The organism is Aetokthonos hydrillicola CCALA 1050 (assembly GCF_017591665.1).
GTDB classification, from domain to species: Bacteria; Cyanobacteriota; Cyanobacteriia; order Cyanobacteriales; family Nostocaceae; genus Aetokthonos; species Aetokthonos hydrillicola.
The window spans coordinates 57,672-115,342 of record NZ_JAAKGC010000021.1 but is presented as its reverse complement, the minus strand read 5'-3'; the positions used below and the strand labels follow the sequence as shown (position 1 = coordinate 115,342).

Sequence of the window (57,671 nt, the reverse complement as noted above, 5' to 3'; positions counted from 1 at the left end):
TAGTATGCTGGTTATTATCCCCAAAAAGTAATTCTTCTACCAGATCACTACAAAACTGTACTAAATCTAAAGAAACAGGTTTAAACTCTAGTTTATTAGCTTCAATATTACTTAACGTTAATATATTATTAAACAACTGATTCATCTGATTGGCAGCATTTTGAATGCGATGGATATGAGTCAGTTGTTTTGAATCACTCCATTTGTGGCGGTAGTATTCCAGCATTTCGGCTGAAGAGAGGATAATTGTTAAAGGAGTGCGGAACTCGTGGGATGTTATGCTAACAATACGAGATGTAAGTTTCTTAAGGGACTTTTCTTTTAATCGTCCTTGGTGAAGATCTTGCTCTAACAACTGTTGGTAGTGCTGGCGTTCAGCTTCAACCTTCTGACGTTGGACTTCAGCTTCCTGATAGGCAGTGTTGAGTAATTGATTCTGTTCTTCGAGTAGTAAAGTTAGTTCCTTGAGTTGTTCGTGAGCTACATACAGTTCTTCGGTAGTCTTGCTTAATTCCTCAAACACTTGAGCAAAAATTTCTAACTGTTGGGGTTGCATCTTTTGCGTTTCGGTTTTGTTTTGCAAAACAGCAACACGCGACCACATATCCTCAATTTCCTGAGTAAAAGTGTCTAATTTCATAAGTTTTAAAGATGATCAAGGAAGTCCTAATGAGCAGATTGCTGTATAATTAGTAACACGTAATTAATCCACGCTTAAATGCTTGGGCTTTAAATGATAAGGCTGCTGCACCTTCTTTGTTTTCCATAACTAACGTTAGGTTCTTGAAACGTTAATACATTAATTACAACGAAGAACACTAATTATTTGGTCAGATACCCTATAACTCGTTTATATAGTAAATATCAGTCTATTTGCTGATAAATCTACTATCTTAAGGCAGATAATTTTTTTGTTTATTTAGTATATGAGAACACAATGAGCAAGTGTTCCTCTCGATAGAACAATAAATACACCTTTGGATAGATAAAATTTGACTTAATCAACAAGTAACTTTGGTTGATTGAGTGTTAAAAAATACTGAACCTTGTCCAGAAGCATTAGGGTGTACCTCCTAAATCAGGAACATATCATCTCAACCAGGGCCATATACCAATATTTTTTTTAACTAGAACCTTCGGTTTACGAGTAAAAAACAGGGACTGTTTAATATTGGTACAAAACTTTCTTCGCAACGCTACTTTAGCTAGATGTTGAAATATTTTTGGAAGCTATAATTTACATCTGTCGAATCCGAGAGATGAAATTGTGGATGCAATATTAGAACGATCGCACCAACTACAACAAGCCTTAACTGACTTTGTTCTTGATGCAGAAGGAGAACTAGCACAAGCATTAGAAACCTATGCAGCAATTAAATCACGCCGTGGAAGCGGTGATAGCACCCAACAGAACTTAATCATTGACTCATTCATAACAGAAGGTAGAGTCGGGGATGCTTCCCCACTAGATTTGTTTATTCAAAGCCATCCAGATTTACAAGAAAGCGATCGCGCCCTCATCAACAGTTGGCATCGCTCTTTTATTGGCTTATTTGCCATCATTAAAAATCTACCTGATGGCTTTGAACTCATGAACTGGCTCACCGCCAAACACTACATAGTCAAACCGACTAACCCCCAAACACTACAAGACATGTCACGGTTGAAAGAAGGAGAAATTATATTAACTCGCATTTCTCCGCTTACCGAAACCGAGTGGATCTTCTCTGGCCCATATACACAGATGGGGAAATTAGGCAAGCCCAAATTAGCAGTAGCAATTGGAAATTTCAAAGAAAATTACAAAAATCATCTTTACAGTGATGCTCCAGATCTGCTAGAAGAAGCTTGGCAGTCAGTAGCACAATATAATCAGCAGTTTGTCGACTTTTTTGGCGGTGATGAAATGACACTACCTGGGTACCAACTTAACAAAAAGATGGCTGAACTACAGGAAATTTTGACACAAAAAAACTTAGAAGCAGCAGGAATTGATCCTTCAAAATCATTAGAAGAGGTAGCACAAGAAGCTGGTATTGAAGAAGAAGAAATCAAAGCAGCAGTAGAGGAACTTGGTGCCGACTCAGCAGTAGTATCTCAAATATTCAACAAAAAAAACGGCAAGTCCAAAATGGTAATGCCAAAGATTGACTTACCAGCCGAGCTAAAAAAAGCCGAACAAGTAACGACTTTTTCTCATCCCCGTTGGGGACAAATGTTTATACCTACCTACACTAAAGTCAAAGCAATTTTAGAAGCAGAAGACTGGCAAAGCGTAGAAGGTTCAGAGAAACTTATTCGCCACTACCTTGAAGACAAAAATATCAACGCCTTCATTTGGCACCGATTAGCGCAACAGTACCCAACTCAATTAGAAAACGTACTGCGAAATCTATTACAACGTCCAGACTTTAGCCTCGAAAGTGACTTAGATGCACTTTTGCAAGAATATAACAAACTGCTAGAGCCAGAATTACCAGAAATAGCCAGCGTACCAATACACCTACATAACTTATTTCAAGAAGCTGTTGTAGAGGTCAATAAATCCAAACCGAAGAGTAAAGGACAAAAAAAGAAAGCATTAGGGTTTCACTAACAATAATCACCAACCCCTTAACTCGAAAGGGGTTGAGTAGGTCTTTAAAAGATAGACATGAAGCCTATCTTTTTATGATGTGTTGCTCTAATCACTCTAGACTAACAATAAAAGTTAAATTTATATTAAAGCTGTACCAGAGGTCAAAAGCGCGATGGCTAAACCTGTAATCCTGGCAATTGACGATGATCCAGAAGTTTTGCAAGCCGTAACTCGCGATTTGCGGCAAGAATATGGCGATCGCTTTCGTATACTGCGTGCTGATTCTGGTCATAGCGCACTAGAAGCTCTAGCACAATTAAAACTGCGTAACCAATCCGTGGCACTGTTTTTAGCAGATCAAAGAATGCCTCACATGTCTGGTGTAGAGTTTTTAGAACAAGCGCTACAAATGTTTCCAGATGCGAAACGTGCCTTACTCACCGCCTATGCAGACACTGACGCAGCTATCCGCGCCATCAACAACACAAAAATCGATTACTACTTAATGAAACCTTGGGATCCACCTCAAGAACGCTTGTATCCAGTGCTTAACGATTTACTCGATGATTGGTTAGTCGCTTTTCAACCACCCTTTGAAGGTATTCGTCTTATTGGTAACCGTTGGTCACCCCATTCCCATCAAGCAAAAGACTTCCTCGCACGCAATCAAGTGCCTTATCAGTGGATGGATATTGAGTTATCAAAAGAAGCACAACAGCTAACAGCATTCGCCAACTGTGACCAACTACACTTACCCCTTGTCCTGTTTGCTGATGGCTCAAATTTCATGCAACCCAGCAATACACAAATTGCGGAGAAAATTGGACTGAGAACCAGAGCAGAAAAGGAATTTTACGATTTAATTATAGTGGGTGGAGGTCCTGCTGGTTTAGCAGCGGCGGTATATGGCGCATCAGAAGGACTGCGCACAGTCATGATAGAACGAGAAGCCCCAGGAGGACAAGCAGGAACAAGTTCCCGTATTGAAAATTACCTTGGCTTTCCACAAGGTTTGAGTGGGGGTCAGTTAGCTCAGAGAGCTGTGGCACAAGCAAAACGGTTTGGCGTAGAGATTCTCACACCACAAGAATGTGAGGGTATTCGCGTAGAAAATCAGTATCGTTTTGTACAACTAGCTGACGGCAGCGAAATCAGTTGTCACGCGATGATTTTAGCCCTTGGTGTATCGTGGCGACGGCTAGATATACCAGGACTTGATCGTTTAACTGGTGCCGGAGTTTACTACGGTGCAGCGCAGACAGAAGCAATGAGTTGCCAAGGGGAAGAAGTTTATATCGTTGGTGGGGCGAACTCCGCAGGACAAGCAGCAATGTACTTTTCTAAGTACGCTCACAAAGTTAGAATGTTAGTACGTGGCGAATCGTTGACCAAGAGTATGTCGCAGTACTTGATTGATCAAATTGCTGATACAGAAAATATTACTGTGGAGACTCACACCAGCGTGGTTGAGGTAAAAGGAGAAACCAGATTAGAAGCAATTACTCTTGAGAATAATCTGACAGGTGAAAAGCAAACAGTTCCTGCAACTTCGCTGTTTATCTTTATTGGTGCGGTACCACGTACTGATTGGTTAGATGGCGTGGTCAAGCGAGATGAACGTGGCTTTATTTTGACAGGACCATATTTGCCTCGTGAGGACGGGCGTATCAAAGGATGGACGCTTCCTCGGGAACCTTATTTGCTAGAAACAAATATACCAGGTGTCTTTGCAGTAGGAGACGTTCGTCATGGCTCAGTAAAGCGGGTTGCTTCAGGTGTGGGTGAGGGTTCAATCAGCGTTCAATTTGTCCATCAGTATCTCAGCAACGTTGTCTAAAAGGTGATTTCGAGTCCATCTGAGGTTGAAAATCTAAAGTCTACATAAAAAAGGAGTTGTCATGCTGCACGATCCAAACGAGGTGACGCTGTTTCCCAAACTGCCGGATGACGCTTTAGAGGAAATGAAGCAGTATGGCACTGAACTTCAACTGAATGTAGGTGATATGCTCTTTCAAGAAGGTGATTCAAACTATCACTTTCACGTCGTTATAGAAGGCGAAATTGAGATAACAAAGATTGTTGGGAATGAGAAGAAAGTGTTGGCTGTTCATCGCCGTGGCGAATTTATGGGTGAACTTTCAATGCTGACGGGTTCACAATCAATCGCTAGCGCCCAAGCGATCGCACCTAGTCGCGTTTTGCAAATAGAGACAAACACTTTCAAACAAATTCTTACCCAGTGTTCGCCTATTACTGACGTAATTTTAACAGCTATGGCTGGGCGAACCAAAGACGTAGAGGCACAACTGCGCCAACGAGAGAAAATGGCGGCGCTAGGTAAAATGTCCGCAGGTCTTGCTCACGAATTGAATAACCCAGGTGCAGCAGTAAAACGTTCTGCATCATTGCTACGCGAAAATTTTGACAACTTGCAAACTCTGACTTTACAGCTAAATCTTCTGTCAAAAGAGCAACTACAATTTATTATCGACATAAAACATCAAGCACTAGAATACGCCACAAATCCACCCAAACTTAACGCTCTTATCCAAAGTGATAAAGAAGATGAAGTTACAGACTGGTTAGAAGACCATCAAGTAAATAATGCTTGGAAACTCGCCTCTACATTGGTAAACGCCGGGCTAGATAGTTCAAAACTCGATACTCTAGCCGACAATATACCTGTAGGATGTCTTAGCAACGTCCTACATTGGCTAGATGGAATAATTGCATCTTATGGACTTATCAATGAAATTGAGCAGAGTGCTACTCGCATTTCTGATTTGGTGAAAGCAATCAAAGGCTATTCCTATATGGATCAAGCCCCATTACAAGAAATAGATATACACGAGGGAATAGAAAATACGCTTTTGATTCTCCATCACCGTCTTAAGAACGGAGTCATAGTCCATAAGGAGTACGATCGCACTGTACCACGCATAAATGCTTATGCAAGTGAACTCAATCAGGTGTGGACAAATTTGATTGACAACGCCATTGATGCAATGGATAGTCAAGGCGATCTGACAATTAGAACTTATCAAGAAAACAACTGTATTATAGTAGACATTATTGATACTGGTACAGGTATTCCGCAAGAAATTCAATCACGAATTTTTGAACCATTTTTTACTACAAAAGACGTAGGTCAAGGCACTGGTTTAGGTTTAGAAATTGCTTACCGTATTATTGTAAATAAACACAAAGGAGACATTCATTTTAACTCTAAGCCTGGCAGCACATGCTTTCAAGTACGTCTCCCTATTCAACCCAATATCGACTCATGTAAACTAGTTTTAGAATGAGTACTATTTTCCAAACACAGCGCCTGATTATACGTGAGTGGATACCTAAAGCTGACGCTGCACAAGTCTTAGAGATGTATAGCGATGGAGATGTAATAAGGTTTATACAAGGAATGCGAGAAGAGTCTCTAGAAGCGCAACAAGCCAGACTACAAAAAATACTTGACCGTTATGCCGAACTCAATAAAGGTACAGGTGCTTGGGCAATGGTTGAAAAGGAAACTCTAGAGATTGTCGGAACTCTCCTGCTAAAACAACTTCCCGACAACGAAGGGAATCCAACCCAAGATGTTGAAGTAGGTTGGCACTTACGTAAAGCATCTTGGGGGAAAGGTTACGCAACTGAAGGAGGAATTGCTGCTATTAATTATGGATTCAAAGTCCTCAAACTACCGATAATATATGCTGTAGTAGACACTGAAAATCACGCTTCAATTCGCGTTACTCAAAGACTTGGTATGAAACCAATGGGGCGTACTCGTAAATATTATAACTGCGAATTAGAGCTTTTTCAGTTGGTTAATTCTTAGTGGTTATTTGTTATTAAAAGAACCAACAATACATGCTTGATATTAATACTTTACGCCAAGTACCTCTGTTCGCTCAACTACCTGAAGAACGGTTAAAATTGCTACTTAAACAAGGTAAAGAAGTATGGCGAGAAGCAGGGGAAATCCATCGTCGGGAAGGAGATCCGGCTGATAGCGTTTTTGTACTTCTTGAAGGTCAAATTCGTATCACACAAAAAGTTGGCAATCAAGAAATTTTGTTAGCCACATACGAACCAAAAACGTTGTTTGGTGAATTGCCTGTTTTAATGGGTCAAGAGTACTTTTGGGCTAGTAGTCGCGCCCTAACTCGTAGCCATATTTTTGAATTACCAAACGAAGCTTTTTGGGAAATGCTTTCAAGTTGTACTTGTGTGATGACCGCGATTCTCCGCACAATGGCAGAAAGAGTACAACGAGTAGAATCAATATCACAGCATCGAGAAAAGTTAGTAGCATTAGGCACATTAGCGGCAGGTCTTGCCCACGAGTTGAATAATCCCGCTTCTGCAAGTCGCAGAGCAGTGGAACAATTAAGAGAAACAGTGCATGTCCTGCAACCACTAACAATAAAGCTAAATCAGCAACAGATAACCAGGGAGCAAAAAGCCTTTCTTGTCGATTTGCAAAAAGATGCGATCGCTCATGCTAGAAATTCCCCAAAACTGAGTCCACTAGATGAAAGCGATCTTGAAGATGAAGTCACACAATGGCTAGAAACCCACGACATTGACAATGCTTGGAAGCTCGCGCCCACACTGGTAACAGCCGGATTAAATATCCACTGGCTAGAGAATGTTAAACAGAATGTCGGTGACGTGTTACTAAACCATGTCTTGACTTGGATAGAGGTAACCCTCAAAGAAATGGGCTTATTAGACGAAATTGACCATAGTACTGCGCGAATTTCAACACTAGTTGAGGCAGTTAAAGATTACTCCTACATGGATCGAGCACCACTTCAGGAAATAGATGTTCATGAGGGCATAGAAAGTACTTTAACAATCCTGAGTCACAAACTAAAGCAAGGTGGTGTAGTCGTGACGCGGGAGTATGACTGTAATGTACCGCGTATTACTGCCTATGGTAGGGAACTCAATCAAGTGTGGACAAATTTGATTGATAATGCGATTGATGCTATGAACGGGCAAGGTGAAATATGGATTCGTACTTCTTGTGAAAAAGATTTTTTAGTAGTGGAAATTGCTGATAATGGTCCTGGCATTCCACGAGAAATTCAATCCCACATTTTTGAGCCATTTTTCACCACCAAAGGTGTGGGGCAAGGTACCGGTTTAGGCTTGCACATTGCTTATCGTGTTATTGTTGAACAGCATCAGGGCGATATTCAGGTTATTTCTAACCCGGGAAGCACCAAGTTTCTTGTACGTCTCCCAGTAGATTTGGCTCAATTTTGAATTTTGAATTTTTAATTTTGAATTGGAGCAAAGCTACTGACGAGCGCGGCAGGACTCGAACCTGCGGCAAACTGCTTAGAAGGCAGTTACTCTATCCACCTGAGTTACGCGCCCATGTTTTAGGCAGAGCCTATATTAACATATTATCACGTCTGATAGCAAAATGCAATCAAAAATTGTTCTTTCCATATTGGCAAGGCTAGGATCTTATACGAAAGTTAATATTATGTAAACCAGTACAGCTAAGAGCTATCATAGCTCCTATGTATAATTCAGCGCCCGTGAGGAGTCATTTTCCAGTGCCATGTTTATTCTTAAAAGGCAGGATGTAGAGATATCAACAATTGTGCACCCAAAGCGGGATCAGCCGGTGACGATCCTCCATTACCAGGGGCAGACCTTTCGATTGCTTAGCGTTTTTCAAGCTAATCAAGAAGAAGAAGCAAGAGCGTTGTGGAGAGAGTTAACCGACGGACGAGGTAAAGCTTGTGTTCTTCTCGAAGAATCAGATCGCTACACCGTTTGGGGGAAAATACGTTTAGATCAGCTAAGTAATGACACTGGTAGCCATCAAAAGACAGAAATTTTTATACTTGCTAGTATTTTACTGTTGCAATCAGTGTACATAGACATTGAAGATTTTTTAGGAAGTCGGCAGGCGGGATTGTTTGAGCATGATATGGCCGAGGTCTTACAGAAAGGGGATTTTCCTCAAGTCTCTTCACAGGATGGAGTAAAATATTTGCTGAATATAAACCCGCAACAGACAAACCAACTGCCGAATTGGCAAGAACAACATGTTATTACCCTGTTGCAAGAACTGCATCGCCTAGCAAAAGCTTATTTTGGGAATACTAACTTTGCGCATCAAGTGGTTGAGAGGTTACAAGATATGCCAGAAGAAGAGCGATCGGTTTTTCTCGGTTGGCTAAAACAATCTTCTGTGGGTAAACTATGGCATTAGTAGACAGCAGTTGTGCTGATAATTGGATTGTATTCACTGCTCTTGAGCGTTGAATTAAGCAGATCTTAAGTAAAAGGGCTGCAACACATACAATTTATCAGCCAAAATCCTGTTAAAGTGCATATATACAATAAAGTTCTATGAGTAGCGCTTACAATAGATTATCTCGACTAAAATTGATGTTTACCACTCAGAACATTGTTCTGGCTGGTATTGGTTGGGGTGTACTGGCACTGTTGTACTTTTTGTTGTTTAGTGCCAAAATTCCTACTCCAGATGGCATAGAAAGGCGTGCCAATTGGTACTTGATTGGCACAAATGTCTTAGAAGCAGTAGCTTATCTGGGTGCAAGTTTTTTATGCTTAAGGAATTGGAGAAGTCCGCGAATCGTTAGTGGTCGGAACGTTTGGCTGGCAATTGGAACAGGTATGCTTTCTTATTTTTTCGGAGGGATATTTTTTGGGTATACAGAAATTGTCTTAAAAGAAGAACCTATAATTTCTTGGGCTGATGTATTTTTTGTAACTAACTACTTGTTGTTAGGCGTAGGTATGATATTGGCAGTAGCTTCTAGGAAAATAAATTTAGAACCATGGCAGTGGATAATTGTGCTGGTGATTGGTGCTTCCGGTAGCGCGTTAGCTTGGCTTGTTTCTAGTCAACCCAAAGTAGCAGCTTCAGGGCAAGTGCCAGCATGGGCAGAAAATATCGCTCCAATTTTAAATTCATTTTATATCGTCAGCGATGTCCTACTGTTAATTATTGCTACTACTCTATTACTAGCTTTTTGGGGCGGACGAATTTCTTTGTCCTGGCGAATGATTGCAGCAGCAGCATTTTCGCTATATATCGCAGATATGTGGTTTAAATATGCCACAAACTGGATTCCCAATTATCAAAGTGGAGAGATACTAGAAGTATTCTGGGTCTGGAGTGGGGTCTTATTTGGTATGGGGGCTGTGCTGGAATATGACGGATCATCAAATCGTTCACGACGGGAGCGTGGACGAAAAAGAGCTTAGAAAAGATTTTTGGTGTCTACTGTGAGAAAATTAACAGAATCTGATAAGCAGGAAATTCTCAAGTTATATCGTGAGACTGCGGAAACAACTTCAACTTTGGCGGAGCGTTACGACGTAAGTAACTCGACAATTAGCCGCCTACTTAAAAGTACCTTGCCAGAAGACGAGTACGAATACCTCGTTTCCTTAAAGCGTGCTGCTAGAACTCCGGAAGGTAGAGCACAGGTAAGCTACGACAAGCCGCCTGTCTTCGCCTCTCAGTTAAAGTCAGAAACAAAATCAGAAACAAAGAAAGTAGAGGTAGTTAAACCTTCGGTTGCGGCTCCAGTTAAAATACAGCAGCCAAAACTGAAAGAGGTACGGGAGCAACCTAGCCCAGACAATGATCAAGATTCAGGCTCTTCTGTTATTCGACGGGTGCGGCGTCGCTCTTCAGCCACAGGGGAAACAAGTCCAACCGCTGGAGAGCAATTGGAGCTTTTTGAGCAACAAGCTCCAGAAATAAAAAGCATTCCTAGTCCTAGGTTAGAGGATACATATCAAGAAGCCAATGTGATAGCCCAAATGCTGGGTGAGGAGTTGCTAGACGAGTCAGAAGAATTAGAAGATCTAGACGATTTAGACGAAGATGACGAATACCTTGATGAGGAAGATGAAGATGATTTTGATGTAGCGCGTCCGTCTATAGTTACAAGACCAAGATCAGGTGACGCATCAGTTCGGGTTTTACCGCTATCAGCAGCCAGTTTACCCAGAACTTGCTATTTAGTCATAGATCGCGCGTCAGAATTGATTACCCGACCACTTAGGGATTTTGGTGATTTAGGACAAATTCCTAACCTGGAAACTCAGCAAAAAACCCTGCCGATTTTTGATAACCATCGTGTGGCAAAGCGCTTTTCTACGAAGCGCGATCGCGTGATTAAAGTCCCTGATAGCAAAATGCTACACAAAGCTCGTTATCATCTACAGGCAAAGGGAATCACCCGCCTATTGATTGACGGACAAGTGTATTCCTTGTCTAGCGCTCAACCGTAAACAACGGCTACTAAACGCATTGCCAACTCGATAATGTCCTGTCTTCGGGCTATTATCTCAATCCATTGTTGCGGAATATTTTCTAATCCATAGAAAATTCCCGCTAAACCACCAGTAACAGCGGCGGTGGTGTCTGTATCACCGCCCAAGTTTACAGCCTTCAATACTGCTTCACCATAAGATGAACTATTTAGCAAGCACCAAAGAGATGCTTCCAGCGTATCCACCACATAACCGCTAGAACGTATATCATCTATTGGCAGCTGAGCAATATTTCCAGTAAAAACTCTCGCAAAATGTGATATTTCTGACACATAATCACACTGAGAGTAAATATTATTTACCCGTTGTAAACCTTCCAAGTAAGCTACTTGCATGTTATCTGCCCCTTCTAGAAGAGAAACTGCAATGCTAATATAAATACCACAAGCAATTTGCGACCTTAAATGGGCGTGGGTAACGCAAGAAACTTGATGCGTTCGTGAAATTAGTTCTTTAAAATCTAAGGTTTTGTGACAAAAAGCCATTGGTAAAATTCTCATCAAAGAACCATTACCATTGCTATTTTCACTCTTTCCTCCAGCCTCTAGTGGTGGAGATCCCTTGCGCCAGCTCATAATTGCTACAGATGTAGTCCTGCCAACATCAAATACATTACCGCGAGCAGTCCAGTAAGCTTCGTTGTACCAACGCCAGAACGAACGCGCTATATCATCTAAAGAAAACCCATTACAAAGACATTCTGCTAGACAAAACGTTAGAGAACTGTCATCAGACCATGTACCTGCTGGTACATTCCAAGTTCCATAACCAAGCATGGATGTTACAGGGGATTGTATTCTTTCAGCGCGGGTGGAGAATTCCACTGGTACACCTAATGCATCACCCACACACACGCCTATTAACCCAGACTGAATTTTGCTTGCATTGGCTACCATTATCAAAACTCTATAACAATTAGCAAAACTTTACTATAATCTATCTCTCGTATTACAGACAAAACGTAGCTTTTGCCATGTTAAAATTTAGAAATTCCTCATAATTCCGATTGAATAGGCGGGGATCAAATAGCCGAAAGGGGTCTCGTAATGTCCTCCTCGGCAATTATTTATGCGTCTTAAAAAAAACTGTACCACTCCAATGGTTAAATCTACTCCTTCCCCGATAACAAACCGCAAACCTTCTAAGGTAGAAACGCTCAAAGAAAACAGCAATTTCTTGCGTGAGCCCGTGGCAACCGAGATCCAGGAGGATACCACTCATTTTAGCGAAAACGCTGTTCAAATTCTCAAATTTCACGGCTCTTACCAGCAGGATAACCGCGACAATCGGGTTAAAGGGCAGGAGAAAGATTATCAATTCATGTTGCGGACAAGGAATCCTGGTGGATTTGTTCCGCCAGAACTTTATCTAGCTTTAGATACGCTGGCTGATGAATATGGGAATCACACCTTGCGAGCAACTACCCGTCAAGGGTTTCAGCTACACGGGATTTTGAAGAAAAATCTCAAGGCAGCAATTGCCACTATTATCAAAAATATGGGTTCGACTTTAGGGGCTTGTGGCGATCTTAACCGAAACGTTATGGCACCGCCAGCTCCATTTAAAAATAAGTCAGAATATCAGTATGCTTGGGAATACGCTAATAATGTTGCTGAATTGCTAACCCCTCAAACCGGAGCTTATTACGAGATTTGGTTAGATGGAGAAATGGCAATTACTGCTGAGGAAAACCCGGAAGTAAAAGCAGCACGTCAACAAAACGGTACGGGGACAATCTTCCACGACAAGGAAGAACCTATCTATGGCACTTATTATATGCCCCGGAAGTTTAAAGTTAGCGTAACAGTTCCAGGGGATAATTCTATAGATCTGTATAGCCAAGATCTCTCGTTAGTTGTAATGACTAATGATAAGGGAGAGTTGGAAGGATTTAACGTCTTTGCTGGTGGCGGGTTAGGAAGAACTCATAATAAAGAAGAAACTTTTGCTCGGTTGGCAGATCCAATTTGCTATGTGGAAAAGGATGACGTTTACAACATAGTAAAGGCGATTGTAGCCACTCAAAGAGATTATGGCGATCGCACTGACCGTCGTCACGCCCGATTAAAATATTTAATCCACGACTGGGGTGTTGATAAGTTTCGCTCAATGGTGGAAAAATACTTTGGCAAACCACTCGAACCTTATAAACCACTACCAGAGTTTAAATATCAAGACTTCCTCGGCTGGAACGAACAAGGTGACGGTAAACTTTTCTTGGGTCTTTCCATCGATAATGGTCGAGTTAAGGATGAAGGAAACTTCAAACTGAAAACAGCTTTACGGGAAATTGTTGAAAAGTATAACTTACCAATCCATCTCACACCCCACCAAAACGTTCTCCTGTGTGAGATAGAACCAAGTGATAAACAAGACATTCAAAAGATTCTAGACGGTTATGGTGTCGTCTCTGATTTAGAAAAAATCGACCCCATAGTGCGATACTCCATGGCTTGTCCAGCTCTACCTACTTGTGGCTTGGCAGTTACTGAGTCAGAAAGGGTAATACCAGAAATTTTGGAGCGGATTCGCACACTTTTGGACAAAGTGGGGTTACAAGAAGAACATTTTGTGGTAAGAATGACCGGATGTCCTAATGGGTGTGCTCGTCCTTACATGGCAGAACTCGGTTTTGTGGGTAGTGCTCCAGAAGCTTACCAACTTTGGCTTGGAGGTTCGCCAAATCAAACACGTTTGGCGTTACCTTACATGGAAAGGCTGAACGTTAATGATTTGGAAACCCAGCTAGAACCAATTTTTGTGTACTTTAAGGAGTCACGCAAACCAGAAGAAAGCTTTGGGGATTTTTGCGATCGCATTGGTTTCAACGCTATCCGAGAATTTGCTGCTAAATACGAAACTCAAACAGTTGCTTCATCAAAAATCACAGACGATAGTGATGGTTTAGTAGAGACAATGGCGGATTCTACCACTACACCACTCACAGAAGAAAGTGAGCGTCAGGAAGTAGCAATAGCTAATACCACTACTGCTAATAGTAGATCACGACATCGTATTAGCTTAAATGATGATGTTTACACCCAGGTTAAACAGCTTGCTCAAAGTCAAGGTAAATCGATGACTCAAATAATAAATGCGGTTCTTGGCGAATACCTGAAAAATCTGGAGTAGAAAGGGGGAACATCTTGTTCCGGGAGTGTAGTAGCGGGCAAGATACCCGCACTACAAGACCGTTACCTGCATGCATTTTTTGCTAGTTCACCAAGACACTTTAACACGCGCAAAACAGTATACAACTCATTTCCTGGATTGAAGATGTAGAATAAGCGAGACAATGCATACGTTGGTGTTTCTTGCCGGATCAATTTAACAAAAATAAAACTACCCCCATTGGTAATTACTGTGCGTTCGCTTATTTTGAGATCCGAAGGGGAATTAAAGCCTTAATGTAAAAGGATAAAAGAGATTTCTACGTGAATCGTTATTTTCATGTAAAATTTGTGACTATCATAAAAGGCTTTCAGAGGCGGTTATTTCAGCCGTAGGCATACGATAAATCATAAAATGACCAAAAGCTCTATGGGACTAAAAATGCCTAAATCCATTGCACAGCCTGAATTACAAGCCCCGTAAGGCTTAATTAAATCTTGCGGTTAAAAATGAGCGAACGTACAGTAATTAAACCGTACGTTGGTTTATCAAAGTTAGAAATTGCCAGCATATTAAGATAGTAATTGTGGTTTGCCGACTTCAACGGAAAAAGCTGCTTGTTTCGATTCTATAACCACTACTACTAGCTGTTCAAATAAAACTAAGACATCAATCTGCCCTTTAACTTTTGTGTTTTCATCTTCAGCAGAAATTTCGACGGACTTTTCAGATTTGATGTGAAATGGAGATAGATAAAAACCAGCTAAATCTAGTAGGGGAGATAATACTACCATCTTGTTCTGATTTACTTAATATTTTAGTGCGTAGGCGCAACCTCCCGCAGGACATCTACACTCCTCAAAAGCCAGATTCCTATGCTGGGAAATTCGACTACATAAGTGGCTGGACACTTACTTTAAGTTGGAAACACCGAATTTGGTCTCATTACCTTGGTGAGAATTCATTTTCTGGTACTTTTTCAAAGTGAAGTCCGTTCCCTTGAGAACTGTTACAGCGATCGCTACCTTTGTCATTGTTTTGAACCACTTTAACCAAAACTGATTCTGCTTCTTTACGTTCACCATTTTGGAATTCGAGTCCAGTTCCTGAAGTTTCGTCAGGTGAAAGCTTAATAGACTTAAGGTTTTCAAGTACACTTTGTCGAGAAGGATTTTTAGACTGTGAGATAGCTTTAATAAAAGCTTGAGTAGCATCATAACTAGCAGCAGTTCGCCAGTTAACTTTCGCCTTCCACCTATCACAAGCTCGCTCTGCAAAATTATTTGAGTTTGGTTCTTCGACAAAACTAGGAACTGCTACAACTAAGCCTTGTATACTCTCTTTCCCGTCTATTAAAGTATCCGCAGCATACAGAGTATCTCCCCCCAGCAACCTTAGCTTTTTGGACAACTTTAACTTTGCTTGAATTTTTTGTTGTTCACTAGCAATGTTTATTACAGTAGGAATGAGTCCTGACCTTGGGAAAAAGACAGCTGCATCGGCTTCATCTTTTATAATGCTGCGTGACACTTCACCAGATACATCTAGATTCGGATCTGCTAAATCTTTAGTCCGTACAATTTTTCTACCACGCCCTGTAAAAGATGTTGCAAATGCTGTTTTTATACTGCCGCTATAAAGATCATCTACTTGAGCATAAATAACGACTTTCTTGATACCTTGACTGATAGCGTATTCAGCTAACTTCTTCCCATTTATTTCATCTGAAGGAACTGTTCTAAAAAAAACTTTAAATTTTTTCTGACTTAATTCAGTGCTAGTGCTAGAAGGCGATATTATTGCCAAACTTGCATCTTGATATTCAGGAAGTGCAGCCTTAGTAGTTGTACTACTAGTGTGCCCAATTGCTCCTAAAACATTTTGGTCTTTATATAATTCCTTCACAACTCTCTGGGCTTGGTTTGGGTCATTACTATCATCGGCAATTACAATATTAAGCAATGGATTAGTTAATTTATTTCTTTTATTACTTAATTCAACTTTACTATTAAATTCAGTTTGTGCTTGTGCAACTCCTCTCAATATCTCTTTAGACATTTCTTTCAATGCGTTTATAGGTAGAACAACAGCTAAAGTTAGATATTTTCTCTTTTCATGCGCTAGGGCATTATTGTAAAAAATCTCTGCTTCTGGATCATTTGTTCTATTGTTTTTAGCCAGTTCAAATTTTTCACGTGCTTCTGAATAATTACCTTCATGGAAATATTTAATCCCCTGTTGTTGGTAGTAGTTCGCATTGCCTATAAAGAAAGTATGCTCTCCTTGACTAAAGAGTTGTGGCTCTAAGACGTAAGGAACAAACCATGACTTGATTTTGTTTGCTAGGTTCAATCCTGTTACCACAAGTCCAATTGCTAGGATTCCAGCTAGTCCCTTGAACATTTTCCGGGAACGTTTAATAGATTGTATTTCTAATTCTTGGCTAGCATTGAGAAATTTATAATCATCAATTGTCGAAGTGTGACTACTACTCCATTCCATTCCTATTCTTAATTGTTCACCCTTTAAGAGGAAAGATTCATTTTTACATCCAGAAGCGAGCCATTTTAATAATTCTTCTTCATAAGGTCGCTGATATGATAAGATTTCATTGACCCATTTTTCATCAAAAATATTTTGATAAATGCGATTATATACTCTTAATTTTCGAGAATCTTCTACTACCAGTCCTGATAACATTAATTCACTTTGCTCCAAACTATTATCCACTGCGACTTCTTTATTTTGACAAATTTTTAAATACAGTTTTAATAGTTTAATTGTAGGTTCTTGGCTGTTGAGAATACGTTCACGAATTGTTCTCAAATGCTGTGGGTTATCCTGATTTTCCCAATTCCTAATCACACATAAATTGACTAATTTGTCAACAAAATCATGTATTTCTTTTTTTTCACTAGGAATCGTATCTTGACTATCCACAATTAGCTTACATATTTTTTGAGTGAGAAAAGGTTGACCATTAGTCCAAAATAATACCTCTTGAAGAATATTTTCAGCAAGTTGAAAATCACTGAGCTTACCTCTTAAACCTTCAGCAAGAGGTTGAACCTCTTTTAATGAAAAACCACTCAATTGGATTGCTTCCCCAATATTAAAAGGTGTTGTCTGAGTATCTTGAATTAATTGGGACGGTGTAGCTACTCCTAGTAATGCAAAGGTAATTCTTTTATATGTCGGGTCATTAGCACGCTCATTATAGCAGAAACGGATAAAAGCAAAAAAATCATCTGCTTTAAAAGCTAGACTGAGAACTTTATCTATTTCGTCAACAAAAATAACAATATTATTGTTGATTTTTTCTATTAAGAACTCTTTAATAAAAGTATTTAATCGCTTTATAGGAGCTAGTAAATATGTGTTTTGTAACCAAGTAGATAATTCATCTCTATCTAGATCAAACCTATCTGCAAGAATATCGATAAAAGTATTATACCAAGTATCTTGATTAACTCCTTGAACTCCAATTTCTTCTAAGCTGACTACAGCACAGATAATGCCTTCATTTTCTAACTTTTTTCTGACTCTTACCTGTAAGCTAGATTTACCCATTTGCCGCGAGTTGAATACATAACAAAACTTGCCAGCTTTCAGTTCTTCATAAAGATTATTATCAGCCTGTCGCTCTATGTAACTAGGAGCATCAGGTTCTAAAGTTCCGCCAACTTGATAGAATCTTTTTCTAGTGTTCATTGTTCTTTGGCTCCATTGACAACTTGTTATGATCCAACAGTCAAGACTGAAGAAAATCGCCGAAATATTGACGATATAATTGGCAGCGTGGTTCAGCTAAATTTCCTTGGAATTTTATGATTCCTAAACGTTGCAAAAGCCGGGCAATATTTGGATTTACATTAACCGGTTCGTTTGAATTAATTACCCTAATAAAGGCTATTTTCAATTCATAATTCTGACTCAGTGTATTTAAAAGTTCACGTAGATGGTTAGAAAATGGTCCTTCTAAGGTAGGTGCAACTTCCAACAATGTCTCAAGAGTTATTTGATAAAGTGCAATGTGATTGCAAGCCAATACCAATAGAAAGGGATGACCTCCAATCATATCCATTAGCTGCTCAATCTCATGTGTTGTTAAATTTCTTCCACGGCGCTGAACCAGAACTTGTACTTGCTCTAAAGTGAATTCTGGCAAATCAACCACTAATGGCAAATTACCAAGAGGTGAAGTATTGATATCTAGCGAGGCATAATATTCAGTGGAGTGGGCAATTATCAAACGGAGTTTTCTCCAAATCTTACTACTTGAATCGCCTTGCTTCGCCTTTTCGTTCCAACCTCTTAGCATACTACAAAAGTCTGAGCCAAGTTCACGCTGTTCAAAAACTAGATCAACATTATTGAGCGCTAGTACCAAAGGACGAGCAGTGCTTGCTAACAAATATTTTTCAAAGTACCTCGTGCTTTTGGAAATGGCAGTTGAACTTTTATTGTGAATCGAACTTCGTTCATTATCCCAATACTCATTTAACTTATTGGGTAGATTTAAGTTATCACCAACAGCAATACAGAATGACTTTAAGAATCTCTCCAGATCGCTAGTAACTGTTTGATTAACTAACCCGTCAAAGCTTAAAGTCACTGTTTGATAGTTATGTCCGATCGCATAAGTGACAATTCTGTTCATTAGCGATGTTTTTCCCATCTTGTCAGGCGCTTTGATCCTGATTAAAGAACCAGGCTGCATCACCTCTTCGTAACACTGCTGTTCGATCCCAGCGCGCTCTATATAAACACTAGGAGGGTTTTGGTCTTCTTTTCTTAGGATCACTGGAGTTGTTAATTGTGCAATACCTTGCAGTTGAATTTGCACACAGCCAGCCTCAAAAGCATACTCAATTGAGCGATTTGCCCCTATTCCTGTGTAAAAACCAATAGCAAAGGCGATCGCTTCTTGATCAGTGATCGCTTGTCTCATGCCAATAACAAAAGGGATATGTTGGACAATAGCCTGTGCTTGAATTTCTGAACAACAGAAATTGAGAACTACACACTCTACCTGATCAGCTACTAATTTAAACAATGCAGCTAAAGCTTCAGAATCTACAGGCAAAGTTTCACCCGATTCATCTTCAAGGCAAAGCTTCCCAGTAGTCGTACCATGCCCGCAAAAATGAACAATATGAGGGTCAAAACTCACTATTGCTTGGATGAGATCTCCCGGACGTGTAGACAGTGCGGGTTTTAGCTCAAAATTTTCCTGGTATCTGGATTGTTGCAATTTTTGTTCGATGTCTCGGAACTCCCGTTGTAAACGCAGCCTAGCGGTATCGGTAGGATCAGCGCTTAGAAACAGAATTTTTATCATCTAGCCTGCTCCATCAGCTAAATTATTTACAGCCAGAAGTATTGTTACGCTGTTAATAATATAATTACTGCTATTTGCTCGACTTTATACGATCTACATTCCACACCCTGTAGCATCGAACCGTAAAATCACTGTTAATAAGCAGGTTTTTCAGTTTAAAATAAAACTTTAAATTTAAAACTAATACGAATTATTAAGGTGAATAAGTATTTGAAATGACGTTATGAACTGTTAAAAACGCGGTATCAATACGCAATTAACAGCTTCTAAGATTAAATTTTTTTAAGTAGGCGTAAAATTTCATGGCTCAATTGCAAAGAATAGCGATCGCACCCTCCCAGTTCCAAAAGGAGCAAATTATCCTCACACAAGAGCAACAACATTATCTGGTGCGTGTGTTGCGGTTGCGCAACGGCGATCGCTTTATTGCAATGGATGGTTTAGGTAAATGGTGGATAGCGCAGTTACAAGGAACTCAAGCACAGGTTTTAGAACCTCTAGAGGTAAAAACTGAGTTACCTGTATCAATTAACTTGATAGTAGCCCTACCAAAAGGGAATGCGTTTGATGAAGTGGTGAGGTGTTGTACAGAGTTGGGAGTAGGAGTTATTGCTCCGGTTATAAGCGATCGCACTTTGCTCAACCCTAGTCCTCAAAAACTGGAACGCTGGAGACGGATTGCGCAAGAAGCTGCAGAGCAATCAGAGCGGTTATTTGTTCCAACAATATTAGAACCAGTTGGTTTTTCGTCATCATTAGTGGATTTTCAAAGATCAACAAACCAGCAATATATTTGTGAAGCGAGAGGAAACTACCCTCATTTGCGGGATTGCTTGCGCGATAAAGGAGAAATGACGATTACAATTGCTATTGGGCCAGAGGGAGGATGGACACAAGAAGAAGTAGAGTGTGCGATCGCTGCTAATTTCCAACCTGTTAGCCTTGGGCGTCGTATTCTCCGAACAGTTACCGCCCCCATTGTGGCTTTATCTATTGTGGCAGCTGAATTAGAATCAAAATAACTCACCCCACTTCCTTGTTATAGATTTTCCGTAAATGTTCTAGCTGTTTTTTCTAAGCACAAATCTTCTGCCATTAAATCAATACCGTCAATAATTTTATTTGGTTCGACAATTTCCAAAGCCATAAAACATTTGTCTCGATAATCTGGATTATTTTGGAAAAAAGATATAGCCTTTTTTAAAGGTTCAATCACAGGATAGGCTTTTTCTGCTTTTTCAATAGCCTCTTTAGGAATTGGAGACTTGAGTCTTTGAACAGCTAAATCGATTAAATCTCTCGACTTTACCGAAGAATCATTCCATCTATCGGAATTTGCTAAAAGTTTTTCAGCAAAACTATCAACTTGATTTAAGCATGGTACTGGCGACAAACTGGGATAATCTGGTTCTCCCAAATCGATACGTCCTTCCATGATAATTTCAAATTTAATTAGAGTTTCATCAACTATAATTGCAAATCTTACTCCATATTTTCTATTTACCAACATAATTTTTCTAAAAACGGTAATTTTTTCGGTATTGGAATTTGATGTTTAATTAACATAAAGAATACATAATTCGACACAAATAATACAAATTACGTAATTTTTTACAAAGCAACTAGAAAGGTTGGTCGTTGTACTTGAGAGCGCTAAAGCAAGCCAGGAAAATCGTAGGTTGGGTAGATCGCATAAGCGTTACCCAACAAATGCCCATAAATGTTGGGTTTCGTCCCTCAACCCAACCTACCTTAAACTTGAGTTTTTAGCAAAACCCGTGCAGTATTGGGTCGTTATGCTTCAGTGCGCTAAAGCGAGCCAGTGCGATGGACGGGTTTCCCGGCATAAAGCAACTGGCGTGCAACTACGAACTAAGATTTATTGTAGTGGGCAAAGTCGTTAACCTATTACTTCACCTACTAGAATTCTGGGCATTGAAGTGTAATTCTGTATTCAACCTTTCTAAAGCGGAATGCATGGCATTAACCCGGCGGACAATTTGGTCAATCTCCATATCTATTATGGTGTAGTCTCTTACTCCTTGATTCTCAACTTCTGGTAAGCGATCGCTACGAAGTGTTTGTAGACAAGGGTGAATTTTTTCCAAAGTTTCGTCAAGATTGGGCAAAGGTGGTGGAGAAATTCCCTGCTGTGCTGAATCAGCTAACTGATCGAGTATCACCGAAATCTGTTGGGTAAAAGTTTCTAATTCTGGTAGTGGTTCAGTTCTTTTAAAATAATCGAGGTGTACTGCTAGGACTGTTACTGCATTAGTAAAACGTCCCATATACACAAACATTGCCATAAAAGGTTCTACAACTCCTAATGGCGTTTTGGGTTCACCGAGTAATCCTTGGTATGAGGCTTGTGCATTAGTAATTGCCAGTCCGGTTAGTCTTCGTTGGTTGATAATTGTCGCTTGGTTTTCTGTTTGTCCTTGGTAAACAGCCATGACTTTTTGAAAGTAGTTGCTGCACTGTCGAATGGCTGCGGCGAGTTGGTTAGGTAAGCGTTGGCGTTCCCAACTAGGCCACATTAAATAGTGTCCTGCAAAAGCTAGTCCTGCACCAATTAATGTGTTTACGACTCGGATACTAGCAAACTGCCACGTAATTGGTTGCGCAAGATCAATAATCAGTAAGACAAAGATCGAGAAGAAAAAAACCGCGTACCCGTAGTTATAGCGCAGGAGGGAAACTCCAAAAAACGCTGCTAGTAAAGTGAAGACATCTAGTACAGCTTTGTTTGCAATCACTGCTACTAAAATAGCCGCCACTATTGCTCCTAAGATAGTTCCAACAATCCGTTGAAAAAACCGTTGGAAAGTTCCACCAAAGTCAGGTTTTAGAACGATGATGATTGTCAGCGTCACCCAATAGCCCATTTCTAGCCCGGCAAACTTGGCTACTGCAACTCCCATAGTAAGAGTCACACCAAGACGTAAAGCGTGACGAAAAATAGCTGAGTTTAAGGTGAGGTTATCCCGTAGTTTTCTTAAAGGTGATTGCTGTTTTTCTTCAACTGCAAAGACTGTAGAACTATCTCGCTTTCTGGTTTTAATATTAGCTCTGAGATATTGCGCTGTAAGACCCGTGTAGTATAATTGCTTAATTAATTTTTCTATCAATAAGACGAGGTTACTGACAGCAACTAAACCTGGGTGGTTTGTCTGGTGATTTTCAATTGCTATATTTTCTTGTTCTCGTAGTGCTTCGTAGATACGGTTAAGATTTCCCAAAGAAATCACAGTAGGCTTACCGGTAATAACTTGAGCTATTACTTTAGTGATGACTGCTAACTCTTGGAGTACGTCGTCAACTAATAGCTGCACTTGTTGAAACTGCTGATACTGGGAGTTAATAGAAATTAACTCATTCAAAGCGATCACTGAGCCAAATAGACGTTCTGCGTCCTGAATCAATACCAACAACTGCTCATCGATCCAGCTTCGGGATGGCTTTGTAAGGCGTTCTTGTCCTAAAGCTGCTCGAGCATTTTCCAGCGCTTTTCTAATTTTTAGAAGATATTCAGGCTGACTGGCGTCACTTCCAGTCTGAATTGTGTTATGTAAAACTGTTTGAATATAATCACAGAGCGAGCTATAGCATTCTGCTACTGAAGCTTGTAGCGGTTTATAAGGTGTAGCAGCCCACGTTACCAACGAGAGGAACATCGCCCATACGCCTGCAAGCAAGCAGAGAGAAAATCTCGACACAGCTGTAAACAGGTCTCCTGACTCTGCGATCGCGGAAACAAACGATATTCCAATGACTAGACCTACAGTCGTACCAGCGGTACCATACAGTGAAGCAAAACCGGAACCAAGCCCCCAGATAAATGTCAACACCACCGCAAGCCAATGAATACCAGCGGCTAAGGTTCCGACAAACACAGAAACTGCTATTCCTAAAGTAGCAGTAGTCATTGTTGTCGCTTTTATTCGGTACGGTCCACCGACATTTGCCTGATTTACGAAGTACGCTATCAAAGCGACAAATAATCCGGTTTTTCTGTAGTCAGTGACTTGACTAAACAGCATAGGAACACCTAGTGCTAAGGCTCCTCGCAAGCCGTTAGCAAGAGCTAAGTTTCCTGGCTCTGACTGGAGAAGAACCTTGAGGAAATTGGTTCGATTTAACTGCATGTTTTTGATGAGACCAACTAAAGCAATGCTAAGTTCGTCCCACAATTTACCCTATTCCTGAAAATTCTTCTTCTATTAATTGGATGGTGTTGTCTGAATGAGAGAGTTAGGAGTTATGCTTTTTAAGCTAAAAATTTTCTCAAACTCCTAACTCGTGCTAACTGATTAGGAAGCTGATTCCCTTGCAGTGGTAGAACCTAGTTTTTTGGGAGTCATAGAAGCTTCGCGACGAGATCCACCTCCACTCCGGAGTTTGGGTTTGGAAGAACCGCCTCTTTCTCCTTCGTTTGTGTTATTCCAGCCAGAGCGATTTCGTTCGCCAGAAAACTCACCGCGACGACCACCACCATTGCGTAGCTTTGGCTTGGGAGTAGCAGCAGAGAGCATTTCTTCTTCCAGACTGATATCTGATTGTAGCCAAGCTGGACGGGTTTGATCGTAAGCGATTTGTAATGCTGCAGCAGCGATCGCCTGAGCATCATATTTTTCTGTTAACTCGCTGACGATTGGCAAGAATGAAGCTAAACGCTCACCAGCCAACGCTTCCCGTACTTGGGTTTGCAGTTTTTCTAACTGTCTCGCCTCAATTTGTGCCCGTGTAGGAATTGACAGCACTTGCCAATTTTGGCGTACATGGCGTTCAAATTGCTGTTGTTTACGGCGTTCAAATGGTTGTACTAGAGAAATTGCAGTACCTTCTTTACCAGCACGACCAGTACGACCAATCCGGTGAACGTAGGTTTCAACACTATCAGGTAGATCAAAGTTAATAACGTGAGATAGCTCTTCAACGTCTAAACCTCTCGCTGCAATATCGGTAGCGACTACCCAACGTACTTGGCGATTACGGAACCTTGTCAATAACCGTTCTCTTGCTTGTTGAGAAAGATCTCCGTGATATTCGTCCACACTGTGACCAGCAGATTGTAGCTGGTTAGTGAGTTCTGCGGCTGTACGTCTAGTGCGCACAAAGATGAGAGCCGTTTCTGGATCTTCCATTTCCAGGATAGGCTGTAGAGCTTTGGCTTTTGTCCAATGACGTGGTACGACGTAAGCAACCTGATTGATTTTGTTAGGAGCAGCTTTTGGCTGTTCCACTGTGATTGTGACTGGAGAACGCAAGAATCTGTTTACCAACTGGCGAATTGATGGCGGCATTGTAGCCGAGAATAAAGCTGTATTGCGTTCTTCTGGTGCTTGGGAGAGGATTTTTTCTACATCATCAATAAAGCCCATGCTGAGCATTTCATCGGCTTCATCTAACACCAACCACTGCACCTTGTCCAGCTTCAGGCTGCCGCGATCCAGCAAATCGATCACTCGTCCTGGTGTACCTACAACGATGTGAACACCACGCTTAAGTTGTAAAATTTGCCGGTCAATTGATTGACCACCATAAATTGCTAATACCCGCAATCCTTGATTGCCAATAAATTCAAAGATAGCATCGTGGACTTGGATTGCTAGCTCACGAGTTGGTGTCAAGACCACAGCTTGTACAACCTTTTGGTTCAAGTCTAGCCGTTCTAGGATTGGTAGAGAAAATGCTGCTGTTTTACCTGTGCCAGTTTGTGATTGTCCCACCACATCACGACCAGCTAGCAGTTGTGGAATTGCTTGGGCTTGAATGTTGGTTGGTGCGGTGAAGCCCATTTTTTCTAATTGTTCAACTCGCTCTTGAGAAAGTCCTAATTCTTGGAATGAAAGATTCATTAAATCTCCTAAATTTTTTAGTTTCGTTAGTTGTTAGTTATTAATGGTTAGTAATTTTAACTACCAATTAACACTCTAGTACAGCAGGCACGGAAATAAAGTTGAATAAGTCGCGCCTAGCGGTGCTAGTTATTGAGGACTTGACCGTAAAGGTCATATACATCACTGTTTTGGATCACTACTGGCACGATAGTTCCTAGCTTGACTTGACCTTGAAGATACACCAGCCCGTCAACTTCTGGGGCAAATCTGCCAGACCGACCAATTAACTGATTTGTTTCAGGATTTTCCTGTTCAACTAGAACGTCAACGACTTTGCCGACTTCCTGTTGATTTTTCTTTAAAGAGATTGGCTGTTGGAGTTCCATTAATCTATCCCGCCGCTCATCCATCACTTCTTGTGGTAGTTGGTCTGGTAAGTTATAGGCGGGCGTTCCTTCCTCGGGGGAAAAGGTAAAAACACCAACATGGTCAAATTCATGGCGCTCGACAAATTTCAACAGATGGGCAAAATGCTCTTCTGTTTCGCCTGGGAAGCCGACAATAAAAGTTGTCCTGAGCACCGCTTCTGGTAGTGCGTCTTTAATGCGTTCAATAACAGCATCATTTACCTGTCCTTGCCAAGGACGGTTCATCGCACGAAGAATCTCTGGATGGGAATGTTGTAAGGGCAAATCCAGATAAGGTAAAACATTAGGCGTTTCTTTAATTGCTGCTATCACATCTGGGGTAAGACCTGTGGGATAAGCGTAATGCATCCGAATCCACGGTACATCTACCTCTCCCAAAGCGCGGAGTAATTCCGCTAACTTCGGCTTACCGTAAATATCTATACCGTAATTTGTCGTAATTTGGGAAATCAAAATGATTTCCTGTACTCCTTGACTTGCTAGCTGCTTTGCTTCGTTAACAATAGATTCTATAGTACGCGATCGCTGGTTTCCCCTTAAATAGGGAATTATACAAAATGCACAACGATAGTCACACCCTTCAGCAACCCTTAGGTAAGCAGTACCAAAGGCTGTTGTACGGTAGCGCGGTGTTGTTTCATCGGCAATGTAGGTCGGTTGTACACTGACTTCCTTTACACGCTCTCCTTGTTCTACGCGCTGAACGACATCTACGATTTTGTGATAATCACCTGTTCCCACTACTGCCACTGCTTCTGGTAACTCTTCCAATAACTGCTCTTGGAAGTGCTGTGCCATGCAGCCTGTAATCACGACTTTTTTATTAGCTTCTGCCAATTCTACTAGAGTTCTGACAGATTCTTCCCTTGCTGCTTCGATAAAACTACATGTATTGACTATAACATAATCTGCTAACTCTTCGTTAGAATCTACGCCGTAGCCTGCTTCTACTAGCAAACCCAGCATATGCTCTGTATCAATTCGATTTTTCTCGCAGCCTAGGTGAGAAATTGCAATTATTGGCTTATCACCCATATTATGAGAGATTTTGTTTTTCCTTGTAGTTTAAGATAGCGAACTGCTATCTATTTTTTGTAAAGAGCCGAAGATTCATACACCCCCTGTTGGAGTCATAAAACCTCACGATACTTTAGGCAAGAAACGCCCAAGACGCCACACCCGCAAGTAGGAACTTAAAAAGTTGCCCTTGCGGGTATTTCCTCCAAAAATGCTGCACAGTAAGCGCAGGACTTTAAAACAGTTCCTTAAAGTCTAAGAAACCTAGTCGAGGAATGCATCACCGATCATAGTACTCAAGGTACACACATCCGATGAGCTAGCTAAAGACGAGGTCCGTTTGCACTAATTCCAAACGGTAGTGACAGAGGAGCGTCACCATCTTCTCCTAGGAGAAGCCCCGTCTCTTTAGAACGAGGTGCTGACAATCACGCTATGATATCCTTATTAATCTCTTATTTAGAAGAAAAATAAGTATTTCTTCGGTAAAGTTGACATTTGTAATCTTTTTTTACAATTGCCTGTTGGTATTCTACATGACCGCAGCGTTCACTTGGTTAATTTCCTTTTGGAAAGCAGCTCGCACGGATAACACTGGAAAAGACGACTTAAATCATAACCAGGTTTCTACGGCGTATTCGAGAAGTTGCTACCAAGAAGGAAAATTCCCCATGACTACGCCCCAGAGCGCGGTGATGCCGACCTTTGGTTCAGGCAAAGCCTGTGACTATGGCAGGAGAGAAACCTTCCTCATGGAAAGCCGCCTCGCTTATGATTGAGTGGCGAACTCCTCTTGTAGCCTCGTTTTATCTTAACATATCTTATGGATAGTTTGACGCTAAATTCCATCTTAAGATGGAGGCGGTAAACCGTAACTTAACCGAAAACAAGTTTGACGATGGGCACGGGGCATAGGGCAATGGGCATGGGGTATGGATCATAGGAGCAGGGGAGCAGCCCCTGTGGGGAAGTCAAAAGTCACTCATGAGCCAGTGCGCTGGGTGGCAATGCCCTCCTTGTAGCACCTGTCATTCAAAAATAGGGGAACAGGGAGTACGTAGTAGTCTAACCCCCAATCCCTTATGCCCTATGACGCCAGATGCTTCAAGCCGGGGAACCCTTAAGGGCGCACTGGCTCCCCCATGCCCCATGCCCCATGCCCCATGCCCATTGCCCCATGCCCATTGCCCCATACCCATTGCCCATTGCCCAGAAGCTTAAAGACGTGGACTTATATCAGCTATTTAAAACCCGAACTCCTATTATTGGTGTAGTTCACCTCCTCCCGCTACCGACCTCACCTCGTTGGGGAGGTAGCCTCAAAGCAGTCATTGACCGTGCAGAACAAGAAGCAACAGCACTCTCTAGTGGAGGGGTTGATGGCATTATTGTGGAAAATTTTTTTGATGCGCCTTTTTGTAAAAGCCAGGTAGACCCTGCGGTTGTTAGTGCAATGACTGTAGTGGTACAAAGGATCCAAAATTTAGTGACAATACCGGTTGGTATAAATGTTTTGCGGAACGACGCAAAAAGCGCAATGGCGATCGCTACCTGTGTAAAAGCACAATTCATTCGCGTTAATGTCTTAACAGGTGTAATGGCAACCGACCAAGGATTAATTGAGGGAGACGCCCATCAATTACTACGCTATCGACGGGAACTAGGTAGTGATGTTAAAATCCTGGCCGATGTGTTAGTGAAGCACGCCCATCCCTTAAGTTCGGCGAATCTCACTGTCGCAGTGCAAGACACTATAGAACGCGGTTTAGCAGACGCGGTCATTTTGTCTGGTTGGGCTACTGGTAGTCCTCCTAACCTAGAAGATTTAGAACTTGCATCTTCCGCTGCTAAGGGTACACCAGTATTCATAGGTAGTGGAGCAACTTGGGAAAATATTACGACACTGATGCGGTCAGTAGATGGTGTGATTGTTTCTAGTTCTCTGAAACGCCACGGTCTCCGTGAGCAACCTATTGATCCAATACGGGTAAGTCAATTTGTTGAAATTGCACGCCAAAGTTTGAACTCTAGAGATGAAAACCCATCCATTTCTTCAATAAAGCTACATTCGTAATTGTATTGTTTAGTTGTTAATTTTTAACATTTGTTACCAATTAACAACTAACAATTCACAACTCACCATTCTAATAACGCACTTTATGACTCGTCGTCCTACTACCCCTTGGATTCATCGCTTTTCGCGCTATATAATTGCCGCGATCGCTGGATGTGGTGCTTTGACAACAGCTTATCTTACTGTAGTTAAGTTAACACAAAGTACTGCTGCCTGCCCTACGAAAAGCTGCGATTTTGTGCTTTCCAGTGACTATGCTACAGTTCTCGGATTACCTCTGGCGTTATTTGGGTTTTTAGCTTATACCAGTATGGGAATATTCGCCTTAGCGCCTTTGGCAGTTGATCCAGTGAAAAAGAAGGATACTCGTACAAAGCTGGAAAATATCACTTGGCTGCTGCTGTTGTGTGGGGCGATCGCTATGTCTGTTTTCAGCGGTTACTTAATGTACCTGCTGTTTTTTAAAATTAAAGCGGTCTGTATATACTGCATCGGTTCGGCTATATTCTCTCTAAGCCTTCTAACATTAACTCTAATCGGTCGTAATTGGGAGGATATCGGACAAGTTTTCTTTACAGCGATTATTGTTGGCATGGTGACTCTGATTGGAACTTTAGGTGTCTATGCTAACGTCAACAACCCAACGGCTAACTTGCCTGCTAGCCCAAAACCAATAGGAGAACCAACCCTTGGAACTGGTTGGCCTATCAGATCTACATCTGGTGAAGCAGAGATTGAATTAGCACGTCATCTTACCAAAATTGGTGCTAAAGAATATATTGCTTGGTGGTGTCCTCATTGCCACGAACAAAAAGAACTTTTTGGCAAAGAGGCATATTCAGAAATTAAACACATTGAGTGCGATCCACAGGGTAAAGACGACCCCCGTCCCGATTTATGCCAAGCCGCTGGGATTCAAGGGTTTCCTACCTGGCAAATTAACGGAAAACTTTATCCTAACGTACAACCGCTAGAAAAACTGGCTCAAATTTCCGGCTACAAAGGTCCACGTAACTTCAAGAATTTTCCTAACGATTTCAAGTAACTTAAGGAGTGCATATACCAATAATTCGGCCAGCCATGTAACGGGAATGAGTATGCAGATAGGCAAGCGTTTTTGGAATTTACTGTTTGCCCTGAAACAACCATTTGGTAACAAAGATAGAGAATTGCTCACCTCTGTTTTTGTTACTATCTCCATCCTACTGTTACGCTCTATCGGATTATTACAATCCTTAGAATGGGTAGCCTTGGATCAGTTTTTTCAGTTGCGTCCATATGAAAGACCAGAAGACCGTATCACGATTGTAACAATTGATGAGCCTTCTATACGCCAAGTTGGTTCTTGGCCAATTCCAGATGATGTGATTGCTGAGTTGTTGCAAAAATTAAAAGTCCAACAACCTCGGGCTATTGGTTTAGATATCTATCGAACTTTCCCAGTGGGATCAGGTTATCAAAATTTGGTTGATGCATATAAATCTATTCCCAATTTAGTTGGCATTGAACTTCTGTCCAATAACAAAAGTGTTAGGATTTCACCACCACCAGAGTTGAGTCAGCATGATCAAGTTGGCTTTAACAATGTGCTGCTTGATGGCGATGGCAAAATCCGTCGCAGCTTATTGTATTGGTATATCGATAATCAATCGCACAAAAGTTTTGCTCTGAAACTAGCTTTACAGTACTTAAACTATGAAGGTATTACTCCTCAACAAGCAAAAGACAACTCCGAGCATTTGCAATTGGGTAAGGCTGAGTTTCACCGTTTTCAGTCTAGTGATGGACCCTATACAAGGATCGATAACAGAGGATATCAAATTTTATCCAACTTTCCAAAAGTGGGCTGTAAAAAACCATCTTTGGATCATTGTGGCTTTCTTAAGGTATCTATGAGGGAAGTGCTAGCTGATCAGGTGTCGGAAAGCAGCATTAAGGATCGGATTGTCTTAATTGGTTCCACTGCGCCCAGTCTTCAAGATTTCGTCTTAATTCCATACTCCAGTCGTCTGGTTGGTACAGTAAAGCCTATAGCTGGAGTTGAACTACAAGCTTATTTTATCAGTGAAATCCTTAGCGCCGCCCTGCAAGGAAGACCACTCCTGAAGGTTTGGTTTAACCCCATAGAAGAATTGTTGTGGATTTTCGTTTGGGCTTATCTGGGTGCTAGTCATGGGTGGCGAATACATCGTTTAGCCCTGAGACTTGCGACTATTATGCTTTCATTGTTTTTGTTGATTGGTAGCGCCTACCTTGCTTTCTTGTTTGGTTGGTGGATACCAATTATCCCTGTATTACTAACCTACACTGGTTCAGTTATTGTAATTAGCTTTCAAGTTGCACATAAGCAGGATGAGTTGAAACGTTCCAAAGAGTTTTTGAATCAAGTCATTAATACGATTCCTGATCCAATTTTCGTGAAAAATCAAAAACATCAATGGATTGTTTTGAATGAAGCTTATTGTCGCTTAATTGGTTATGCTAAAAGCGTTTTGATAGAAAAGTCTGACTATGACTTTTTTCCTAAACATGAGGCTGATGTTTTTCACCAGCAAGAGGAGTTAGTTTTCCAGAGTCAAGAATCTCAGGAACATGAAGAAGAATTTACTGACGCCACAGGAAAAACTTATTTAATTGCTACGAAGCGATCGCTTCACAAAGATCCTTCAGGCAATTTCTTTCTCGTTGGGATTATCCGAGATATCACTCAACAAAAAAAGATCGAGGAAAATCTCAAACGTTCTGCTGCTGAGTTATTCCGCTCTAACAATGAATTAAAGTTAAAAGAAGACTATTTAAGGTATATTGCTTATCATGACGCACTCACCGGTCTACCTAATCGAAAATTTTTTTTAGAGCAGTTTCATGATTCGCTACAGTGGGCGCAAACCAATAATTTATTACTAGGATTATTATTTATTGACTTAGATGGCTTTAAGCAAGTTAATGATACTCTAGGACACGAAATAGGCGATCGCTTATTGATTGTCATTGCCCAACGTCTTAACAACTCTTTACGAGGTAGTGATACTGTTTCCCGTCTGGGTGGCGATGAATTTACCGTGATATTGCGAGCTATTCCCACCATACAAGCCGCTGTTAAAGTCGCCAAAAAAAGTTTAGCAACCATTAATGAACCAATCATCTTGGAAGGACATGTGATTCAAGTATCTGCTAGTATTGGCATCAGTGTCTACCCACTTAACAGCCAAGAGAGTGAAACCCTAATTAAACAAGCAGATACTGCTATGTACCGTGCCAAACGTGGTGGTAAAAACCGCTACGAAATTGCTGATTGAAGATGGGGCATTGGGCATGGGGCATTGAGCAAAAGAGTAAAAAATCCCTAAGTAGTACTGACCCCTTTCAGATAACGATTAACCTATATATAGCAATCCTAAATCATTTGTGAAAAAATCTATTATTTATTAATTAGCCGATGCCCCATGCCCCATGCCCCATGCGCATTACTTAGGAACAGAGAGTGTCAAAACAGACATATTCTTGATGCGCCATGCGTCTTGCACGCGAACCAAATCATACTTAACTCGTAGTTGTTCTTTTTCAGATTTTTTCATCTGACCGTTCTCATAATAGTCTGTCATCTCAGTTACAGAAGCTTCGACAGTAGCATGATTGTTATCAGCTTGACCAGGCTCTAAGGATTCGACTTTTACGGTGTGTTGGTATTTTCGATAGCGGTTATCTGTTTTTAATTGCTGAGTAATTAAGCGCCATTGAGACAAAGCTGGACTAACTAAAATTTGAGCTAAACGATCAATTTCATGATTTGGTCCCAAAGCAGCGGCTTTTGTAGACAGCCAAGTCTGAACGACTTCCTTTGCAGTGTCTTGAGTTATGGGAGAGCCTGTTGGTGATTCTTGTTTACTGTTAGGGGCAGGAATGGGTACCACTGGTTGATTTAGCTCAATCGATAACTGTTGTTCCATTGATGGAGCGGAGAAAAACAGATCTTTCAACCATCCAACAATTGTCAAGAAAATCACTAACCCCGCTAAAGAAGCAAGTACTAACAACAACAAACGGAGTTGTTGTGTTCTGCGAACAATAGGTCGCTGTCGATGAGCAAAATGATGACGATTATCTATACTATGCCCAGGGGTATGAGTTTGAGAGCGTTGTCTACGCCTTCTTGGTGTTGGGGGGGGTTGAGGAGATGGAGCGTTGCTATGAGAGTTGTAGTTCGTTCTTCTCCTTGTCCTTTCCGGAGTTGGGGCTCCAGTCATAGGAGCTTGTGTTTGTGGGTTCCCAGCATATGAAGAAGTTGGTGATTTAGGAAAACTGGGTGGTGAAATGTTTGGGTATTCTGGTTTTCTCTCTGTTGTTCTGTTCTCGTAAGGTTGTTGGGGAACCCCCGTCGTATTGATAGGACTATCAGGATAGGTCGACTGCCCATAGGGAAAGGATTGGCTACTAGGTTCATTAGTTGTTTGAACCTCTATAGGCAAAGCTTCTAAATAAGCTTGTACCTGTTGGTTTGCAAAATACTCTTTTAGTGAAGCTTGTCGACCAGCCAAATCTCGAAAGTGGGGGAAAACTTCATTTTGTAACCACCGTTCCCCGTATAAACACAAGCCTGGTAAAAGATCTGGAGAGCCTTGAGAATTCTCTCGAATAAAAGCCAGGGCTTCATATTCCTGACTCAGTTCTAAAGTACGAGTTGCAACTTCTGTTTGCCCTAGTAGTAGCGCACATAGTGACTGTTCTAAATGGACATCTTGACGCTTACTTAGACGACTCAGCAATTGCTTTGCTTGACGAATCAATGCTGGTTGATGCTGGGCAAATCCGCGTGCTATCAAAGTATAAACTGCTAAGTATATGCTGACGGCAGAGGGACGCTTGCTTTGCTCCTCAAATAACTCGTGCTGTTCTGCTACTGTTAAATAATTACGCAACTGCTGAATAAATCTCAGAAAGTCATCCATGCTGAGACCGGATTGGTCATTTCCGCTACCATCAATACCCCCTCGCTGGTCTAAGACTTCCCGTAATAGTCTCAATCCTTGCTCTCGCTCAGCAGTTTTTTCTTCTGGCAGTTCCAGTAGTTCCAGTATTCTATATGGCCGTAACCTATAAAGATCCGCTATTATTTCATCCCTAACTCTAGGAAATAGTCCTTCGCGTGATAACAGTTCTTCACCTGTTTCTAGAGAAATGGCCGCATTTTCGTAGTGACCTTGTTGCCATTGCTCACGACCTAGTTCCAGACATGCTAAGGCAACAGTGAGAACAACGTCTGGACGTTCAACAGCTTCTTCGCTTAGTGATCCATAGTTCGAGTTGGCACCCGTTCCACCATTTTTACTAACAATGTAGGGGCGACCAAGTTTCAACACAAGTTCATACTCCCCTAGCTCTTGCAGGATCAGTAAAGCACCAACTAATTCATTTTGGGAAATTTCGATGGTCAGGTTATGCCCATCAATATTATCGTTATTCCTTTGGAAACGGTCTTCAACCGCTACTGCAGCATCAACACCATCAGAGCCATAGGCATGAGCAAGATAAACCTGATCGTAGGCTTTGCGTTCTTTTGGATCTGATAAAACCACGTAAGCTTCTTCTATAAGTTGTTTGCGAGATGTAATTGCTGCTTGGGAATACTCACGCCTTGGTAGTTGGACAATGCGATCATTGTATGCCTGGCGCAATTGTTCATAACTTGCCGCCAACGGTAGTCCTAAAATTCGGTAGTAATCTAGCGGAATTCGCACAGTCTACTTCCCCTGCAGCATGAGCAACATAATTTTCCAAGAGCATTCCAGGTCTGCAAAACAGTGCCATAACAATAACCTATTGACTTCACACTATAGCTGTGTGTTGATACCCTGGTTAAACACCAACGGTTGTCAAAAATATTTTTATGAGCTAAGAGATATTTCTGTAGGCGGCCCCAATGCTATCATGATTGTGATCTGATTTCAATAATTTTTACATAAAAATACAAGTGTTTTCTCCCTCTTTTTAAAATTGTTCGTGAATATGCAGAAAGCAAGCTATTGTAATGGGTAATCTGTCACTAACCCCCGGCTATAAGCCAGGGGCTTGAAAGAGAAAGAATAACCACCTTTTGAATTCGAGTTAAACCAGTGTCTAGACGCTAGCCGCAAGGTTAGGACAAACAACTGAACCGATTGTGCGTGGTAGCTACAGGACGAAAGAATGCCTCCCTAGTTCTTCTCCTCTCCATCGGTCAGTGTCGAAGGGATGTATACACCTAGCGATAGGATTTATCGTCAATGTTTGTACCAGTTGTAGATCAGAGTAATCGACCACTGATGCCAACAACTTCAGCCAGGGCAAGACGTTGGATCAAGTCAAAGAAAGCAACGCCATTTTTTAAAAAAGGAGTGTTTTGTGTTCGACTGAATGTAGAACCATCTAGCAGAAATTATCAGCCAGTAGCGGTAGGTGTTGACCCTGGCTCAAAGCGTGAAGGATTCACTGTTAAATCAAAAGCCCATACTTATTTAAATGTGCAAATACACGCCGTCGATTGGGTAAAAGATCACGTTAAAACACGTCGGAACATGCGACGTACTAGAAGAAGTCGTAAAACGCCTTGCCGCCAAAATCGTAGTAATAGGTTAGCCAACAAGCAACGGCTAGCACCGTCGACACTAGCTAGATGGCAATGGAAGCGAAGAATATGTAAATGGCTGTCCGTTATGTTCCCGGTTACTGTTTTTGTTGTAGAAGACATCAAAGCAAGGACTTGGAAAAACGGCAAGAAGTGGAACCGCATGTTTTCGCCTCTAGAGGTTGGCAAGCAATGGTTTTACAACCAATTACAGCAGATAGCACCACTACAAACAAAGTCGGGCAATGACACCTACGAATTGCGACTGGTCTTAGGGCTGAAAAAGTCCAAGAACAAGCTATCTAACAAGTTCGATGCTCACTGTGTTGACTCGTGGGTATTGGCTAATTGGTACACACAGGGTCATTCTAGCCCGGACAATACCAAGTTGATTGAAATTATTCCTTTAAGGTTTCACCGTCGTCAACTTCACCGACTAGAACACGCACCAGGACACATCCGCTCTCGTTACGGCGGAACGATTAGCGTAGGCTTTAAGCGCGGCTCTATCGTTAAGCACCCCAAGTATGGATTTACTTACGTTAGTGGCTGGCACTCTTCGCCCACTAAGAAAGATCCAAGCAGAAAAACAATTAGTTTGTACAGCTTAAAAACTGGCAAGCGACTAACTCAAAATGCAATATCTACAGATTGTAAGTTTTTATCTTACAACTCTTGGCGTGTTGCTAATTAACTGTAAAGCCGTCCGTCATGACGGGGTTTCTACCTAAATAAACTGATGAGGGACAATGGGTGAGTGTTAGTTGTTGGTGTACCCCATTCGTTGGACAAGATAACTAACGTTGGGAACATCCGGAAAAAACGTACAAGAGGGTTAGCTCACTTGTTGGGCGAAAGTTGAGTTAGAACATAACATGGCTTTAGCCTTGTCAAACTGCCAAATTTGGGATAAGGGTGCCAAAGGTAGGGCGAGGAAAGTACCATAAAAGGAGTCAGAATTCAGAATCCAGTAGACAGAATATGTTCTGTCTCGACGATTTACAGACTAGTGTAAAGAATTAAATTCTGACTTCTGACTCCTGACTCGTGACTTCTGACTCCTGAATTCTTCTACTGACTTTATAATGACGAAGTTTACGGATTACAAGAGCAACTATCTAAAAATAGTAACTTTAAGTTTTACAACAAGGATGATTGAGAAATAATGGTTCAAGAGCGCATGTTACCCACATTTAATGCCGCTATCACTCAAATAACCAAAGAAGAAGGATTGCGGTTATATGAAGATATGGTGTTAGGGCGCACGTTTGAAGACAAGTGCGCCGAAATGTACTATAGAGGAAAAATGTTTGGGTTTGTACACTTGTACAACGGTCAGGAAGCTGTTTCCTCTGGAGTCATTCAAGGGGCGATGCGACCAGGTGAAGATTTCGTTTGTAGTACTTACCGCGACCACGTTCATGCTCTAAGTGCGGGAGTACCAGCAAAAGAGGTAATGGCAGAGTTATTTGGCAAAGCGACAGGTTGTAGTAAAGGTCGCGGTGGTTCGATGCATATGTTCTCGGCTGAACATCGCCTGCTTGGTGGTTACGCTTTTGTCGCAGAGGGGATTCCTGTAGCAGCTGGAGCAGCTTTTCAAACTAAATATCGCCGAGAGGTTTTAGGTGATGACAGTGCTGACCAAGTGACAGCTTGCTTTTTTGGTGATGGAGCATGTAATAACGGTCAGTTTTTTGAGACGCTGAATATGGCAGCCCTCTGGAAACTACCAATACTTTTTGTGGTAGAGAATAATAAGTGGGCGATCGGCATGGCTCACGAACGTGCAACTTCCGAACCTGAGATTTATAAAAAAGCCAGTGTCTTTAATATGGTAGGTGTGGAAGTAGACGGTATGGATATACTCGCTGTGCGAGCAGCAGCGCAAGAAGCTGTAGCCCGTGCCAGAAAAGGAGAAGGTCCAACTTTAATTGAAGCGCTTACCTACCGTTTCCGAGGTCACTCCTTAGCAGATCCAGATGAAATGCGCTCCAAAGCAGAGAAAGAATACTGGTTTGCCCGTGATCCAATTAAGAATTTTGCAGGATATCTGGTTGAGCAAAATTTAGCTAATCCAGACGAACTCAAAGCTATTGATCGTCAAGTTCAACAAGTTGTAGACGAATCAGTGCAATTTGCCGAGAGTAGTCCTGAACCAGATAAAAGCGAGTTATATCGCTTTATTTTCGCTGAAGACGAGTAAAAAGGAGGGATCTCTTAGCAGGGAGTAGGGAGCAGGGGAACTCTTGAGCAGGGGAAGAATTGAGTGAATTCCTCTGTCCCCAGTACCCAATCCCCAGTACCCAATCCCCATGCCCCATGCCCCATGTCCCATGCCCCATGCCCCATGCCCCAATCCCCAGTACCCAATCCCCAATGAATAAACTTCACCTACAAACAGATAATGCCCAGCTAGAAGTTTTACCCGAAAGAGGAGGTATTATCCTCAGATGGCGTGTAAATGAGCAAGAAATTTTGTATCTAGACGAGGAACGCCTTGCGGATCCTCAATTGAGTGTCAGGGGTGGGGTTCCGATTTTGTTTCCTATTTGTGGCAACTTACCCAACAACACCTACACTCATAACGGTAAGCAGTACACTCTTAAACAACATGGTTTTGCCCGTGACTTACCTTGGACTGTAGTAAATCACCAAAACGCTAGCCTTACCGTAGCCCTAAACAGTAACGAGCAAACACGAGAGGTCTATCCTTTTGATTTTAAAGTCGCTTTTACCTACCAACTAGAAGGTAATAGCTTGGAAATTCAGCAGCATTATACTAACCTCTCCTCAGAACCCATGCCGTTTTCGTTCGGGTTCCATCCTTACTTTTCCGTATCTGATAAAAGTCAGCTAAAGTTTGAAATTCCTTCCAGCGAGTACCAAGAAAAGGGAACAAACGAAACTCATCCCTTTACCGGTAATTTTGACTTTAGCCAAGATGAAATTGATGTTGCCTTCAAGCAACTTAGTGCTACCTCTGCTACAGTCATTGATGGCAGCCGTGGCTTAAAACTGACCTTAGATTATGATGAGTTATTTACCACGCTGGTATTTTGGACAGTGAAAGGCAAAGATTTTTACTGTTTAGAGCCTTGGAGCGCTCCTCGCAACGCCCTTAACACAGGAGAAAACCTCACGGTTTTGGAACCTGGATCTGACCTTTCAACGACCATACGCCTATCGGCAAATTTTTTCTAATTCCTATTGCAAAAATCCAGAGGGGTGTGTTAAACTATTAAAGTACTGGAAACGCAGTTAGCCGGGTCGCTAACTCAACGGTAGAGTACTCGGCTTTTAACCGATTAGTTCCGGGTTCGAATCCCGGGCGACCCATAAATTTAATTGATAGAATATAAAAAGCCCTAAGCAAAATGATATGAGTTTTTTGGGCATAGGGCATAGGTCATGGGGCATAGGGCATAGGAGTAATCGCCTTGGGCAGGTTTCCCCACTTGAGTGGTCTAGCATGAGAAGAATTACATGGGTAAATATGAAGGCTGCAAGGAAGTTAATACCGTTCTGATAAGCCCTTTTTCCACCCATGCCCCATGCCCCATGCCCCACTTTGTTGTTAAACTTTTTCAACATAAGCACCCATCAATAGTTATAATTTCCTATATGTTGAAAAAAGTCTTAAGATTAGCGTAATAATCGCGCTTATCTAAAACTGATTAGCTGACTACCAATTAGGAGGACTATCTATGGCGCTCGTACCAATGCGGCTGTTGTTGGATCATGCGGCTGAAAATGGTTACGGCATCCCAGCCTATAACGTTAACAATATGGAGCAGATTCAAGCTATTATGCAGGCTGCTCAAGAAACAGATAGCCCGGTGATTTTACAAGCTTCTCGTGGTGCTCGTAAGTATGCTGGTGAAAACTTTCTGCGTCACTTGATTTTGGCAGCAGTGGAAACTTATCCTCATATCCCCATTGCTATGCACCAAGATCATGGTAACAGCCCTGCAACCTGTTACTCTGCGATTCGCAATGGTTTCACCAGTGTAATGATGGACGGTTCACTGGAAGCAGATGCTAAAACTCCAGCTAGCTTTGAGTACAACGTTAACGTTACTCGCGAAGTTGTGAAAGTAGCACACTCTGTAGGTGCTAGTGTTGAAGGCGAACTCGGTTGCTTGGGTTCTCTAGAAACAGGTATGGGCGACAAAGAAGATGGTCACGGTGCAGAAGGAATACTTTCCCACGACCAGCTGCTAACTGACCCAGACGAAGCAGTTCAATTTGTAGAGGAAACTCAAGTAGATGCTTTGGCAGTTGCTATTGGTACTAGCCACGGTGCTTACAAGTTTACCCGCAAGCCAACTGGAGAAATTTTAGCAATCAGCCGTATTGAAGAAATTCACCGTCGCTTACCTAATACTCACTTGGTTATGCACGGATCTTCTTCTGTACCTGAAGATTTGATTGCGTTAATTAACCAGTACGGTGGTCAAATTCCTGAAACTTATGGTGTACCTGTAGAAGAAATTCAAAAAGGTATCAAGAGTGGTGTACGTAAGGTAAATATTGATACCGACAACCGTCTAGCTATCACCGCTGCAGTACGTGAAGCTTTGGCAAAAGATGCTAAGGAATTCGATCCTCGTCACTTCCTCAAGCCTTCTATTAAGTACATGCAAAAGGTTTGTGCCGATCGCTATCAGCAATTTAGCACTGCTGGTAATGCTAGCAAGATTAAGCAGGTTTCTCTTGATGAGTTTGCTGCTAAGTATGCTAAGGGCGAACTCTCTGCTGTAACAAAGAAAACAGCGGCTGTCTAATTGAGATAAGTAAATAGGGATACTGTATTACAGTATCCCTAGAGTACTGAGGATTCTCTTACTCAGTAAGACTTAGCCGGGTAGTACTTAGGTTCCCCGGTTTTTTATTTTATTTGCTGCCAAAGTGCAAGCTGTATGATTTGTTGACTCAGACCCTACAAGTGCCACAACATGAGGTACAGGACGAGGAGTATAACTCACCAGAGACTTACCCTTATAAACTAAAGATGTACTTTGTCCTGAATCAACCATTACAGCATCCTGCAATCCAGCTTGTGCAAGGGCTTTTCCTAGAGACACGGCGTCAGTATTTCCGCGAGAAACGCCGATAGTGGGAACTCCTGCTGAATTAAGACCCCAAAAAGCTCGATAACGGGCTTGATCGAAACCATATAAACCTTTAAAAGTGCTTGCTTCTTGGGGTTGACCGTCTCTAACTAGCCACGCTGCGGCAACAAAAGCGTCCGTTACATTAGGCATCTCGGCTTTTATTCCCTCTAAAGTGTTATGCTTGAGCGGGTCAAAGGGAATGTAACTTACGGAGGTGGGGCTAATCAGTACTAAAGGACGCCCAACTAATCTTGGGATATCATTACGATCGCCTGGAATAAATTGATTGGTAACCTGGCTTAACACTGGTCCAATCATAAAATTAGAATTTAGCAGTTTGAGGGAAAAGAAACCTCCATCGACGGCAGCTAAGGCGTTAGTACCACTCTTCGCCAAAATTTCTGAAACCTGATAACGGCTATCAGCGTGTATAGTTATCGGTTTACCACCTGAAATTAAGACCAAAGAAATTTTGTCAATTGTTGCTTCAGTTTGTTGAATTGGAGTTGAAAAGTCAAAGCCCAATTTCCACTGTGGTAATGTTGGTCCTCCCCAAGCTTGGGCGATCGCGTCTTTTATTTTAGATTGACCAAAGCGAGATACTGCCAATAAACTATCTGAAGCTCCAGCATACCGCTCATCTACATCATTCATCGTCAGTGCAAGCTGATACCCTGCACCATACACTGCTCGTGCTACTCTCTCATCATATTTTCCCGCCGGATAGGTAAAGTACCGGATAGGAATACCTAAATTTGTCTCTAAAACAGTCTTAGACTCTGTGACTTCTGCTTGCAGTCGGTCATCTGGTATCGCTCTTAAATCTTCTGGATGACTCACGCTATGGGATGCGATCGTCACTAAGGGACTAGCTGCCATTTCCTTTAGTTGTTCCCAACTCACATGAGAGCGACCAGTATTTTGTCCAATACCACTAGTATAAACCGAGAACACAGCAGGATAACCGTATTTTTTCAGCAATGGATAAACGTACTGGTAGTGACCTCCATAACCATCATCAAAAGTCAGCAAAACAGGTTTTTCTGGAAGTGGTAAACCTGTTTGCAGGTGAGTCATTAGCTGGTCAAGAGTTATGGGAGTAAGGCCTTGCTCTTTAATTAGCTGAAAATGCTTTTCTAATTCCTCTGGAGTTACATCAAAAAATACTTGTTTTTGTGGCAAGATGTCGTGATACATAAGTATAGGAACTCTTGCCAGCTTTGCCTGTTTATGAATGGTCGGCCAAGAACTACGATTTAGATAAGCAAATACATACGGACCAATTGATTGAACAAGATTCTGAACGCCCAAACTAGGCTGAGTTGCCCAAGTTGATACGTTTATAGTCATGCTTGCCAAATTGGAAGTCTCCTGCTGTACTCCCAGATTATTGCTGCAATTTTGCTCTGCTGGGGACAAGTTTTTTGTAGGTTCTGAGTTTATCCTGCGAGATTTTGCAAGAGCAATTTTTGAAGATTCTTGAAAAAAACTATATCCAACCAAACATACCATCATTAAGCTGGCAATGATACTTTGATATTTACCAAGCTTACAGAAGTTCAAAAATTTGTAACTTAGAATCTGATTTTTATGTATTAGCTTCATATTTCCTTATTCAGAACATGTTCCTAACTGTGTTTGTTCTGACTGACAGCAATGTTGTGTTTTGGTGGGAGCATCCCAACCAAATGTGTAAGTTTATTTTATTTTGTAGTGCGGGCATCCTGCCCGCTTCTGTCATAAATTAGGGAGCTTTGCGGCTCCCACTAGGATCTTTTTGCACTCGGAAAGGGATGCTCCCGTTTTGGTGGGCAAACCCACCTTAGTATTTAGGCTGATAATAGCTGCAATTTGAGAGCATTTAATATTTTGACTAACTCTCCGGACTAAAGTCACGGAGATTCTTTCACGCAGTAACACCTGGTAGAAGATTCTTACTCGAACCGTTCCAAAATGTTAACCGAGCTAGGGCTGTCAATTGCCCTCTACACACTCCACTAAGATCAAGATCCAGTATCGTGCTTACTTTTCTTAAATTTAAAATACCCGATGTTGTAAGCTCGGCATTTGACGACGGACTTGTTCAAGTCGAGAGGGGTTAATTTCAGCGATCGCAACACCTGGTTTTTCCCCAGCATCCGCTAAAATAACTCCCCAAGGATCGATAATCATGGCGTGTCCATGAGTTTGACGACGAGCGTAGTTTAGTCCAGTTTGAGCTGGAGCAATCACATAACAAGTGTTTTCAATTGCACGCGCTTGCAGTAACACTTGCCAGTGGTCTTTACCAGTAAAAGCAGTGAAAGCCGCAGGAACAAACATAACATCTGCTCCTTTTAGTGACAAGTGTCGATAAAGTTCCGGGAAGCGGACATCGTAGCAAACCGAAAGCCCTATATTTCCAAGTTCTTGCGAGAAAGAAACAGAGGGTAGGTCAATACCTGCCATTACTGTACTAGACTCTCGGTAAGTATTACCATCAGGTACGTTAACATCAAATAGATGCGTTTTATAGTAACGTGAAAGTTCTTGCCCGTTGGGGTCAATAAGTAAGGCTGTATTATATACTTTACCTGTATCCTTTACCGGAATTGGAAAGCCACCTCCTAAAATGGTGACTTGAAAGCGCTGAGCCATCGTTTTGAGGAATTTTTCAGTTTCAGTTGCGATCGCCTCAGCTTGAGAGAGTTTTTGATTCTCTTCTCCCATAAAAGAGAAGTTCTCTGGTAACCCAACTAATTGAGCACCTTGACGCACAGCAAGATCGATTAATTCCTCTGCTTGTGCCAAATTTTTTGAGAGATCTGGCACACTAGTCATTTGAAGAGCGGCTGCTAGGTAAGACTTCATAAATTGAACAGCAAACGGTCGAATTATATAGGTAGATTATTAAAAATAATATATATTCAGCGAAAAAAATTGAAATTCCCATTCTCCTCATTTCAATCTTGGTAACCGCTTGGGAAAAAGTTGGCTAGATTTAAATAGACCTTGGTATAATCTGTGCCCTGTGAATATCTCTGTTCTAGTCAAAACCTTTATCGCTGTGTTCGTCCTTGCCGATGCTGTGGGTAATATACCCATAGTTTTACTCTTAACCAAAGGTATGGAACCAGCCGAAAGAAACAAAGTTATAGATAAGGCTGTTTTAGTTGCAGTAACAATTCTTTTGCTGTTTGCCTTTGCTGGTCAATTTATTTTAAGTTATTTGGATATCAGCTTAGCGTCTTTGCGAGTAGCTGGAGGACTACTACTATTGTTAATTGCCTTACAAATGCTTCAAGGAAACTCACAAACTCCAATGTGGGATCAAGATCGTGATGTGGCAATTACACCACTAGCTTTACCATTATTAGCAGGACCTGGGACTTTAACCACAGTCATGCTACTTATATCAGAAGCAGATAACCCTAATCTCAGCGTAGTCATAGGTATCGTAGCCGCAATGTTGGTCAGTTGGCTAATTATGCGATTGGCAAACCTACTCGACAAGTGGATTGGTGGAGAAGGTGAAGTAATTATTACTCAACTTTTAGGTTTTATTCTAGCCGCGCTAGCAGTCGAAATTGGTAGTGCAGGCATCAAGGAGTTGTTTTTGGTGAGTTAGTTGTTGAATCAATTCTTAAACTCATTCCACTCTATAGGCAGAGTGGAATGAGTTTAATAGTTTTAAATAACGTTGACTAAAGCCATAATGACCGTCTTCAGAATTTCGCATCCATCTTCTTCACCAAAATCTCTCTTTATTTTCAATCCAAACTCCTCCACTTTTTTCGCAAACTCGTTGATTCTATCTGCATTAAATTGGCCGTTTTGCTCGGGTAAGGTATATATTAATTCGGGAAAGTTCATAACATCACCAGCAATTTTCCAAATCTTCCCTTAGAATGATTTGTTTAATATGTGATGGTAGTCACATTGTCTTGTGTTGTTAAACACAACATACTCTACTGACTTCGGTTCATAAACAGATTTGAAAATTTCAGTACAATCAACCAACCTATTTATTAGAACTTTTTATACACTCTTTACAGATCTATATGAAATCAATGCCAAAATAATACGTAAAGCTTGCTATAGACACAATAATACGGAAAAAGACTACAGTAAATCTAAAGTAGTAAACCCGAAGATGGTGTTAGAAGCTTGATATTAAATGGTCAGGATTGTTTTCAGGTGCAGTACAACAGGTGAGGAGCTAAAAAAAATCAAAAAACAGGATTGTTGCCAAGGAAAGATTGGATGAAAAGATTTAGCTTTTTGGTTATTTTGCTGAATGGTCTGTTTTTAGGAATAGGGACCACTAGCGCTAGCGCTTCGAAATTTGATAACCCTCAAATAAATCGACCTCCTCTAAGAATAGCGGCGTCTTTGCCCACCTCATCAAAAGTATGGGTGATTCATCAAAATAAGCAGGTACAACGTGAGTCTTTTATTTGGGTTGTTAAAAATACTAAAAACGCAGGACAGCAACCATTTTTGCTAGTTCAGAAAAATCCTACACAAAATCCTACCAGTAGCCCACAGCCAGCCAAAAAGGACGAATTATCTCCGTTTGAGCAAATTGTAAAAGACACCCAACAGCTTGATGGTCTGTTTACTTTATACCGTAATAGCGAAAAAAACAAAATCTATTTAGAAGTTAAGCCAGACCAGCTTAACAAAAATTATCTTGCTACAACAACCCTAGAATCTGGGATTGGCCAAGCTGGAATTTATAGCGGGATGCCTTTGCAAAATTTTCTATTTTACTTTCAACGTGTGAATAATAACTTGAACTTTGTTGTTCGTAATGTCAATTTTCGCACTGATGAAGGAGATCCGCAAGCGCGATCGCTCTCCCGTTCTTTCAGCGATTCAGTCCTCTACACAGTTCCCATTAAAAGCATTCATCCGCAACGCAAAAGCATTGTTATTGACTTAAGTGACCTTCTACTTACAGACTTAGCTGGATTATCTTCAAGTTTGGGAGTACCTCGAAGCACTGATAAATCCTATTTTGGTACTGCTAAAGCCTTTCCCCAAAATATGGAAATTGAATCTGTTTTAAATTTCTCCAGTACTGGTAATATCAAGAATAGTCAAATGCAGCGTTTTATGACGCTAGCTGATAATCGTAGCTTTAATTTGCGTGTTCACTATAGTCTATCGGAACTTCCAGAAAATAATTACCAGCCACGTTTAGCTGATGATCGTATTGGTTACTTTATAACAGCCTACCAAGACTTATCTAATGACGATCACCGCGATCCCTTTGTCCGTTATATTAATCGTTGGCATTTAGAGAAACAAAACCCAACAGCAGCAATTTCTCCACCGAAAAAACCCATTGTCTTTTGGATTGATAACGCCATACCTGTAGAGTACCGAGATACTATTAAAGAAGGCGTTTTGATGTGGAACAAAGCGTTTGAAAAAGCAGGTATTAAAGATGCACTCCAAGTCAAGCAAATGCCAGATAATGCTGATTGGGATCCAGCAGATATACGCTACAACACTATTCGCTGGATTCATACTGTAGATGGCTATTTTGCTATGGGACCATCTCGGGTTAATCCTTTAACTGGAGAAATTTTGAACGCCACTATTCTAGTAGATGCTAGCTTTCTTCGCCGATTAAAAAGTGATTACCGCTCAATAGTAGAACCCAACCAAACAGATCGTAACCAAACATCCTTGACAGCGTTTATGCAAAATCGCCTGCTTTGTGCTAATGGCTTAGAAGCAAAAGGTGATGCTATGCAAAACCAAGAGCAAGAACAAGAGCAATTTACCAGTCGTTTATCCAAACTCGCAGGAGAGTATGACCTTTGTTATGGTCTAGAAGCAACTAACCAGTTTGCATTGGGAACAATGGCCATGTCACTTTTGCAAAACATACCACCCAATAGCCAGCAAGTTAAAGAATATATTCATCAATATTTACGCTTAATCATTGCTCATGAAGTTGGACACACTCTCGGACTAAGACACAATTTCCGTGGTAGCACACTGCTATCACCGGAGCAGATGAATAACATTGATATTACGCATACAAAAGGTATGGTTTCATCTGTAATGGACTACATTCCACCAAATATTGCACCACGAGGTATTAAGCAGGGAGATTATTTTCCTATTATGGTGGGAGCTTATGACGAATGGGCAATTGAGTATGGTTACACACCTACTCAAGCAGCAACTCCGGTTGGAGAAAAGTCTTTCTTGGAAAAAATTGCCCAACAGTCTTATAAGCCAGAGTTGAGTTATTCCACTGATGAGGATATATATGACCTTGATCCTACTGCTGACGCTTGGGACGATAGTAGCGATGCCTTGCAATATTCTCAATGGCAACTTGATAATTCGCGCCTGATGTGGGGTCGATTAAACACTCGTAATTTAATTTCCGGGGAAAGTTACAGTGATGTAAGTGAACAGTTTGGCACAGTATTAGGTAATTATTTTCAAAATATATACTACGCGACAAAATACATTGGAGGGCAGTCTTTTTATCGTGTTCACTCTGACGCTCCTCAAGGAAAATTACCATTTCAACCAGTGCCTTTAGAAAAACAACGGCAAGCATTAGCAATGCTGCAAAAGTATGTGTTTGATGAGGATGCTTTTAACTTCTCTCCACAATTGCTGAATAAGTTGGCACCCTCACGGTGGCGACATTGGGGTAGTAATCCTCGCATTGGGCGGTTAGACTATCCTATTCATGACCTAGTGTTGTTTGTGCAAAAGTTGGTGCTATGGGATTTACTATCAAAAGATCGCCTCTCTCGTTTAGAGGACATTGAACTTAAAACTCAGCCAGGACAAGCCCTGACTCTACCAGAATTGTTTGAGTCTTTACAATCAGGAATCTGGACAGAAGTACTGCAATCAAAAGGCAAACCAATCAAGATTTCTAGTTTGCGCCGAGGGTTACAGCGCCAATATTTAGATATTTTGACGGGAATGATATTAAGGAAACAACCTGTTCCCGACGATGCTCGTACATTAGCATGGTACAAAATAAAACAGCTTAATGAGAAGCTGGAAAAGGTACGTTCAGAAGATGAATACACTCAAGCACACTTGTTAGAAACGCGCGATCGTATTAACAAAGTTTTGAATGCACCCCTACAAGGAGGATGAAAACACATCACGTGCATTAAGGATAATGGTCATTTCCAACTTGTAGGGGCGAATGGCATTCGCCCTTACAATGGACGGGAAAACTCTCACTCTTGGAAAAATCCTCCATTCAGGCGATATTAATTCTAGGAATTACGCGTTGAAAGAAATCATTGGATATGGATATGGGGTTAGGAATTAAGAGCGCTTCAACGAAAGATTTTCCCACAAATAAGGGTGTTCCCGCCTATTGTAAGGGCGAATGCCATTCGCCCCTACAAGTCTGAAATCACCATTATCCGTTAGCACATATAATGTTCTATTTGTATAGTACGTAAGTCCTAAATTCCTACCTGATACGTGATGTGTTTTATCAATGCGTAAACCCTAACCCTTTTGTAGCAAGAGTTTCACCTGCTGGATGGCGATATATCACGCTGAAGAGTTGTTTGATGCTGAGACTCAAAAAAAGCCCTTTGACATTGTCCTAAAGCAAAAATAGGTAGGGCAGTCGAAGCGACTAAAATAGCAATAGCAAGAATTACTGCAACTGGCTTACCACCAGATTGTATTAACATGCTAAAAATATCTTCTGTCGTTTGACTTCCGACTTTCGCTAATTCAACCGTTTCTGATTGATTGAGAAGTTCGGTGACATTCTCAGCAATATTCAAAATTGTTTGTGTAGCACCTGGAGAATTTTCCATTTGTTCTACGGGTAAATTTTCGTTAGCGGGTAGCAGGTGAGTCATAACGTTTACGTTTGAATCGTTGGTATCTTTATGTTGTCTTATGCTCTAAAGTCTTGTCAGTCGAGGATTGTAGGCAATTTATCGGTGTTAGATTTGTAGGTAAATGTAGACTTGTGTAGGTTTGTATTCAGAAATGTTGAAAGGTTTGTATGGTAGAGTAAAGTAGGGTGTTAATATGGGCATCCAGTTTGATTTGTGAAAAAATCTCAGTAGTGTTGTCGGGTGTGTTAGCGCAGCGTAACGCACCGAAAGCTGGGAGCATCCCAAATGTGTAAATTTATTTTATTTTGTAGTGCGGGCATCCTGCCCCCTTCAGTAATAAACTAGGGAGCAAGATGCTCCCACTACCATTTTTTGGCAAAATTGGGATGCTCCCCCGAAACCTTGAAATGGTGCGTTACGGACTTCGTCCTAACACACCCTACGTGCTACGTGCGTTTCAAAAATCAAATAGGAATCCTATACTTTGTGTAAGTGAGATAACTCTGTTGTTTTGGTAACACTAGATGGACTTAGATGAAGAGAGCGCTCTGAAGTTTATTAATGAATTACTGGAAAAAGAAACCCAGCGAGTCTTAAATAATTTGGAGACAGTAATATTTAAAGGTTGCTGGTCAAAGAAAACATTGGAGGATATAGCTAAGGCTGAAGGTTACGCCCCACAATCTATTAGAGACGCAGCTACGAAACTTTATGAAAAATTAACACAAATACTAAAGATTAAAATTAACAAAAAAAATTTTATAAGTTCTATTGAGCATAAATATAAAAATAATAATTTCTCCGTTAAAGAGACACAAGAACCTTCAACAAATAATTCTGTTACTCCGAGAGTTCAAAATAAAATTAATAATAATCCCTTTGTTCCTTTATCTGGCAAAGTTGATGATGAAAAATTATTCTTCCCTCGTCCAAGAGAACTAAACAATATCTTTGAATATTTAAACAATGGTTCTAATGTTGCATTAATTGGAGAAGAAGGAGTAGGCAAATCCTCGTTTTTGTGGGCAATTGGTCATCAATCAGCGCATCAACTTCATCAGCCTCGTCAACTCGGATTTCTAGATTTAAACGAAATTAGCGATAATGAGGATGAATTTTATGAAGCTTTGTGTCATAAAATTGGCATTCCTGATAGTAGGAGAAATCATCTGAATCGAAATTTAAAAGATAAAAGGATATTGTTGACGATAGATAACGTTGGTAAACTTGCTTGGCAAGGATTTACAAGACAAGTACGGGATTGGTTGAGAAGCCAAGCAGATGGAATGAATGCCCCATTAAGACTAGTTTTAGCTGCAAGCTCACGTCTTGAAGATTTATTTCAAGATAGTCAAGATACATCTCCTTTGGCGGGTATTTGTCAAACTGAAAATGTTGTTTTATGGTCTGAAGAAACGATTAAAAGCTTTATCAATTCACGTTTACAAAGCACCAACGTTAAATTTGACGAGCTAGATATTCGCAAACTAATAGAGTCAAGTCACGGACACCCCAAGACGTTGATGAAGTTGTGTAATGAAACTTATAAAGAATATTCCCAAAGGTTGAAATAATTTTGATTTATTAGTTTATCTAGCAAATCTATGTAGCAATCTTATGAAGCAGCAGCACCCTGTCCCCCGCCTAGATTTAGCACCGAAGTTAAAGCGTCCGCTGTTGTTGTGGAACCCTCTAGATTACCTGCGTCTGTTGTACTGGGTATTTTTCTTTCCGCAAGCCTTACGGTGGTATGTAGACACCTATGGAGGTGGTTATATGCCCGACAATGAAAGGAGTGGGCGTAAGAGTGGCGAAATATTACCTAACAATCCCATCCAGCGAGAATTACTTTTTCAAGTATTGATATTAATAATCGTGACTCCCATTGCTGTTTGTCTACTTTTACAAGAAGTGGGTTTATCAATTAATTGGTGGGGCTTGGTGTTTAGCGTGGCGTTTAGCGTGGCGTTTAGCGTGGCGTTAGGCGTGGCGTATGGCGTGGCGTTTGGCGTGGCGTTAGGCGTGGCGTTTGGCGTGGTGTTAGGCGTGGCGTTTGGCGTGGCGTTTGGCGTGGCGTTTAGCGTGGCGTTTAGCGTGGCGTGGGGCGTGGCGTATGGCGTGGCGTTTGGCGTGGCGTTTGGCGTGGCGTTTGGTGTGGCGTTAGGCGTGGCGTTTGGTGTGGGGTTAGGCGTGGCGTTAGGCGTGGCGGGGGGCGTGGCGGGGCGCATGGCGTATGGCGTGGCGTATAGCGTGGCGTTTGGCGTGGCGTTTGGCGTGGCGTTTGGCGTGGCGTTTGGCGTGGCGTTTGGCGTGGTTATATTACGTCCGGAAATTTGGTTAATATCACTTTTTTTCAAGTCCCAAGCTTTTCAAAAAAGCTACTGGCTTCCTCGTATTACTCCATTACCATTACCCAATCTATCTTCTCGCTTACAAAATTGGTTGTTAAATGATTGGGAGATAGGGTTACATAATTCAAACGAATTGCTGGCATATACATTGCAATTTAGCTCTGTAATAACAGCTATTAATAAAGCCCTTGATAGAACTCCAGAAGACCAAATAATTTGGCGCATTTCTCGTTTAGCGTCAGCCCCTTTTGACTGGAAACTATTATTTTTCTCCTCCGCATCATTAAAAGCAAGTATTCAAAAAGAATTTATTAATGGGTTATTCGATTTTCCTTTGTTTTTATTCTTAAGAATTTTGAGAGAGAGATTGTTGTCAAACCTAGAAATAGCTCCCTGCATTAGCACGCCTTCTCGATCAACTGCTGCTGGTTTCTGGTATTTACACGAAAAAGAACCAGATCAAGCGGTTTCAGCTTTTGCTCATGTCCGTTTCCTCCTCTATGGTGACGAGATGTATACCCTCGTTTCAATTCTAAACATTTTCAAAAAAGCAAAAGAAATAGAAGGTATTGTATCCATCCAACTTCCCCCTTTCCCTCAAGAAAACCTATTACGTCCTACTACTTGGGAGACTCTTGAATCCTTAAGCCAAGTTGTAAAAAACGTTCGTTTATTAGAGCAGACTCGTTCTAGATACCAGCGTTCGTCAGCCCTCAACCGTTCTTTAGGGGCGCTTACCAATATCCTCGAAAACAAGGATAGTCTACCAGAAGCAGAACGTGGCTTAATTGTAGACATCGCCAAAACCTGGGAAAAATGTCTCCTAAAAATTGCCAGCGAAGTAGGGGAAATTAACATCACTGAACCTGTACATAATCCCTATATTGTTGGATCTCCTGTAGAGGGTCATCTTTTCGTTGGACGAGAAGATATTATAAGACAATTAAAAGAACTGTGCCTTAAGGGAAACCAGTTGCAATCTGTAGTTATCTACGGTCACAGGCGGATGGGTAAAAGTTCTATTCTCCGGAACGCTGTTAATTGTTTAGGAGAAGAAGTGCGGCTTGCCTATATTAACTTACAGGGGTTAGCTAGTGCGGATGGTTTAGGAGATTTGTTGATTGGCATTAGCGATGCTGTTTTTGAAGAAGTAAAAATTCCACCACCATCAGATGATGAATATTTAGATTCTCCTGAGCGCACTTTTCAACGTTACCTGCGACAGGTGGTAAATAACCTTGGAAACTTTGGTTTAATTATTGGTTTAGATGAGTTTGAAAAAATTGAAGAGTTCATAGAAGCAGGGAAAATTCCTGAAAATTTTATGGAATACTTACGGAGTTTGGTGCAAATGACTCCGAAAATTGCCTTTGCTTTGGCTGGTTTGCATACTTTGGAAGAAATGACCGCAGATTATTTCAAACCTTTCTTTGCTAGCATTGTTCCTCCTATTAAAGTGTCTTTTATGACGGAGGATGCTACGGCACAGATCCTCGAGAATCCAGGTTTTGAAGATTTTCAGTTAACTTACACAAGAGAAGCGCTCAGCAAAATTTACAGTTTAACTTACGGACAGCCTTATCTAGTTCAGTTACTAGGGTTTCAGTTAGTTCGCCTTTACAATGATTCTGTATTTGAAATGGGACGCAAGCGTGACCCTATTTTTACAGTATCAGATGTAGAAGCAGTGGTTAGCAATCCTGCTTTTTTCCAGGGTGGGCGGGGTTATTTTGATGGAGTGTGGGGTCAAGCTGCTGAGGGTGCTAGTGGACAGCAAGATATATTGAGAGCGATCGCACCACAACCAGAAGGGTTAACTTTGACTCATCTTGCTACTAGATGTGATGTAACACAGGATGCTATAGAAACCCTAAAACGACATGACGTAATTGAAGAAGTAGAAGGGCGAGTGCGAATTGTTGTCGAATTATTCCGTCTTTGGGTTTTGCAGTTCCAGTCTTAAAGAGAGTACTGGAAAATGCTTTACGGTGCTAACTTCTCAACCCTCGAAATTTAATTTCTGGGGAAAGTTACAGCGATGAGAGTGAACAGTTTTGCACATTATTAAATAATTAAGCAAAATCAATTTTCACCATAACGACGTTGGGACTGACTCCAACTCTCTTTTTCAGTGTATATACTGCTTTTAAAGACGCTATTAAAGCTAGTATAAATTTATAATTAATCAATTGACGATATATTTATCGGTAGAATATTTTTGAGAAGTCCTTTCAAAATAACCTGAGTTTGACGGAACTAAAACACGGCAAAATGGAAGACTAAGTAGACAATTTCACTTTGCCAATCGATATAGATATAATATTCTATAAATCAGTTTCAAAACATGTTTTGAGGCATTTTAAATGTCCTTAAGCCCTCACCAAAAATTTTCAATACTTATGTCTCAAAAATCTTTAAAAAATTCAACCATTTATACAGGTTGCTTGTTATCATCATTCGCTATGATAACATTTTCACAAATATCTAAAGCAAATGCTCTCCCCCTCATACCAATTCACTTAAATATTGATACACATTAAACATCTGTGAGGGCGAATGCCATTCGCCCCTACATATCCTATCTGTATCAGGTTTTTCGTGAAATGGTATCACAGGTACAACAAAAAATACAACGACAGGTCAAAATCTATCAGCAAAAGCGGATTTTACAATCAACAACGATATTTTAACGTTAATACCGTTTTTATATAAAGACGCATAGAAAGAATCCCACCGCCTTTGGCACCTCCCCTTGGCAAGGGGAGGTTAGGAGGGGTAAAAATAATGTGCAGCTTCACAGAAAATTGGTATAACGTTGACTAACACTAGCTTAAATGATCAGGCAAAGTAGTTGCATTAGGTTTATTGATGGGAGCAGCTTTAAGACTGAAGAGAAACAAAGCTATTTTTGTGGATTGTTAAGCAGGGCAATAGCTAAACAGTGAACAGTAAACAGTTATCAGTGATCAAGGTGTATGGCGCGGTGTTTCGCGTTGCGATAAACCCATTATTCTTGACTGATAACTGATAACTGATAACTGATAACTGCTCCCTACTAACTTCTCAAAGCCCTTAAGAACCGTTGTAATCCTCGCAAAGGACTGGGTTTTCTTGCGGGGGTAGTGTCTCCTGGTGTTTTTGGTTGTCCCTCCATCAGAATTAAATCTAAGTCGTCTCCTGATGGTTTTTTGGGTAATTCAGCAATTCTTTGATAGTCACCGTTAGTTTCGAGCCACACTTCCCAAACTCCAGGGTAACAACGGAATAATGCAGCTTCTTCAAAGATAGGACGCAGGTAATAGCAGGATTCAAGTGTACTGATGAAACGCTGGTAGGTTTGCCGTGCTGCATAACCAATACCAACTGCTCCTGCTTCTTGCATCCGAGAATTTAATATGACTAAGGGGCGATCGCCTATTTCTTCAGACAGCTTTTCTAATTGCACCACTTCTACTGCTGTTGGGGCAATAAATAAAAAGATTTCATCCTCTGGTTGAATTTTTGATTTTGTAGCAGTTCTACCAGCACCAACATCAGAGATTTTAAACTCTACATTCTCCCAATCCCTTTGGGCGAGTGCTGCACCACCAGCATCAGCAAAGAAAACCTTTAGCTTAGAACCATATTTTTCAAACATTGGCAGGAATTGCTCTGCTACAGACATTTGATTGAGTTCTGGAAATATTAACTCAACTTGTAGCCGAGTATACCCATCTGCAAGTGCTGCTTGGGTAGCTTCTTGCGCTTGCACAATCGCATCTTCTAGTGTTGTTGGAAGTTCAGCCATCTTAAAAAGATTCCGGATTTTGGGTTTTAAGATATCATAGATGCGTCCTAAGGAGGGTGTAAGCGGAAGCAGTTGACGCAAATATACTGCTTATGGAATATTAAACTGTGAGTGACGTTATCAGCTGCTTCGCTTAAATAAATGTGCTAGCTCAGCTACTTTAGTTGTATCCTATCTGTTATGTATACATTAAACAAAATCCTGCTTTTCTCTTTCGGTGTTAGTTTTCTGATCACAGGTATTCGTAGCTGTTTGCCTAATCTCTTAAGTAAGCAAAGTGATGAGTTTTTAGTAGATCTCATGCTTTCTTATCCACCGAAAACTCAAGAACAGGCAAACTGTGCAAAGCAATTGTATGATTCCACTGCCTTTATAAAAGCGGATACAAAAGATAAGATTATCACCAAATGTCAGCTACAACAGCTTAATCTAGAAATTGAGTAGCGAACTATCAAGCTAAAAGCTTTCTTTCTCTGACTTTTTCAGATGTGCAGCCTCGGAAATTGCTGCACAGCTAATAATACACCAAAGATTGACTTTTGAGTTCCTCGTTCGTTAACTTTTATCGGCAATAGTAGCTAATATTTGCTTTAGCACTATTGCCACCCAGTCAACATCAGCTTCAGTTGTATCACGTCCCATTGTCATCCGAATTGAGCCCAAGGCAGCTTTTTCTGAATACCCCATCGCTAAAAGTATAGGGCTAGGGCTAAGTTTACCGCTATGACAAGCAGAGCCAGCACTGATGGCAATACCAGCTAAATTTAATTGACGTACCAGCCTTTTACCGCTAAGTTTTTCACCATCAGCGTTTACTAGGCAGAAACTCACATGGTGGGGTAAACGATTGAAGCGTTCACCTGTAGGAATTAAACCGGGAATATTCGTGAGTAGAGCAAACAGGCGATCGCGCAGCTTGATTAAGCGCGGTGTTTCTGTTAACATTTCTTGCTTCACTAATTCTGCTGCTACGCCAAAGCCAGCAATAGTATGTACCGCTTCTGTTCCAGAACGGAGTCGTCTTTCTTGCCCCCCACCACGCAATAAGGGTACTAACTCCACACCAGGACGTATATACAACGCCCCTGCACCTTGGGGACCATAAATTTTATGACTAGAAATACTCAATAAATCTACGTTTAGCTTGCTGACATCTATAGGCAAGCGCCCTGCTACTTGTACAGCATCCGTATGAAATAAAGCATTGTGGGAGCGTGCAACATTTGCCAAATCTTCTATTGGCTGAATTGTCCCAACTTCACTTTGACCGTAAATCACGGATACTAATACAGTGTTACTTTGTAGTGCTACCTTTAAATCTATTGGGCTGACTCTTCCTTTAGCATCAACTGGTAATTTTGTAACTTGCCAACCCCATAACTCTAGTAAACGCACTGGTTCAGCGATAGCTGAGTGTTCAACGCTAGAAATAATTATATGCTGAGGTTTGTAGTACAAATGGGCCACTCCCATAATTGCCAAATTATTTGCCTCTGTCCCTCCAGAGGTAAAAACGATAGATTCTGGATTCGGTGCGTTTATTAAGCTAGCAACCTGTGTTCTGGCTTGTTCCATAACCGTTGCTGCTCGTTGTCCCCATTCATGTAAACTCGAAGGGTTACCCCACTGCTGTGTAAGGACTTCTTGCATCACTGCGATCGCTTCAGGACGAGTGGGAGTTGTAGCGCTGTAATCTAAATAAATTTGCATAAAATCTCTAATAAGAACACACGGTGCGGCTTGCTACTTGCTGATCTTTTTTCAGGGTATACAGCTAAGCTACCAAATTCTTGCCACTTCCACGCGCTTTGTTACCCTGTCAGTGGAACTACTCTTCTTTTAAGAATTTCCGCAATAACCGCATTGCCGTTACTATTATTTAAAACAATACTGGTAGACAACACAAATTAACTCAATAATTGCTCTTGTAGCAAATCTCATTGATTACCGATTGACGCTTACCATTAACTCGGGTGCATCTCAATTTATAGGAAGTCAGGAGTCAGGAAACAGGAGTCAGGAGAAATGCTGGTAACAACCTCGTCCCTTGTGGACGAGATAAGAGTTGAAACTTTTCTTAAAACACCATCCCCACAATTCAGTTATGAGTTATTGGCTGTTCACTGATAACTGATGACTGATCGCTGATAGTGTGGGTGGTGTATTCTGACTCCTGACTCCTGTATTCTGACTCCTTTTTATTAAAAATTCCTATTAATTATAAATGAAATTTATCACAGATTCTATTACTTCTAAAGAACGTAAGTTTTCTGGCATTTCTAAAACATTAGTTACATTATTGTTTGTCATTTTTGGATTTGTGCTGGTTATCAGCTTCAAATCTTCACCAAAAGAAATTCTCAAGCCATTACCTCAAGATCCTGCTGTTCAAGTTTATTTCAACCATGAGCTAGCTTCTTCTTACGAAGACCCATATCGACATTTTACTCGCAAGGGGGACAATTTAGAGCAGCAGATCATTGATGCTATCAATCAAGCAAAGTCAAGTGTGGACTTAGCTGTTATGGAATTCAGGCTTCCTAAGGTAGCTGAAGCTTTAACGCTTGCCCATAAACGCCAAGTGAAAGTCAGAGTAGTACTCGATAATAAATATAACAAAGCTTTGAGTGATTATTCTCCAGAAGAAATAGCACGGATGAATCATCACGACAAAGAAGCTTATGAAGAACTGAAGCGCTATCCTGGTGATGCCTTAGCTATTTTACGTGAGAGTGGCATAGAGATAAAAGATGATACATCCGGCGGAGCCACTAAAGGTAGTGGGCTGATGCACCATAAGTTTTTAGTGGTTGACGGTAAAACAATTATTATATCCAGTGGCAACTTCACAACATCGGATTTGCATGGCGATTTTAACAACTTCGATACTCGCGGCAACCCAAATAACATGGTTGTCGTTCATGATAATGCTCAACTTGCCAAAATTTTTACTGATGAATTCAACTATATGTGGCAAGGGTTGTTCAAATGGCATAAACCACAGAGAAATCCCGTCACAATCCCCGCTGGATCTGGAACGATCACGGTTCATTTTTCCCCTGCACCTAAAAGTGAGGATCTTGATTTAACCAGCAACGGAGTTATTACCTCTTATATGGAACAAGCTAAAAAGAGTGTGCATATGGCATTGTTTGTGTATTCAGCTCAAATGATTAGTGACACTCTTAACTATGTGCATAATCAAGGGGTAGAGGATATCAAAATTTTGATAGATCCAGACTTCTTCGCTC

The 57,671-nt window shown here is 41.2% G+C and carries 39 protein-coding genes and 2 tRNA genes (2 of these 41 cut by a window edge); 24 read left to right on the top strand and 17 right to left on the bottom strand.

Annotated features, from left to right (window positions below):
• Positions 1-640: the 5' portion of a sensor histidine kinase gene (locus G4P69_RS13395; RefSeq protein WP_208341871.1), read on the bottom strand. It extends 368 nt beyond the left edge of the window; only the first 640 of its 1,008 coding nucleotides appear in the window; its start codon is at positions 638-640; its stop codon lies beyond the left edge, outside the window.
• Positions 641-1,267: 627 nt separating this feature from the next.
• On the opposite strand from G4P69_RS13395, the gene G4P69_RS13390 reads away from it, so the two are divergent.
• From G4P69_RS13390 to G4P69_RS13370, 5 genes are all read left to right on the top strand, one after another.
• Positions 1,268-2,596 (top strand): hypothetical protein, encoded by a 1,329-nt coding sequence (locus G4P69_RS13390; protein WP_208341872.1) that lies wholly within the window; start codon positions 1,268-1,270, stop codon positions 2,594-2,596.
• A gap of 154 nt (positions 2,597-2,750) precedes the next feature.
• Positions 2,751-4,415, top strand: coding sequence for a response regulator (locus G4P69_RS13385; protein ID WP_208341873.1), 1,665 nt, complete (start codon positions 2,751-2,753; stop codon positions 4,413-4,415).
• 61 nt (positions 4,416-4,476) lie between these two features.
• Positions 4,477-5,883, top strand: coding sequence for an ATP-binding protein (locus tag G4P69_RS13380; protein WP_208341875.1), 1,407 nt, complete (start codon positions 4,477-4,479; stop codon positions 5,881-5,883).
• The gene (locus tag G4P69_RS13375) at positions 5,880-6,413 is read left to right on the top strand and encodes a GNAT family N-acetyltransferase (protein WP_208341877.1); all 534 of its coding nucleotides are present in this window, start codon (positions 5,880-5,882) and stop codon (positions 6,411-6,413) included. The genes G4P69_RS13380 and G4P69_RS13375 overlap by 4 nt, the downstream gene beginning before the upstream one ends.
• Before the next feature lie 32 nt (positions 6,414-6,445).
• Positions 6,446-7,849 (top strand): ATP-binding protein, encoded by a 1,404-nt coding sequence (locus G4P69_RS13370; protein ID WP_208341879.1) that lies wholly within the window; start codon positions 6,446-6,448, stop codon positions 7,847-7,849.
• A gap of 40 nt (positions 7,850-7,889) precedes the next feature.
• Here the strand turns inward: G4P69_RS13370 and G4P69_RS13365 are convergent.
• Positions 7,890-7,963 (bottom strand) — tRNA-Arg (locus G4P69_RS13365).
• A gap of 190 nt (positions 7,964-8,153) precedes the next feature.
• Here G4P69_RS13365 and G4P69_RS13360 point away from each other — a divergent pair.
• From G4P69_RS13360 to G4P69_RS13350, 3 genes are all read left to right on the top strand, one after another.
• Complete coding sequence (locus tag G4P69_RS13360; protein WP_208341887.1) at positions 8,154-8,813, top strand: Npun_F0813 family protein; 660 nt, start codon at positions 8,154-8,156, stop codon at positions 8,811-8,813.
• Between the two features lie 140 nt (positions 8,814-8,953).
• Entirely contained in the window at positions 8,954-9,835 is an 882-nt protein-coding gene (locus G4P69_RS13355) for a hypothetical protein (RefSeq protein WP_208341889.1), read from the top strand.
• Positions 9,836-9,856: 21 nt separating this feature from the next.
• Positions 9,857-10,873, top strand: a complete 1,017-nt coding sequence (locus tag G4P69_RS13350) for a transposase (RefSeq protein ID WP_208341891.1) — start codon at positions 9,857-9,859, stop codon at positions 10,871-10,873.
• Here G4P69_RS13350 and G4P69_RS13345 read toward each other — a convergent pair.
• Positions 10,864-11,811: an ADP-ribosylglycohydrolase family protein gene (locus G4P69_RS13345; RefSeq protein WP_208341893.1), complete on the bottom strand. Its 948-nt coding sequence runs from the start codon at positions 11,809-11,811 to the stop codon at positions 10,864-10,866. The genes G4P69_RS13350 and G4P69_RS13345 overlap by 10 nt on opposite strands.
• A 202-nt stretch (positions 11,812-12,013) precedes the next feature.
• Between G4P69_RS13345 and sir the strand changes: the two genes are divergently transcribed.
• Entirely contained in the window at positions 12,014-14,047 is a 2,034-nt protein-coding gene (gene sir, locus G4P69_RS13340; RefSeq protein WP_208341895.1) for a sulfite reductase, ferredoxin dependent, read from the top strand.
• Positions 14,048-14,598: 551 nt separating this feature from the next.
• Here the strand turns inward: sir and G4P69_RS13335 are convergent.
• From G4P69_RS13335 to G4P69_RS13325, 3 genes are all read right to left on the bottom strand, one after another.
• On the bottom strand, positions 14,599-14,820 hold the full coding sequence (locus tag G4P69_RS13335; RefSeq protein WP_390692051.1) for a hypothetical protein: 222 nt from the start codon (positions 14,818-14,820) through the stop codon (positions 14,599-14,601).
• A 151-nt stretch (positions 14,821-14,971) separates the two neighbouring features.
• Positions 14,972-17,737 carry an AAA-like domain-containing protein gene (locus tag G4P69_RS13330; RefSeq protein ID WP_208341897.1) on the bottom strand — a complete coding sequence of 922 codons (2,766 nt, stop codon included), beginning with the start codon at positions 17,735-17,737 and terminating at the stop codon, positions 14,972-14,974.
• A 40-nt stretch (positions 17,738-17,777) separates the two neighbouring features.
• Complete coding sequence (locus G4P69_RS13325) at positions 17,778-19,367, bottom strand: AAA-like domain-containing protein (RefSeq protein WP_208341898.1); 1,590 nt, start codon at positions 19,365-19,367, stop codon at positions 17,778-17,780.
• A 302-nt stretch (positions 19,368-19,669) separates the two neighbouring features.
• Between G4P69_RS13325 and G4P69_RS13320 the strand changes: the two genes are divergently transcribed.
• Positions 19,670-20,389, top strand: a complete 720-nt coding sequence (locus G4P69_RS13320; protein WP_208341899.1) for a 16S rRNA (uracil(1498)-N(3))-methyltransferase — start codon at positions 19,670-19,672, stop codon at positions 20,387-20,389.
• 17 nt (positions 20,390-20,406) lie between these two features.
• Here the strand turns inward: G4P69_RS13320 and G4P69_RS13315 are convergent, their stop codons facing one another.
• From G4P69_RS13315 to rimO, 4 genes are all read right to left on the bottom strand, one after another.
• A complete protein-coding gene (locus tag G4P69_RS13315; protein ID WP_243902404.1) occupies positions 20,407-20,877 on the bottom strand; it encodes a nucleotidyl transferase AbiEii/AbiGii toxin family protein in 471 nt (156 codons plus the stop codon).
• A gap of 403 nt (positions 20,878-21,280) precedes the next feature.
• Positions 21,281-23,557, bottom strand: coding sequence for an FUSC family protein (locus G4P69_RS13310; RefSeq protein WP_208341900.1), 2,277 nt, complete (start codon positions 23,555-23,557; stop codon positions 21,281-21,283).
• Positions 23,558-23,677: 120 nt separating this feature from the next.
• The gene (locus G4P69_RS13305) at positions 23,678-25,225 is read right to left on the bottom strand and encodes a DEAD/DEAH box helicase (RefSeq protein WP_208341901.1); all 1,548 of its coding nucleotides are present in this window, start codon (positions 25,223-25,225) and stop codon (positions 23,678-23,680) included.
• A gap of 125 nt (positions 25,226-25,350) precedes the next feature.
• Entirely contained in the window at positions 25,351-26,670 is a 1,320-nt protein-coding gene (gene rimO, locus G4P69_RS13300) for a 30S ribosomal protein S12 methylthiotransferase RimO (protein WP_208341904.1), read from the bottom strand.
• A gap of 1,207 nt (positions 26,671-27,877) precedes the next feature.
• Here rimO and btpA point away from each other — a divergent pair.
• The 3 genes from btpA (at position 27,878) to G4P69_RS13285 (ending at position 32,025) form a co-directional block, all read left to right on the top strand.
• Entirely contained in the window at positions 27,878-28,726 is an 849-nt protein-coding gene (gene btpA / locus G4P69_RS13295) for a photosystem I biogenesis protein BtpA (protein WP_208341913.1), read from the top strand.
• 85 nt (positions 28,727-28,811) lie between these two features.
• Positions 28,812-29,771, top strand: a complete 960-nt coding sequence (locus G4P69_RS13290) for a vitamin K epoxide reductase family protein (protein ID WP_208341906.1) — start codon at positions 28,812-28,814, stop codon at positions 29,769-29,771.
• Positions 29,772-29,817: 46 nt separating this feature from the next.
• Positions 29,818-32,025: a CHASE2 domain-containing protein gene (locus G4P69_RS13285; protein ID WP_208341908.1), complete on the top strand. Its 2,208-nt coding sequence runs from the start codon at positions 29,818-29,820 to the stop codon at positions 32,023-32,025.
• Between the two features lie 168 nt (positions 32,026-32,193).
• Here the strand turns inward: G4P69_RS13285 and G4P69_RS13280 are convergent, their stop codons facing one another.
• Entirely contained in the window at positions 32,194-34,464 is a 2,271-nt protein-coding gene (locus tag G4P69_RS13280) for an IMS domain-containing protein (RefSeq protein ID WP_208341910.1), read from the bottom strand.
• 525 nt (positions 34,465-34,989) lie between these two features.
• Between G4P69_RS13280 and G4P69_RS13275 the strand changes: the two genes are divergently transcribed.
• The 5 genes from G4P69_RS13275 (at position 34,990) to fba (ending at position 40,114) form a co-directional block, all read left to right on the top strand.
• Complete coding sequence (locus tag G4P69_RS13275) at positions 34,990-36,024, top strand: RRXRR domain-containing protein (protein ID WP_208350152.1); 1,035 nt, start codon at positions 34,990-34,992, stop codon at positions 36,022-36,024.
• A gap of 471 nt (positions 36,025-36,495) precedes the next feature.
• Entirely contained in the window at positions 36,496-37,533 is a 1,038-nt protein-coding gene (gene pdhA / locus G4P69_RS13270) for a pyruvate dehydrogenase (acetyl-transferring) E1 component subunit alpha (protein ID WP_208342671.1), read from the top strand.
• 173 nt (positions 37,534-37,706) lie between these two features.
• Complete coding sequence (locus G4P69_RS13265) at positions 37,707-38,531, top strand: aldose epimerase family protein (protein WP_208342669.1); 825 nt, start codon at positions 37,707-37,709, stop codon at positions 38,529-38,531.
• Between the two features lie 63 nt (positions 38,532-38,594).
• Positions 38,595-38,666, top strand: a tRNA-Lys gene (locus tag G4P69_RS13260).
• A gap of 368 nt (positions 38,667-39,034) precedes the next feature.
• Positions 39,035-40,114 (top strand): class II fructose-bisphosphate aldolase, encoded by a 1,080-nt coding sequence (gene fba / locus G4P69_RS13255; RefSeq protein WP_208342667.1) that lies wholly within the window; start codon positions 39,035-39,037, stop codon positions 40,112-40,114.
• 87 nt (positions 40,115-40,201) lie between these two features.
• Here fba and G4P69_RS13250 read toward each other — a convergent pair whose 3' ends face one another.
• Together G4P69_RS13250 and G4P69_RS13245 are read right to left on the bottom strand one after the other, a co-directional pair.
• Positions 40,202-42,049 carry a polysaccharide deacetylase family protein gene (locus tag G4P69_RS13250; RefSeq protein ID WP_208342665.1) on the bottom strand — a complete coding sequence of 616 codons (1,848 nt, stop codon included), beginning with the start codon at positions 42,047-42,049 and terminating at the stop codon, positions 40,202-40,204.
• A 432-nt stretch (positions 42,050-42,481) separates the two neighbouring features.
• Positions 42,482-43,294, bottom strand: a complete 813-nt coding sequence (locus tag G4P69_RS13245) for a carbon-nitrogen hydrolase family protein (RefSeq protein ID WP_208342663.1) — start codon at positions 43,292-43,294, stop codon at positions 42,482-42,484.
• 160 nt (positions 43,295-43,454) lie between these two features.
• Between G4P69_RS13245 and G4P69_RS13240 the strand changes: the two genes are divergently transcribed.
• Complete coding sequence (locus G4P69_RS13240; RefSeq protein WP_208342662.1) at positions 43,455-44,051, top strand: MarC family protein; 597 nt, start codon at positions 43,455-43,457, stop codon at positions 44,049-44,051.
• Positions 44,052-44,113: 62 nt separating this feature from the next.
• Here the strand turns inward: G4P69_RS13240 and G4P69_RS13235 are convergent, their stop codons facing one another.
• Positions 44,114-44,296, bottom strand: a complete 183-nt coding sequence (locus G4P69_RS13235) for a hypothetical protein (RefSeq protein WP_208342660.1) — start codon at positions 44,294-44,296, stop codon at positions 44,114-44,116.
• Between the two features lie 390 nt (positions 44,297-44,686).
• Here G4P69_RS13235 and G4P69_RS13230 point away from each other — a divergent pair, with 390 nt between their 5' ends.
• Positions 44,687-47,569 carry a zinc-dependent metalloprotease gene (locus G4P69_RS13230; RefSeq protein WP_208342658.1) on the top strand — a complete coding sequence of 961 codons (2,883 nt, stop codon included), beginning with the start codon at positions 44,687-44,689 and terminating at the stop codon, positions 47,567-47,569.
• 389 nt (positions 47,570-47,958) lie between these two features.
• Here G4P69_RS13230 and G4P69_RS13225 read toward each other — a convergent pair whose 3' ends face one another.
• On the bottom strand, positions 47,959-48,300 hold the full coding sequence (locus tag G4P69_RS13225; RefSeq protein ID WP_208342656.1) for a hypothetical protein: 342 nt from the start codon (positions 48,298-48,300) through the stop codon (positions 47,959-47,961).
• Between the two features lie 506 nt (positions 48,301-48,806).
• Between G4P69_RS13225 and G4P69_RS13220 the strand changes: the two genes are divergently transcribed.
• Complete coding sequence (locus G4P69_RS13220; protein ID WP_208342654.1) at positions 48,807-49,856, top strand: ATP-binding protein; 1,050 nt, start codon at positions 48,807-48,809, stop codon at positions 49,854-49,856.
• A 43-nt stretch (positions 49,857-49,899) separates the two neighbouring features.
• Positions 49,900-52,596 (top strand): ATP-binding protein, encoded by a 2,697-nt coding sequence (locus tag G4P69_RS39195; protein WP_243902951.1) that lies wholly within the window; start codon positions 49,900-49,902, stop codon positions 52,594-52,596.
• A gap of 1,092 nt (positions 52,597-53,688) precedes the next feature.
• On the opposite strand, the gene G4P69_RS13210 is transcribed toward G4P69_RS39195, so the two are convergent.
• A complete protein-coding gene (locus tag G4P69_RS13210; RefSeq protein ID WP_208342652.1) occupies positions 53,689-54,420 on the bottom strand; it encodes a DUF1995 family protein in 732 nt (243 codons plus the stop codon).
• Between the two features lie 180 nt (positions 54,421-54,600).
• Here G4P69_RS13210 and G4P69_RS13205 point away from each other — a divergent pair, with 180 nt between their 5' ends.
• Positions 54,601-54,864, top strand: a complete 264-nt coding sequence (locus G4P69_RS13205; RefSeq protein WP_208342651.1) for a hypothetical protein — start codon at positions 54,601-54,603, stop codon at positions 54,862-54,864.
• Positions 54,865-54,975: 111 nt separating this feature from the next.
• On the opposite strand, the gene G4P69_RS13200 is transcribed toward G4P69_RS13205, so the two are convergent.
• Entirely contained in the window at positions 54,976-56,130 is a 1,155-nt protein-coding gene (locus G4P69_RS13200) for a cysteine desulfurase family protein (protein ID WP_208342650.1), read from the bottom strand.
• Positions 56,131-56,644: 514 nt separating this feature from the next.
• Between G4P69_RS13200 and G4P69_RS13195 the strand changes: the two genes are divergently transcribed.
• Positions 56,645-57,671: the 5' portion of a phospholipase D-like domain-containing protein gene (locus G4P69_RS13195; RefSeq protein WP_208342649.1), read on the top strand. 416 nt of this gene lie beyond the right edge of the window; the window shows 1,027 of its 1,443 coding nt (coding positions 1-1,027); it begins with the start codon at positions 56,645-56,647; the stop codon falls past the right edge of the window.

Excerpts from the sequence above, each read along its gene's own strand:
- G4P69_RS13385 (WP_208341873.1), top strand. The coding sequence starts at position 2,751 with ATGGCTAAACCTGTAATCCTGGCAATTGACGATGATCCAGAAGTTTTG.
- G4P69_RS13380 (WP_208341875.1), top strand. The coding sequence starts at position 4,477 with ATGCTGCACGATCCAAACGAGGTGACGCTGTTTCCCAAACTGCCGGAT.
- G4P69_RS13375 (WP_208341877.1), top strand. The coding sequence starts at position 5,880 with ATGAGTACTATTTTCCAAACACAGCGCCTGATTATACGTGAGTGGATA.
- G4P69_RS13370 (WP_208341879.1), top strand. The coding sequence starts at position 6,446 with ATGCTTGATATTAATACTTTACGCCAAGTACCTCTGTTCGCTCAACTA.
- G4P69_RS13360 (WP_208341887.1), top strand. The coding sequence starts at position 8,154 with ATGTTTATTCTTAAAAGGCAGGATGTAGAGATATCAACAATTGTGCAC.
- G4P69_RS13355 (WP_208341889.1), top strand. The coding sequence starts at position 8,954 with ATGAGTAGCGCTTACAATAGATTATCTCGACTAAAATTGATGTTTACC.
- G4P69_RS13345 (WP_208341893.1), bottom strand. The coding sequence starts at position 11,811 with ATGGTAGCCAATGCAAGCAAAATTCAGTCTGGGTTAATAGGCGTGTGT.
- sir (WP_208341895.1), top strand. The coding sequence starts at position 12,014 with ATGGTTAAATCTACTCCTTCCCCGATAACAAACCGCAAACCTTCTAAG.
- G4P69_RS13335 (WP_390692051.1), bottom strand. The coding sequence starts at position 14,820 with ATGGTAGTATTATCTCCCCTACTAGATTTAGCTGGTTTTTATCTATCT.
- G4P69_RS13330 (WP_208341897.1), bottom strand. The coding sequence starts at position 17,737 with ATGAACACTAGAAAAAGATTCTATCAAGTTGGCGGAACTTTAGAACCT.
- G4P69_RS13325 (WP_208341898.1), bottom strand. The coding sequence starts at position 19,367 with ATGATAAAAATTCTGTTTCTAAGCGCTGATCCTACCGATACCGCTAGG.
- G4P69_RS13320 (WP_208341899.1), top strand. The coding sequence starts at position 19,670 with ATGGCTCAATTGCAAAGAATAGCGATCGCACCCTCCCAGTTCCAAAAG.
- G4P69_RS13315 (WP_243902404.1), bottom strand. The coding sequence starts at position 20,877 with ATGTTGGTAAATAGAAAATATGGAGTAAGATTTGCAATTATAGTTGAT.
- G4P69_RS13305 (WP_208341901.1), bottom strand. The coding sequence starts at position 25,225 with ATGAATCTTTCATTCCAAGAATTAGGACTTTCTCAAGAGCGAGTTGAA.
- rimO (WP_208341904.1), bottom strand. The coding sequence starts at position 26,670 with ATGGGTGATAAGCCAATAATTGCAATTTCTCACCTAGGCTGCGAGAAA.
- G4P69_RS13290 (WP_208341906.1), top strand. The coding sequence starts at position 28,812 with ATGACTCGTCGTCCTACTACCCCTTGGATTCATCGCTTTTCGCGCTAT.
- G4P69_RS13285 (WP_208341908.1), top strand. The coding sequence starts at position 29,818 with ATGAGTATGCAGATAGGCAAGCGTTTTTGGAATTTACTGTTTGCCCTG.
- G4P69_RS13275 (WP_208350152.1), top strand. The coding sequence starts at position 34,990 with ATGTTTGTACCAGTTGTAGATCAGAGTAATCGACCACTGATGCCAACA.
- pdhA (WP_208342671.1), top strand. The coding sequence starts at position 36,496 with ATGGTTCAAGAGCGCATGTTACCCACATTTAATGCCGCTATCACTCAA.
- G4P69_RS13265 (WP_208342669.1), top strand. The coding sequence starts at position 37,707 with ATGAATAAACTTCACCTACAAACAGATAATGCCCAGCTAGAAGTTTTA.
- fba (WP_208342667.1), top strand. The coding sequence starts at position 39,035 with ATGGCGCTCGTACCAATGCGGCTGTTGTTGGATCATGCGGCTGAAAAT.
- G4P69_RS13250 (WP_208342665.1), bottom strand. The coding sequence starts at position 42,049 with ATGAAGCTAATACATAAAAATCAGATTCTAAGTTACAAATTTTTGAAC.
- G4P69_RS13245 (WP_208342663.1), bottom strand. The coding sequence starts at position 43,294 with ATGAAGTCTTACCTAGCAGCCGCTCTTCAAATGACTAGTGTGCCAGAT.
- G4P69_RS13235 (WP_208342660.1), bottom strand. The coding sequence starts at position 44,296 with ATGAACTTTCCCGAATTAATATATACCTTACCCGAGCAAAACGGCCAA.
- G4P69_RS13230 (WP_208342658.1), top strand. The coding sequence starts at position 44,687 with ATGAAAAGATTTAGCTTTTTGGTTATTTTGCTGAATGGTCTGTTTTTA.
- G4P69_RS13225 (WP_208342656.1), bottom strand. The coding sequence starts at position 48,300 with ATGACTCACCTGCTACCCGCTAACGAAAATTTACCCGTAGAACAAATG.
- G4P69_RS13220 (WP_208342654.1), top strand. The coding sequence starts at position 48,807 with ATGGACTTAGATGAAGAGAGCGCTCTGAAGTTTATTAATGAATTACTG.
- G4P69_RS39195 (WP_243902951.1), top strand. The coding sequence starts at position 49,900 with ATGAAGCAGCAGCACCCTGTCCCCCGCCTAGATTTAGCACCGAAGTTA.
- G4P69_RS13210 (WP_208342652.1), bottom strand. The coding sequence starts at position 54,420 with ATGGCTGAACTTCCAACAACACTAGAAGATGCGATTGTGCAAGCGCAA.
- G4P69_RS13205 (WP_208342651.1), top strand. The coding sequence starts at position 54,601 with ATGTATACATTAAACAAAATCCTGCTTTTCTCTTTCGGTGTTAGTTTT.
- G4P69_RS13200 (WP_208342650.1), bottom strand. The coding sequence starts at position 56,130 with ATGCAAATTTATTTAGATTACAGCGCTACAACTCCCACTCGTCCTGAA.